Below are 55,419 nucleotides of genomic sequence, written 5' to 3'. Positions count from 1 at the left end.
CGACTCGCCTACCTCGATGACCGTCCCGGCCGCATCGAAGCCGAGCACTCGCAGTCCACCATCGGGTTCGACTCCACTTCGGAGCTTCACGTCGACCGGATTGACGGATACCGCGCGAACGTCGACGAGGACGTCGGACGGGCCCGGCACGGGGGCCGGGATGGTCGCGGGGATGAGGCTTCGCTCACTCGTGATGGGTAGGGCGGCCGTCTGGCCGACCGCTCGAATATCGTTGTCTGAGGTCATGGAAGAGACGGTAGAACCCGCGGCGTGGTTTCCCGCAAGGGCAGTGAGTTACCCCGTGGATACTGCTGCCGCTCGGTCGGGGTGCGCCGCTACAACGGCCGCGTCGGATTCGATGGACCACCTGTATTCGACGACCGATAACGTGCGGCGCTCAGGAGGCGAATCGGACACCGAGTCCTCCGTCCACGTCCCAGCTCGCGCCCGTCACGAAGCTCGCCGCGCGCGACGCGAGGAACGCGACGACCGCAGCGATCTCGTGGGGCTCTCCGATCCGACCGAGCGGGTGAACGCTCGCAAGTCGCTTCCAGGCTGCTGCCGGGTCCGGCATTTCGTCGTACTGGGCGACCATCGGCGGGGTCCGAACGTACCCGGGGCAGACAGCATTCACACGGACGTCGTCGGCGGCCAACTCGAGGGCCATCGAACGGGTCAGTCCGAGGATTCCGGCCTTGGCCGCGGCGTAGGGGAACAGGCCCGGCCGTGTGAGGTGTGCATGGATCGACGCGATGTTCACGACGGAACCGCCTCCGGCCCGCAGCCCCGACAGCGCCGCCCTCGTGCACAACCAGGCAGCTTTGAGGTCGACCGCCATGAGTGCGTCCCAATCGTCGCTCGTCACCTCCTCGAACGCGGCGGCGCGGCCGACGCCCGCATTGTTGACAAGGACTTCGACGCGCCCGAGCTCCTTCTCTACCTCGGCAAACGCCTCGGGGATACGTGACTCGTCCGAGACATCGCACGAAATGAATCGGTGCCGAGTGCCGAGGCGCGCCGCGGCCGCGCGGCCCGTGATCTCGTTACGGCCCATGACGGCGACCCGCCATCCCTGAGCAGCGAGCGTCATTGCGATCGCGTGGCCGATGCCTTGGGTTCCGCCGGTGACAACCGCGCTCCCGCGATTGTCACCGTGCGGAGCGGGAGCGGCAGAATCGGCGACGTCGTCGCTCACGGTGCCGGGGTGAGATCGGTTGCGGCGGCGGAGGCCTCCTGCGATTCGACGTCGGCCAGGCGCTCCCGCAGCGCGTCGCGAATGTACCGCTGCGAGTCGCTCCCCGTAACGAGTCGCAACGGAGCCGGTGTCACGCCGACCGAGGCGATGATCGCCGCAGCGACCTTCTCCGGATCGCTCACCGAGGGCAGAGCGGGGTTCTGGATACCGCGACTCATCGCAGCGGGAGTCCCGTCGTACGCGGACATCGGCTCCGGCAGGCGCGATCCGCCCACCCGGAAGCCCGTCGCGGCGCTACCCGGTTCAACGATCGTCACCCCGATGTCGAAGGGTGCGAGGTCGCGGGCATTACCCTCCATGAATCCTTCGACCCCCCACTTGCTCGCGTGGTACAGCGACGCCCCGGGGTTTGTTGCCTGTCCGCCGTACGTGGACACCTGGATGAAGCGTCCCCCGCCCTGCTCGCGGAAGTGCGGCACGACTGCCCGGAGCAGCTGGATGGGGCCGATGAGGTTCGTCCCCAACTGGTGTTCGATCTGGTCGTCCGTCAGTTCCTCCGCCGCACCGAAGAGCCCGTACCCGGCGTTGCTGATCACCACGTCGATGCGGCTGAGGTCCGTGAAGGCCGCCTCCACGGCGCGCCGGATCCCGGCGGTGTCGGTCAGGTCGAGTTCCGCCGTCCAGAGAGCGTCGCCGAAGCGTGTCTGCAGGTCCTTGAGGCTCGTCGTGTCGCGAGCCGTCGCGGCCACGCGGTCGCCCCTCTCGAGAAGACGTTCCGCGATGATGCGACCGAATCCTCGATTCGATCCGGTGATGAGCCAGGTCCGTTGAGCCATGTCGTGAATCCCTTCGATGTTGTGGACGGCTACTCTGGCCGCCGGAGAGCCTCCATCGTGCGCGCGAGCCGCACCCGGACCCAGCCCCCGCTTATCCCAGTCCTCAGAGGGACAGCATGACCCTGCCGCTGGCGCGTACCCTCGGAGCGTGGATCAGGACAACCTGCTGGGGGAATTCCTCCATGCACGGCGTGAACTCGTGCATCCCGAGGAAGTGGGACTGCCCGTCGGCCAGAGGCGACGTGTCGCCGGACTGCGCCGCGAGGAAGTCGCATCTCTGGCGGGGATCAGCACGGAGTACTACGTTCGCCTGGAGCAGGGGCGGGACCGGCACCCGTCCGAGCAGGTAGTCGATGCGATCGCCGACGCGCTGAGGCTCGATGTGGAGAGCAAACGGCATGCGTTCGAGCTTGCGAGGGACCGCTCCCGCCAGAGGAAGTTTGCCGGTGCACGTGCCGAAAAGGTACCTGCCGGTGTCCAGATGTTGCTTTCGACGATGAACGTCCCGGCGTTCGTGCTCAATCGGTATCGGGACGTGCTCGCCGTCAACGATCTCGCGACGGCCATGGAGCCGTCACTCGTGGTGGGGAGCAATCGGCTCGTTTCGCTCTTCACGGACCCGGAGGCTCGCGCGTATCACCCGGACCTCGACGCCAACACTGCGAGCGTCGTCGCTCAACTCCGTGCCGACATCGGCACCGACGACAGAGACCCGAGGTACCAGGCCCTCGTCGGAGAACTGTCATTGCGGAGCGAGCAATTCCGACGGCTCTGGGCGCGCCACGACGTCAGGCTTGGCGGGTCGGACTCGGCCATCGTCGAGCACCCCGAGTGGGGCGAGATCCGGTTGCGCCGGGAGAAGCTCGCGATGGTCGGGACCGACCTCGTCCTCGTGATCTACCACGCGGATCCGGGCAGCAGGTCGGCCGACGTCATCGCTCAGCAATGGTTAGCGATAAGGACGGGAGCGGGGGAGGACGGATGAGTCATCGAGGCGACGTTTCAGTCCTCGAGAGGCGGCTCCGTCTTGAGCCGAAGAGGATTCGGGAAGGCGACGTTCGCCATCGAGGGGGCGTCGCGCTTCGCTCCCGCTGACGGCGTGGTGTTCGTCGTTTTGGCGATGCCGAGTTTCGCAGATGTCCTGTGCAGGTGCGAGCCAACCGTCCTATCGTGATTTCGGGGTTTTCACTGCACCACGGTCTGGACGAACCTCCGTATCTCCCCAATGGCCGTGTCCAGTTCAGCCCCCACTCGGCTGAAGTCGTTGTCTCCGGCGCACGCGACAAGCGCTCGTTCCCACGCCAGCATCATCACTCCACTGTGCAATCGGCTCTCCATGGTCCCGGTGGGGAGGCCCATACGTTCGTCATTCGCGGCGGCCAGCGCTTGCGCCCAGACGTCCTGCTGTTGGAGATGGCGCCGTCGGAGCGCGGGTTCGGACTGCCCCAGCGCGATGACGGTCGCCCAGCGTTCCGGCGTTGCCATCACCGAGTCGACCGCGACGTCGAACGCCGCGCGAAAAGCCTGCAGCGACGTCTCACGAGGCGGACGAGCGGCGACAGCTTTCGCCACGGACGAGCCGAGCGACTCCGTCGGCTGCAGGACCGCGTCCTCCTTCGTGGGGAAGTAGCGGAAGAACGTCCGCTCGGAGACCCCGGCGGCGGACGCTATCGCGCTCGCGGTCGTGCCGGTGAAGCCCACCTCTTGAACGAGGCGAACGGCCGCGTCCGTCAGCTCTCCGCGAATCGTCTCGCGCATCCGCTGCCGGATGCCGATGGGATGCGGTTCGGAGTGTTCCATGTGTTCGATCCTACGCTAGAGTCATTCGGTGCCTATGTGGCAGTCACTGACAGATGAGCCGGAGGACTCACGATGAATGAATCGATAGAAATCGGGAAGTACACGATCACGGCGCTCGAGGACGGTGAGTCCCATCTGCCGGCCTCCGCGTACCCGGGAGCGGATTTTTCCGTGTACCCGGGACTCCTGGACGAGGCGGGAACGCATCGAATCCGCATCGGAGCGCACCTGGTGCGCGGGCCGGCGGGAACCTCTCTCATCGATGCCGGTGCTGGGCCACTCTCGTTGCCGTTTCCGCCGGCGCTCGCCATGGCGAACGGCCTGACGAACCCGCCTCGTTACCTGGCCGAAGCCGGATCGCTCCCGGCCTCGCTTGCTGCCGTAGGTGTAGCGCCCGAGGACATCACCGCGATCCTCGTCACCCATCTTCATCTTGATCACGTCGGTTGGGTCATGAAGGACGGCGAACCTTTCTTCGCGAATGCCGACGTGTACTACGGCGCTGAAGACTGGGAGCTGCTTGTAGATGGCGCACCCGATGACGATCCGGCTCGGCTGGTGATGCAGGCCGCCGCTGAGGCGGGCATCCTGCGCACCTTCGCGCCTGGTTCGACTGAGGTCCTCCCCGGTGTCACGGCGACCCATGTTCCCGGGCATACTCCGGGTCATAGGACGATCGAGATCGAGTCGGAAGGTGAACGGATCATCTTCGTTGGTGACCTCGTCGAGCTGCCCGCGCAGCTCGCGGACCGGGAGATCCATTTCATGACCGACCACGACCGGGAAGAATCCGGTGCGGCGCGAGCTGCGCTGTTCGCTCGGGCGAAGTCGGAGGGTGTCGTCATCGCAGCGGCCCACCTCACGAACCCGACTTTCGGGCTGATCACCGAGGATGGTGCCTGGAGGGACGCCAGGGCTCGCTGAGGGCCACGGAAGGACACGGCCGGCGGCGTCGCCACGGGAGAGCGGCTCGCTGAGCCGGCAGAGGGCTGCGCACTGGGTGGATCTCACGCGGTCTCTTGGGGCGGAGACCGTCCGCGGCGTCTCTCGCGACTGCTCGCGACCGCCCGTCGAGCTCGTCCTCCTCATCGCGTTCTTCGCCGAGTGGTACCGGTCGGCCGGTCGGCGGCTCAGCGTGGGCGAGCGCCGCGCCCTTCCCGGCCCGGGCTGACGGAGGTGCTGTGCGCGGATGACGCCCGCAAGTACGACCCTCGCTATGTCGCTGCGCTGGGATGACGTCGTCGTCGATCGCCGTGACCGGCGGACGCTCAGTGGGTCCCGAGCCCCACGTACATGGAGCCGTGCAGGTCGGCGACGTGATCGAAGGCGAGTCGGCTCGCCGCGCCGGCGTCCCGCGCCGTCAATGCGGCGATGAGTTGCGCGTGCTCCTCGTTCGACGACCTCAGGTAGTCGATCCGGTAGGGGATGAAGTAGGCGTAGAGCTCGTGCGAGATCCGATGGTGCAGTTCGCTCGCAGCGGGGAGCCCGGCCGCGGCCACGAGCCGTTCGTGGAACGCCGTGTCCGCCGAGCGGTATCCGGCCCAGTCGGACGCCGTCCGCATCCGTTCCGTGAGCTCGGTGAGTCGCTCGAGATCCGCGTCGCTGCGGGTCGCCGCGGCGACGCTTGCGAGTCCCGCCTCGAGTGCGGCCCGCTGATCGATGAGCGCGTGCACACGGTCTGCATCCTCCCGATACGCGGCGACGGTCGACGTGTCCGCCGCACCTCCGCGGGGCGGGGCGTCGGCGATGAACGTGCCGCCCGCGTTCCCGCGCCGTCGCACGAGGACCCCCTCCTCGCTCAAGGCCCGGTACGCGCGTCTCACCGTCATCGCGCTCACGTCGAACGCGACAGCCGTGTCCTCGGGGGCAGGGAGGCGCTGGCCGGGCCCGAGCATGCCGAGCTCGACCGCGAGGGCGATGCGCGCGCGGACGGTGTCGACGGCCGTCGTGCGCCGGATCGCGCCGAGCGTCGGGGACGAGAGGTCCATCGTGCGCTCCTCGTCTCGAGTCGGTCGGCGCGATCCGCTGCGTCGTCAGTCGGCGACGCCCGCCGCGGTGGTCGACGTGCGAGCGTCGTCATCCTCCTCGACGGCGTCGAGCCGGAACCGCTTCCCCAAGACGATCCCGAGCACGAGCGCGGCGACCGGGATGAGCGCGAGGACCGTGCTCACGGTGACACTTCCACCGGTGACGAGGGTGAAGTTCGACAGGACGAGCCACATCGCGAAGGCCAGTCCGATCACCGCGAGGATCGGGAACACGCGTGCGCCCCACGCGCGTCCCGCCGCGACCTGCGGGCGGCGCGCGAAGAACACGAACACGGCCACCGATGTCGTGAGCATGAGCAGCACCATGCCGACCGTGGCCACGCCCGCCATCGACCCGAAGACTCCGACGAGAGGGTCGAGGCCGGAGAGCGCGAGCAGGGCGAGGATCGCCGCGGCGGTGATCGTCTGCACGATCGACGAGAACGACGGCGAGTGGTGGGTCGTGTGGCGGTGGCCGAGTCGTCCGGGCAGTGCGCCCTTGTGGGCGAGCGTGAACTGGTAGCGCGCGATGACGTTGTGGAACGACAGGACGCACGCGAAGAGGCTCGTGATCAGGAGCACCTGGATGACGTCGCGCATGATGGGGCCGAGGTAGGCGGTGGTCGTGTCGAGGAGGAAGTTCCCCTCGCCCGCGAGCGTCTGCTGCGCGACGGCGACGGCGTTCCCTGCGCCGACGCCCGTGATGAGCGCCCAGCAGGAGACCGCGTAGAACACGCCGATGATGATGACGGCGAGGTACGTGGCACGCGGGATGGTCTTCTCGGGGTCACGCGCCTCGTCGCGGAACACCGCGGTGGCCTCGAATCCGATGAAGCCGGTGAGCGCGAAGAGCACGGCGACACCGATCCCGCCCGTGAAGATGTTGGCCGGGTCGAAGCTCTCGACCGCGACACCGTCCGCTCCGCCGGTCGCGAAGATCACGACGTCGAGGACGACGACCACGAGGATCTCGAGCGCGAGCGCGACGCCGAGCACGCGAGCGCTCAGATCGATGTGCCGGTAGCCGAGCACGGCGACGATCGCCATGGTCGCGAACGCGTAGAGCCACCACGGCAGCGAGGGGCCGCCGAAGAAGGTCACGAGGTCGTCGAGTGCCCAGCCCATGTAGCCGTAGATCCCCACCTGGATGGCGGTGTACGCGACGAGTGCGGTGAATGCGGCACCGAGGCCGAGCCGGGAGCCGAGGCCGGCGGTCACGTACGAGAAGAAGGCCCCGGCCTCCTTCACGAACGGCGTCATGGTCACGAAGCCGACCGAGAAGACGAGCAGGATCACGGCGGCGAGGGCGAAACCGATCGGAGCACCGGCGCCGTTTCCGCTACCGACGGCGATCGGCACATTGCCGCCGATCACCGTGAGCGGAGCGGCGGCGGCGATCACCATGAAGACGATGGAGCCCGTGCCGAGGCGGCCGTCGAGGCGTTGCCGTGGCGGGGCGATGGGGGAGACGGTCATGGGTTCACTTTCATGTGCGGTCCGAGGTCAGCGGCGATGTCGGCGGTGGGGCCGGCGGCGAGGCCGGTGGTCGGGTGGGCCGGGAGTGGAGGAGAGCGGGTCTCAGTAGAGGTCTGTGCGACGGTCGGCGAGGTAGGGGTTCTCCTGCCGTGCGCGTCGGGTGGCCTCGGGATCGATCGTGGCGATCAGGAGGCCGGTGCCATCGGCTCCGAGGGAATCGATGACGACCCCGTCCGGTCCGACGATGCTGCTGCGCCCGACGTAGGTCAGGTCCCCCTCGGACCCGACGCGGTTCACGTAGACGACGTGCAGTTGGTTCTCCCACGCGCGCACGGGGATGAGTCGCTCCGCGATGTGCGCGAACGGTTCCATCTGGGCGGTGGGGACGATGACGACGTCGACGGAGCCGAGTGCTGCGGCACGCACGGTCTCGGGGAACTCCACGTCGTAGCAGATGAGGACGGAGATCGTGACGCCGTCGATCTCGATGGGCTCCGGGAGGGCGTCGCCCGCGACGAAGAGGCCGCGGTCGAGTTCACCGAAGAGGTGGGTCTTCCGGTAGCGCAGGAGTTCCGCCCCGTCGGAGTCGACCACCACGAGGCTGTTCGCGATCGCCCCGTCGCCGACGGGTTCCGGGAACCCGGCGACGACCGCGATGCCGCTGTCGACGGCGATGCGAGCCACGCGGTCGACGAGGTCCGGGGTGGCGAGGGGCGCGAGACGGTCGCCGATGTTGTAGCCGGTGATGAACATCTCGGGCGTGACGAGGACGCGGGCGCCACGATCGACCGCCTCGCGGGCGGCGCGCGACAGGATCCGGAGGTTCGCGTCGACGTCTCCGGGGACTCCGTCGTGCTGGAGTCCGGCGATGGTCAGGGTCATTCGGTCGCTCCCTCTGGATGCGTCGGTGCATCCGATCAAACAGATCAAAATGATCCTAATGATGTCGGTCGTGTTTCGTGCGCGTTACAGCCCGCCCGGATGAGCGCGAGCGTGCTCGGGGACCCGGTACCGCGGTACTACACGCGGGTTCCGAAGGGCAGTCCTGCGGCTGACGCGCTCTCGCGCCGCTGTCCGTAGCGTCGATCCCGAACGAAAGGACGACGCATGATTCACGCACGCGGTCTCACCAAGAAGTACGGTTCTCGCACGGCCGTCGATGGCATCGACTTCACGGTCGAGCCGGGACGGGTCACCGGGTTCCTCGGCCCGAACGGTGCCGGGAAGTCGACGACGATGAGGATGATCGTGGGCCTCGACCGACCCACGGAGGGATCCGTGACCGTGGGCGGACACCCGTACCGCGCGCACCGGGCCCCGCTCCGCGAGGTGGGCGTCCTCCTCGACGCGAAAGCGGTGCACTCGGGTCGCACGGCTTACAAGCACCTCCTCGCGATGGGCGCGACCCACGGCATCGGGAAGGCGCGAGTGCACGAGGTCATCGGCCTCACGGGCCTCGACTCGGTCGCCGGCAAGCGGGTGAAGGGGTTCTCGCTCGGTATGGGGCAGCGCCTCGGCATCGCCTCCGCGCTGCTCGGCGACCCCGCGACACTCATCCTCGACGAACCCGTCAACGGTCTCGATCCGGAGGGCGTCCGCTGGGTGCGCACCCTTGTCCGCGGCCTCGCGGCGGAGGGGCGCACCGTGCTCCTCTCCTCCCACCTCATGAGCGAGATGGCGCAGACCGCGGATCAACTCATCGTGCTCGGTCGCGGCAGGATCCTCGAGAACGCCCCGATCGAGGACGTGATCTCGCGCACGAACGGGACCACGGTCCGCGTGCGCACACCGGACCTCGCCCGACTCGCTGCGCTCCTCGCCGGCGACGGCATCGCGGTGAGTCGTCAGCCGGACGGATCGGCACAGGTCTCCGCTGTCACGCCCGAGCGCATCGGCGAGACTGCGGCCGCGGCCGGGCTGCCGCTCCACGAGCTCACGGTCGTGTCCGGATCGCTCGAGGACGCCTACATGACCCTGACGGCCGACGAGGTCGAGTACCGCACGGCCGCACCCCGGAAGGAGACCGCACGATGACCGCCCTCACCCCTCGCCCCACCGCCCGTCCCGTCCACGCGGCGAGGACGGCGTTCGTCGGACCCGAGTCGCGACTGTCGTTCCCGCGCGTCGTCCGATCCGAGTGGATCAAGATCACGAGTCTGCGCTCGACCGTGTGGTCGCTCCTGATGATCGTCCTCTCGGGCGTGGGGCTCAGTCTTCTCCTGGCCGCGACCATGGAGTCCGCGGGCCTGCCCGACGGGCCCTCCGTCGGATTCACGCTCACGACCGTCACCCTCGGGGTGATGTTCGGGCAGATCGTCGCTGCCGTATTGGGTGTTCTCGCCATCAGCGGTGAATACTCGACGGGGATGATCCGTTCGACGCTCACAGCCGTGCCCACACGCCTTCCGGTCCTCGCCGCGAAGGCCGTGGTGCTCTTCGTGCTCGTCGTGGCCGTCGGACTCGTGACGCTCGTCGGGGCGTGGGCGGCGACGTATCCGCTCTTCGCCGCCGCGGGCATCGCGACGAGCCTCGCCGAACCGGGCTTCTTCGTCGCGATTCTCGGCGCGGCCACCTACCTCGGACTCACCGCGGTCTTCGCGCTCGGGATCGGGACGCTGCTCCGCTCCGCCGCCGGCGGTGTCGCGACGGTGCTCGGCGTCATCCTCGGTCTGCCGCTCTTCCTCCCGCTCGCCGCTCTCGCCTTCGACTGGGTCGCCGATGTCGGGCCGTTCCTGTTCACGTCGGCGGGCGAGGCCATGGCCGCCCTCCCGCTCGATGCGCCCGCAGGCACGGCACCGGTGAGCGGGGGCCCGCTCGAACCGTGGGCGGCCGGGCTCGTCGTGCTCGCATGGACGGGTGTCTCGCTCGTACTCGCGGGCCTCAGCCTCCGCAGGAGGGACGCCTGAACGACGACGAGAAGCGAAGCGCGTCCGACGCCCCTGACGGGGCGCCGGGCGCGCTCGCGTTGCCGCGGCCTCCGGGCGTCGTCCGTCGGTTCTTCCGTGAGCATCCGTGGGTCACGGACTCACTCCTGGCGCTCGTCTACCTCGTCGGGGCAAGCCTGCTCGCCGTGCTCGCGAGCGAGGACGGCGCCCCGCTCTGGATCGTCGTCCCCCTCGCGCTCGCCGGAACCGCCGCGCTACTGTTCCGCCGCCGCCGTCCGGTGCTCGTCTTCGCCGTCGCCAACGTCCTGTACCTCTTGTCCACGCTCGCGGGCACGACCGCCGAGAGCGTGTTGCCCCTCCTCGCGATCTACGCCGTCGGCGTCTATCGGTCCAGCCGGGCCGCGTGGGCGTGCTTCGGCGTCGGTTCGGCCGCCGCAGCCGCCGACGGTTTGCTGCTCGCGTTCCGTACCCGTTTCGGGAGCCCGATCCTCGAGCCGATCGAACCCCCGGTCTCGGGCGACCTGCTTGCGGACTGGACGAACAACACCGTGGGTGTCGTCGTCATGCTGCTCATCGCGACCCTCATCGGCACGAACATTGGGGGGCGCGTGCGGTACGTCGCGGCGCTCGTCGACCGGGCGGCGCAGCTCGCCCGCGAACGTGACCAGCAAGCCGAGATCGCGAGTGCGCAAGAGCGCGAGCGGATCGCGCGCGAGATGCACGACGTCATCGCGCACAGTCTCTCCGTCATGGTCGCCCTCTCCGAGGGTGCGAGCGCCGCCGTGGAGGCCCGACCGGATCAGGCGAAGCTCGCCATGGGGCGCGCGGCCGAGACGGGACGGAGGACGCTCGGCGAGGTGCGCCGGCTCCTCGCCTCGGTGCGCTCGGATGCCCACGGCGATGCGGTGGAGGTCATGCCCCAGCCGGGCGCCGGGGACATCGTCACGCTCATCGAGGAATTCGAGCGGGCGGGGCTCCCCGTCCGACTCGATCTCGTGGGCGTCCCCTCGGCGGATGCTGCGCTCGGCCTCACGGTCTATCGGATCCTGCAGGAGTCGCTCACGAACGCCTTGCGGCACGCGCGCGGCGCGACCGTGGTCGTCGCGCGCGTCGAGTGGTCGGCCGCAGCCGTCGAGATCACGGTCGAGGACGACGCCCCGGTGCGCCCCGGCGCCGGGTCGGACCCCGGCCGCGGGCTCGTGGGGATCCGCGAACGTGCGGCGCTGTACGGGGGTCGAGCGACGATCGGACCCCGGGAACCGAACGGGTGGCGCGTCGTCGTCCGCCTTCCGAGAAGAGGAGACAACGCGTGAGCGCAACCATCAGGATCCTGATCGCCGACGATCAGGAGCTCGTGCGCTACGGCATGCGACTCGTGCTCGAGGCCGAGGCCGACCTCGAGGTCGTCGGCGAGGCGGAGGACGGCGCGGCGGCGGTGCGGGCGGTCCAGCGGCTGCGGCCCGACGTCGTCCTCATGGACGTGCGCATGCCGGGCGTCGACGGGATCGAGGCGACGCGGCGCATCACGTCGCTCTACCCGGAGACCCGTGTCCTCGTCCTCACGACCTACGACCTCGACGACTACGCCTTCGGCGCGCTGCGCGCCGGAGCCTCGGGATTCCTGCTCAAGGACACGCGACCGGCGGCCCTCACGAGTGCGATCCGCGCCGTCGCGGACGGCGACGCCGTCGTCGCCCCGCGCGTGACGGCGAAGCTCATCGAGCTCGCCTCCCCGCGGCTGCCGGGGCCTGCTCGGAACGACGCGGACACGGCGCTGTCGGTGCTGACGGCTCGGGAGCGCGAGGTCCTCCAGCGCATCGGCGAGGGCGAGACGAACGGCGAGATCGCCGAGCGCTTCTTCCTGAGCGAGTCCACCGTGAAGACCCACGTGAGCCGGATCCTCTCGAAGCTCGGGCTCCGTGACCGGGTGCAAGCGGTGATCCTCGCCTACGACCTCGGCGTCGTCGGTCGCTGACCGGAGTGACAACGCGCCGAACCGGCCCCGTCCGCTCGTGCGGCGCCTCCGAACGGGAGCGCGCGCGACGGATGGGGCCGGTTCGGGCAGGCCCGCCTCGAGGGGCGGTCAGCCCACCGGGTCCGCGGAGACGAGAACCTTCATGCCTCGTCCCGCGCGCAACTCCGCAAGCGAGTCGACGACGGCATCGAGGCCGACGGTCGTGACCCAGCCGGTCGTGTCATACGCTCCCCGGGCCATCGCCGCGATGACGGCGTCGAAATCAGCCTGTGAATAGCCGAGTGTGCCGGCGATCTCCGTCTCCGCCATCACGAGCATCGTGGGGTTGAACTCGAAGCCGCGTTCGTGGAGCGCGACGATGACGACGCGGCCGAGCGGAGTGAGGTTCACGATCGCCGACGTGACAGCTGCTCCTGCTCCCGCGGCGTCGAACGCGACATCGACACCGCGGCCGCCGGTCGCCTCGGCGACGCGCCCCGCGAGATCCTCAGAGGTCGGGTCGACGAGCAGGTCCGCGCCGAGCGCCGCGATCGCCGCGCGCCGGGATTCGCTGGGCTCCGAGACGATGATCGTCTCCACTCCGTGCGCCCGGAGCGCGAACCAGACGCCGATGCCGATGGGGCCGGCGCCCGCGATGAGTGCCGTTTGACCGGGCCGTACATTGCTGCGCTCGACGGCGTGCCATGCGACGGACATGGGCTCGACGAGTGCTCCGAGCGTCAGGTCTACGTTCTCGGGGAGCACGTGGAGCTTCTCCGCCGGCACGGTCGTGAACTCCGCCATGCCACCGCCGTCGGACGTCAGGCCGTGGAACCCGATCTTCGTGCATGCATTGAAGGCGCCCTTCTCGCACGCGGCGCATTCGCCGCAGTAGTAGACGGGCCAGACGGCGACTCTGTCGCCGACGGACACGTTCGTGACGCCATCACCGAGCTCGACGACGGTGCCGGAGAACTCGTGCCCGAGCACTTGCGGCGGGGTCGAACCCGTGACGGGGTGCGGTTTCGTGAAATCGAGGCCGGACGCTTCCGGCGAGTAGTAGACGTGCAGGTCGGATCCGCAGATGCCGGCGAAGGCGTTGCGGAGCTTGACCATTCCCGGAGCGGGAGTGGGCTCGGGGACGTTCTCGATGCGGAGGTCCTCCTTGGCGTGGAACACGGCGGCTTTCATCGTCGATCCTTTCCGTTGATCGTGCTGGTGGGGTGGTTCAACCGAGGAAGGGGCGCAGATCCGGATAGCCGGACGTCGCCCACGCTCCGTCGACGACGAGGTTCTCGCCCGAGATGTACGACGCGTCGTCGCTCGCGAGGAAGAGGGCTGCCGATGCGATCTCGGCGGGATCCGCCGCGCGTCCGAGCGGGATCCGCTCCATGTACGCCTCCTGAACGCCGGGGATGCTCGTGAGTCCGCCCGTCATCGGGGTCGAGACGAGACCCGGCGAGACGGCGTTGACGCGGATCCCGTGCTCGGCGAGTTCGAGTGCCGATTGCTTCACGAGCATCGCGGCGCCGGCCTTCGACGCGGTGTACCCGACGCCGAAGAACATCGGGACGAGAGAGTTGAGTGACGCGATCGTGACGATCGCGCCCGGCTTCTTCTCCGCGATGAAGGCTCGAGCGGCCGAACGGGTGCCGTAGAACGCGCTGTACAAGTTGAGCTTGACCGTGAAGTCCCAGTCCTCAGCGCTCACGTCGAGGAGGCTGCCGGCCTTGGATCCGCCCGCGACGTTGAACATCGCGTCGAGGGTGCCGTACGTGGACACGGCCGTGTCCACCACGGACTGGACGTCGTCCTCCTGAGTCACGTCGGCGCGGATCCCCGTGACGTTCTCGCCGAACCTGTCCGACGCGGTGGAGACGAGTTCCTCGTTGACGTCGGCGACGACGACACGGGCTCCCTCGGCGAGCAATCGCTCGGTGATCTTCGCGCCGATGCCGGAGACGCCCCCGGTGACGACCGCGACGCGGTTCTCGAAACGTGTGGACATGGTGCTCCTTCCGGCGCCTGCTCCTTTGGCGGCGACCATATCCAGGCTACGCCTATCGGACACATGTTTGATAGTCCGTCGGGTGTCATCATGGAGCCATGGATCCCCGTCAAGCCCGCACCTGGTCGAGGCTCGTCGAGGTCGTGCACGAGATCGCCGCGGAACAGCCCATCGACGAGGTCAGCGTGGCGGAACTCGCACGTCGAGCGGCGATCACCCGCGACACGTTCTATCGTCACGCGAGCGGACCCGCAGACCTGCTGGCCCGGGTCCTTCGAGCGGAACTCGACGAACTGCTCGCCGACTTCAGCAAGGATGCGGACTCCCGAGGAGGAGGCCTCGCGGTCTTCGACGTCGCTGAGCGCGCGCTCCTCGCGCACATGCGCGAGCACCGCTCCATCTACCGCGGCGCGATGTCGCCGCGATTGGTGCCGGCGCTCCGCGACATGCTCGTCGACACCATCGAGCGGTCACTTCTCGATCTTCTGGAGCGGCATTCGGAGATCGCCCCCGATGGCCCGGCCGGCGTGGACCGTGCCCGCCAATTGCGCGTGTCCGCCGCCTATGCGGCGTCCGGCACGATCGGCGCGATCGAGGTGTGGCTCGCGGACGACGAGCCGGCGGCGTCGGACGATGCGGCGCGCGCGATCCTCGCGGCGTCGCCCGCATGGTGGTTCACGCCCGTGGAGTGAGCAACGCGGCGCTCGCGGCCCGGCAGGTGCTCGCCACCCCTGACGGCCGGGGAGGTTGCGGATTTCGTACATTTCACCGCTAGGGACGGTGGTAATCCTCCGTCGGCTGCACCATGATGAGACAAATACGTGATTCGACCCCTACTCGAGGAGCACCGAAAATGTACGCCGTCGTCAATCCAGCAACGGGCGAGACCGTCCGCGAGTACCCGACCATCACGGACGACGCGCTGCAGGACGCGATCGCATCGGCCGACAGCGCCTTCCGCACGTGGTCGCGTCGGGTGTCGGTCGCCGATCGGGCCGCGCTCATCGCACGCGTCGCCGCCCTCCACACCGAGCGTCGTGAGGAGCTCGCCGAGATCATCGTCCGCGAGATGGGCAAGCCGATCGAGCAGGCGCTCGGCGAGGTCGACTTCGCCGCAGCGATCTACCAGTACTACGCCGACAATGGCGAGGCGTTCCTGGCCGACGAGAAGATCGAACTCTCCGACGGAGGAGGCGACGCGTTCGTCCGCCGCGCCGGGCTCGGCGTGCTGCTCGGCATCATGCCGTGGAACTTCCCGTACTACCAGGTCGCGCGCTTCGCCGGACCGAACGTCGTGGTCGGCAACACGATCCTCCTGAAGCACGCGCCGCAGTGCCCCGAGTCGGCTGCCGCCATCGCCGACATCTTCGCCGTGGCCACCGAGGAGCTCGGCGCTCCCACCGGCGTCTACGTCAACGTCTACGCGACGAACGACCAGGCCGCGACGATCATCGCCGACCCGCGCGTGCAGGGCGTCTCGGTCACCGGGTCCGAGCGCGCGGGAAGCGCCGTCGCGGAGCTCGCCGGTCGACACCTCAAGAAGGTCGTGCTCGAGCTCGGCGGATCCGACCCGTTCATCCTGTTGTCGACGGACGACCTCGACTCCGCCGTGCAGGACGCCGTGAACGCCCGTATCGACAACAACGGTCAGTCGTGCAACGCCGCGAAGCGGTTCATCGTGCTCGACGAGCTCTTCGACGAGTTCCAGCAGAAGTTCGTCGACGCCTTCACGGCGTCGCAGCCCGCCGACCCGACCGCCGACGACACCGTGCTCGGTCCGCTCTCCTCGGCCGCGGCGACGGCCCGACTTCAGGAGCAGCTCGACCGCGCGATCGCCCAGGGCGCCACGGTGCTGGCGAAGGGCGAGACGACCGGCAACTTCTTCCCGCCGGCCGTGATCACCGACGTCACGCCCGAGATGGACGCGTTCCACGAGGAGTTCTTCGGACCCGTCGCGGCGCTCTACCGGGTCTCCTCCGAGGAGGAGGCCGTGGAGCTCGCGAACGACACCCCCTTCGGCCTCGGCTCGTACGTCTACACGACGGACCAGGAGCAGGCGCTGCGCGTGGCGGACCAGATCGACGCCGGCATGGTGTGGATCAACGTCGTCCTCGGCGATGCGGCCGAGCTGCCCTTCGGCGGCGTCAAGCGTTCCGGTTCGGGCCGCGAGATGGGCCGCTTCGCGCTCGAGGAGTTCGTCAACAAGAAGCTCATCCGCATCGCGGGCTGAGCGTCGGCACCTGAGCCCTGTCGAAGGGTCGCGACCTCGCCGCACGCGACCGACCGGACGCCCACGAGGACAGTCAGGCGGGTCCACCGATCGGTGGATGTCGCTGCGGGCGGCTGAGGGGAGCCGCAACGGCAACTCAGGACGACGGCAGCTCGTCCGCCAACCTGCGCCGGTTCGGGACACCGAGCTTCAAGCGGGCCTGATAGACGTGCGACTCGACCGTTCGGACGGAGAGGAACAGACGATCGGCGATCTCGCGGTTGCTGAGCCCCTCCGCCACGAGAACCGCAATTTGATGCTCGCGCTCCGACAGTCGCTCGGCGGGGGAGCCGCCTCCCCCTGCGCGGGCGCGGGGCCCTGGTCCGTACGTTGCGAGTTGCTTCCGCGCTTGCGACGATCGGAGAGCGTTGCCGGCACGTTCGTGCTCTCGGATCGCGTCCTGCTGGGCCTGCCGAGCGAAAAGGTAGGCGCCCATCTCCACGAACTCCGCCGCGACGGCCTCGAGCTTCCTCGGGTCACGTTCGTCGCGAGCAGTGACGTGGCGATCGAGGACGAGACCGAGGGGATGCTGAATCTCGCCGGCCGTCCTCCGCAGGGCATCGCGATCGGTGGCCGTGCCGCCGCCGAACACGATGACGAGGTACAGGTCCACGACGTGCAGAGACGGTGAACCTGCAGAGAGCTCGAGGAGTTCGCGTTGCAAGACGTGGGTGTCCACGGTTGTGCTCTGCGCAGCCGTCACGTATCGCGCTCGCGCATAGAGGTGACGCGTGATCGGAGTCCGCTCCACCGAGAGTCCCTCCGCTCGGCGCAAGGAGGCTTCCGCCGCCGACGTATCGCCGAGGAGTGCGAGGACGAGGGCGTGCTCTGCGTGCATCCCGCTCCGCCACCCCGTCGAGTCGGTCGTCGTGAAGCGGCTGACGGCGGTACGGTACTCGAGGTCGGCGGCCCGGAAGTCGCCGCGGAGGAGGTCCGCGACGGCGCCCGCGTAGCCGAGGAATGCGAGCGCCGGTCCGCCCTCGCGGATGGTCGTGCGGGCGACGAACGCGTCGACGTCGCCGAGGAGATCCCTCCCGCCCGTTCTGAGGTTGAAGCGCAGGAGCGCCTCGCCCGAGAGGGTCGTGACGTGGCCGATCTCGTCGATGGCGTCTCCCGTGAGGGGATCGGTGTTGATGCGTCTGGCGATGTCCAGGAGGCGATACGCGCTCGCCACGTCCCCGCGGTAGCCGTGCGCCGCCGCCGTCTCTACGGCCGCGCGCACGCGAGTCGAGAGCGAACACGTCGTGTCATCGACGATCTCCTCGCCGTGCCGCACGACCTCGTCCCAGCGCATGAACGACAAGGCGACCCGTGCTCCGGCTGCTCTGACCTCTCCGCGCAGGAGGGGTCCGGAACCCGGCCAGCTCGGCGCCGACGCACACAGGTCGGACAAGCGGTCGTGCCGACCGAGGCCCATGAGGAGAGCGCACCACCACGTGAACAGCCGGTAGCACTCGTCGTCGTCACGCAACAGCGGCACGGCCGATTCGAGGACGGTGAGCGCTTCGTCGTCGTGGCGTAGCGCTGAAAGCGCCCGTGAGAGCGCGAGGCGCGAGTCGGCCGATGGGCCGATCGCCTCGGCCATGCGCGCGAACATGAGCGCGTCACGGGCGTTGTCCCGGTCGATCGCACGCGCCGAGGCCGTCAGCACGATGCGTTCGACGACCAGGTCGTCGTGGCGCTCGACGGCCTGCGCGAGCCGCTGGTCGAAGGACCAGCGCATCGCGAGATCGGTCGCCTCCTCGCCGCTCAGGGTGGTCTCCGGCGACAGGACGTCGCCGAGAGCGTCGACGAGACGTTCGACCTCGTCGGCTTCACCCGCCATCTCGCTGAGCGACGAGAAGATGCTCGATGCGAGCAGCATGCCGGGGACACGTGGATCGAGCCGGAGGTGGCGCTTCACGAGGAGACGGTCGACAGCGCGAGCGTCGATGACGCGTGAGAGTCGCGCTCGAGCGACGCCGCCCAGTCGACTGACGAGCGCGAGGGTCACGCGCTCGCCCGTGCTCAGCTCCGCCAATTGGTACCGCAGGACGTCGCGGATGCGCGCCGTGATCGGGGCCTGACTGTGCCCCGGACCGAGGCGCTCACCGTCGGTCTGCTCCATCAGCCGTCGCACCATCTCCACGAGGACGAGGCGCGACCCGCCAGAAGCGTGATGCAGTTGCGCTCGGCGGATCCTGTCGATGACACCGCGACCCGCCACCTCTTCGATGAGCTCGTCCGATTCGCCGGCGGAGAGGGGACGCAGGTCGATTCGATCCACACGGTTGCTGATCCACCATTCGTCGAGCTCGGTGAGCGTCTCGGGATGAGCGCGCCGGGCCTCTGACGAGGAGCTGGGCGCCGCCGTCGCGAGCACGATGACGCGACCGGCGTGCATGGCCCGCGTGATCCACTGCGCTGATTCGACGTCGAGGAAGTGGGCGTCGTCGATCACGACGACTGGAGTGCCGACGCCGGATACGTCGGTGCCGGTCAGCAGGGCTGCCACGGCGGGGTTCGTGAGGAGCGCTCCCATGGGGGTCATGGCGAGAGAAGCGGCGGCGCGGACGAAGAGAGGTGTCTGCGTCGACGGAGACAGGGTCCGGAGGACGGTGTCGGCGAGATGGGTCTTCCCCGACCCGAGGGTTCCGGAGATTAGGATGCTCCGGCCGTCCTGAAGCGCTGCGACGATCGCGTCGACGCTGCGACCGGAACCGATGACGCCGGAGCTCAGGGGCGTCCTCGCGGACGCCCCACTTCTCTCAGCGTCATCCGTGATCACGTTCGCGGCCTCCCCAATCGTTCCCGCCGTTGGGGCCCCACGCGATCTCATGTTGAGACTCCCAGAGCGCTGTCGTCGAGACTCCGAGAGCGCTGTCGGCAGGTCGTTGCCGGCACCTCAAAACCTAGTGGACCAGTAGCCACCATACGCAGTGAATCGGTAGCGGGGGCTGCGGTTCTCAGTAGTCGCCGACGATGCCGTAGCGCGATCGGCGACACCCCCCCGGTCATCGCGGAACCCCCAGTGGGGGTTGCCGGAAAGCCGCCGGGCGGCGTCCCCCCTCGAACGAGTGACCCGGTCCGACCGCCTGAGGGGTGTCGGGGTCCGAACCCGCACGCGCGCACTACGGGAAGGTGCGCACCAGTAGTGATATCGGAGGCGGCGCTCCCTACCGTCGGCAAGGGAAGGCCGCGATTACCCGGATCCGGCGCCCCGACCTCAAAAGGACTGCCATGACCCCGACACGTTCCACGACAGCCTCCCGCCGCCACAAGATCTTCGCCGTTCTCGCTGGGGGCACGCTCGTCGGCGTCGCCGTCACAGCGACTCTCGCCGCATGGAACGACACCGAGTGGGTGTTCGGCGGCAACGGTTCCGGCGGGCCCGGCATCGGGACCTCGACCTTCGAGGTGGAGCAGAACACGGTCGTCCCCTTCGCCGCGGCCGGCTTCGTGAACGAGGAGTCCAACCCCGGTGGCGAGATGATCTTCGGTATCGACGGGCTCTCCCTCGCTCCCGGCGACCTCCTCTATGCACCCGTGGCGCTCCGCACGAGTGCGGATTCCGTCGCGGGTGACGTGCTGCTCCAGCCGGCGGTCGCCGCCGACGGGCCGGCGAGTGACGACCCGGCCGGGTTGCTCTTCGGTGCGCTCGAGGTCAGGGTCGCGACGGACGACGCCGCATTCACGTGCGACGCCTCGGCGTTCGCCGGGGTCACCGGCGGGCCGACGCTCATCGCGGACGGGCTTCTTGCTGCGACCGGCGGTTCGGCGACGCAATCACTGCTCGAGAGCTCGGGCTCGACGCAGTTCTACTGCTTCGAGGTGGAGCTCCCGGCGGCACCGACGCTGCCGACCGGCACGGCCCTCGACGATCTCCAGGGTCGCTCCGTCGCTCCCGCCTGGGAGTTCGCGTCCGAGTCGAACTGAGGTGACGATGCCGTCGCTGCTCGAGCAGACCCGGATCGACGCTGAGGTGACAGCTCCTGCCAGGACATCGACGACCGCTTCGGTCCTCGTCACGATCGCCGGCCTCGTCGGTATCGCCGTGCTTGCCTGTGTGGCGTCCGGGTGGGTGTTCGGATTGTCGGTCATCGTGTTCACGACGGGGTCGATGGCCCCCTCGATGCCGACCGGCACGGCGGCGATCGTGCAGCACGTGGATGCGTCGCGCGTGATGGTCGGAGACGTCGTGACGGTGCCCCGTCCCGGCGGAGCGCTCCCCGTCACCCACCGGGTCGAGTCGGTGGGGCTCGTGGCGGACGACGCCTCTGCTCGTTCGCTCGTACTGAAGGGCGATGCCAACGACACTGCCGACCGCGAGCCGTACGTCGTGCGCGCCGCCGAGCGGGTGCTCGTCGCGGTCCCGGGCGGTGCCGCTGCGCTCTCCGTCCTTCGCACACCGGCGGCGATCGGTATCACCGCCGGGCTCGTGGCGATGGTGTTCGTGTGGTCGTTCTGGCCGCCTGAGCGCCGACCGTTCGAATCCCACAAGTCCTCAGACCCGTCGAGCGGCTCACCGTCGATGACGGCGCCATGACGGCGGGCAACAGGAGGACGCCGCGGTATGCCGTGGTGAGGGCGGCCGCTTCCGCGGCGGTCGGCTCACTCGTCTGCGGGGTCGTCCTCCTCTCCGGCTCGGCTCATGCAGCGCTTCAGGTGGTTCCCGAGAACGGAGCGCCCGGTCGTCTCGTGCTGTCGTCCGACCCCTACCCCGCGCAGCTGGAGGCCCTGAGCCCCGGCGTCATCCGATATTGGGAGGTCACCGCGACGATCGAGGGGTCCTCCGACGCTTCGCTCGTTCTCGAGATTTGGAAGGACGGCGATCTCGTCGAGCACCCGGAGGGTCTCGTCGCGACTGTTGAACGGTGCGACGTCGCGTGGACAGGAGTGCCCGACAGCCCGCGCTGCCCCGCCGGCTGGGAGGTCGTGACTGACGCGCGGCCGAGCGACGACTACTCGACCGTGAGTCCCGTCTTCGACCTCCACGGGGTCGATCCCGTCGACGGCACGCATCTCCTCGTCGGCATCGGCCTCGAGTCGACCGATGCCCGCGACGAGTCGCTCATGGGATTGAGCGGCGACATCGGTCTCGGCCTCACGGCGGCGGCAGAGGATCCGAGCACACCCGGACAGCCGAGTACTCCTGGTCGTCCGATCGGCATTCCTCTCACCAACGATCTGACCCGCCCGACGGACACGCCGGCCGGCGGCCTCCCCGTTACCGGTGCGGATCCGATCGGGCTCCTCCTCGCCGCGCTCGGCGCGCTCGGGCTCGGCGTGACCGCGCTCGCGACTCGCGGGCGAGGAGCGACGGGCGATCGGACGGCGGGTTCAACGGTGGCCGCGCGACTCACGCTCCCGAGCGGGAGGGATGACGTATGAGAAGCATTCCTCGGCACGCCTCAGTGCCCGGACGGATCAGCCGACGAGCCGTGTGTGCCGTCGCCGCGCTCGTGGTCCTCGCGATCGTCCCCCCTGACGTCTCGGCGACCGTCGCCGGCTGGAACGATGCGGAGTGGGGGCACACGACGGTCGGGACGTCGAGTTTCGACTGCGGCGCGGATACGGGCTACACGACAGCCGCGAGCTCGACATTCCTCCGTGGGGAGTTGCTCGGCCAGGATCTGGACGACGTCGCGGAACTGGAGGAGCTCGTCCTCGTCCGCCCGGCGGTTGGACCCGCGATCGTGCAGCCGGCGTCGGCCGTCGACCTCGGGAGCGGCGACGCCGATCCCACCACGGACACGTTCGGGCGACCGCTCGCCGTCGACCTCCTCGACGGGATCGTCGGGCTCGACCTGACGGGCCTCGACGTGGGTCTCCCCGCCGGCTCTGCTGGAGCCGTCAACCAGGTGGCACGCGTGACGACCACGGGCAGCTCGGCCGCGGCATCAGGACTCGTCGACGACAGCGGGGCATTGCTCGTCTCGTCGGAGACGCCGACCGACCAGTTCCCGGAACCCGCACGGCTCTCCCTCGACGGCCTCGTGCCCGAACTGCAGGGCGTCGTCGACCCCACGATCGAAATCGGCGCCGTCGGATCGCAAGCGCACCTCGATTGGTGCGCTGCCGCCGAGAGCGCCGCGTGGGGCGACGGATCCGTGACGGGAGTCAGGCGGGAGTACGGCATCGCCGGTCTCGCGCTCGACGTCGACAGTCCGACCGTCGGAGCTCTGGCGGACGCAGCCACATCGACCGCCGCGAGCCTCGACGCCGCCGCGTCCTCGCTCGTCGGGAGTAGCGGCCTCGTGAGCCTCGCCATCCGCGACTCGATCCTCTCGGCGCTCGTCGACGAACTGTCGCTCGGCGCGCTGACGGGCTCGATAGCGATTACGGGACTCGACCTCACGCGGACCCTCGAGCCGTTCCTCGTCACTCCCCTCACCGACGGGGTCGTGACGATCGACCCCGTGGCCGGGTCGCTCCGTGTGGATCTCGCTGACCTCCTCGGTGATGACGCCCGTGGTGTGAACGATTTGCCGCCCAACTCCGAGCTCGTCATCGACGCGGATGTCGTCGATGATCTCGTGGCTCGAGCCGGCGGCCTCCTCGACACGTGGACGGCTGCGGTCGTGTCATCGCTCCGCTCGGCGCTCCTCGCCGCTCGGATCGTGGTGGACGTCTCCGCAGTCGTGAGTCTCGGCGCGACCCGCATCGTTCGCCTCGACGTCGATCTCGATGCAACGATCGGCGAGGTGCTCGCAGGCACGGCGAGCGTCGCCGTCGACACCGAAGTGCTCGGACTCGTGTCGGTTCTCGACGCAGTGCTCTCCGTGCTCGGAATATCCGTGAGCGGACTGGTCAGCACGTTGCTCGGGTTGGGTCCGACACTCCTCGCCGCCATCGCGTCGCAGCTCACGGCTTCGCTCATCGACCCGCTCGCCTCTGGGGGTTCGAGTCTCACGGCTCTCACGTCCCCCGTCGTCGGCGTGCTGGAGGGCCTCGTGTCAGCGCTGCCATCCGTGCTCTCGATCATGGTGAACGTGCAACCGGATCAGCCGGGATCTCCGCCCGGCCCACTCCTCGAGGTGCCGACGAAGGAGTCGAGCGGCGAATTCTCGGTGAGCGCTCTTCGCATCGGTTTCCTCGACGCGCTGGTTCCGAGCGGCGGCCCCTCGTACATCGAACTCGCGACCTCGGAGGTCGGGCCGAACACGGTGCCGCCTCGATCGTGACCTCGATACCGGCCGGCGCATCCTGCCCCCGTGACCGAAACGGCCACGCGGTCGCTTACCGGTGCGACCGGCTCGCTTCGTCGCGTTCCTGGACGTGTTCCTCCCGGCCGCGGCTAGGGCGCGCCCTTCGGGACCGGCCACACGTAGTCGAGGTCGGCGGGGGTGTCCGGGAAGAGCTCGCCGTAGAACTCGGGATCCTTCCGGAGCAGGTTCGAGCGGTGGCTCTCGTGGATGTCCTCGCGACCGAGCCACGGCGGTGGCGGGGTCTGACCGAGCTCGTAGGCCAGGAGCTCGTCGATGACGGGAACCCGGAGGTTCTGGCGGCTGAGGAGCGAGGGGATCGCGAGGACGGCGAGCGTCTTCTCGCGGCACGTGTCGGCGAAGCCGCGACGCTCCCACTCGGTGCACGTCGCATCCTGGTAGACCATGAGGCTCGGCCGGTGACCGCGCCACATCTTCGCCACCGGGTGATGCCGCCAGCCGTAGCCCTCGACGGTGAGCGCGCGCATCACCTGGAGGGTCTCGACGCGTTGCTTGCCAAGTCGCTTGGTGTCGAGCGCACGGGCGCTCCGCTCGAAGTCGGCGTACGGCAGGAACGTCTGCATCCCTCGACGCTAAGCGGGTGACGCGTGCTGCTGCACCCGGTGGCGCGCGCCCGAGTGGGTGTGTACGGATCCAATGGCAGGAGACGGCCGTCGTGGAGCGTGCGGGTCAGCCCTTCTCGTCGAGGTCCTCGTGCGGGTCGTCCTCGTGCGGGTCGTCCTCGACGGTGCGACGAGGATTGCGGCGCGTCCGGGCGATCCGAAGCAACTGCGTCGCGAACACGGCGGCGATCACGAGAGGGATCGCGATCGCCGCCGTGATGACGAGCGAGATGATGGTCGTCAGGATGTCCATGGTGCTCGTCACCGCTCCAGGAGGCCGAGGGGATCGGCGGTGCATTCGGCGAACGCGTCGTCGTCGCCGTGGTCCGACAATCCGACTCCGGCGACGTAGTCGCGCGCGGTGTACTCGGGGCCGACGAGTCCCGCCTCCTGGAGGCATTCGACCATGATCGTCGCCTCGTCGAGGTTCTCCGGGTTCCGGTCGATGGTGTCCTTGAGCGTGAGCACCTGGATGCCGCCCTCCCCCATGCAGGCATCGGCGTCGTCCTCGGCGGCCTCGTCCGAAGGGGTGTACTCGAGCGTTGAGTCCGCCGCGAAGGAGGCCTCGACGCCGAGGTCGCCGAGGCACTCGACGATCCGGTCGCGGAAGTAGGAGTACTCGAGTTCGTCGATCGCGCCGTCCGCGAGGGCCTCGCGCTCCGCCGTCGTCCCGATGCCGTACATCGTCATCAGCAGCTCGGCCCAGGGCCCCTCGAACGGCGTCGGAGGCACCATGAGGGTCTCGGTGTCGTCCGATCCGGCGCTCCCGCCGCCCGGCCGATCGCCGGTCGCGGAGGCGCAACCGGCGATCGAGCAGGTGACGACGAGCGCTCCCACGGCGATGGCCGCGCGGAGCGCCCGCCCGGATCGACCCGTGCGGCTCAGTACGTGTCCCAATAGGCCGTGTTGCCGCCGATGTAGGTCGCGCTCGTCGACGCCCGAGCCCACTTGCCGGGTCCCGCGCTCTTCTTCGCGCAGTGACGGATGATCGACCCGTCGCACGCCGTCGCCGAGTGGTACTTGGGCTTCTCCCTTCCTGTCGTGGTCGCCGAGCCGACCGGCCCGACGCACCACGAACGTAGCGAAGATACCCATACGGATACCGTACTCGATCGAGGTGTGGAGAACTCGATGGTCCGGGGCCACGGAGGGAAGCGACCCCGACGCCCCGGCGTTTGCGCACGCAACGGACGACGGTGCCGCGAATTTCACCCGCCGTCGTCCGTTGCGTGCGCAATTCGCGGGTGGATCCGCCCGAGTGCTTGGATGGACGCATGGACTCCGCCGCGCACGTCGCCGATCTGGCCCGCTTCGTCTCCGCCTCCCCGTCCTCGTATCACGCGGCTCGTGAGGTCGCCGATCGGGCGATCGCCGCCGGATTCACGCTGCTCGACGAGGCGTCGGACTGGGCCGATCTCGAGTCGGGCTCCCGGGTGGTGATCGTGCGGGACGGCGCCGCGATCGTCGTCGCGGTTCCCGTGGGCGCGACCGCGACGACCCCGTTCCGGATCGTCGGAGCCCACACCGACTCTCCGGCCTTCAAGCTCAAGCCGAAGCCCACGACGGCCGCGGCCGGTTGGTTGCAGGCCGGTGTCGAGATCTACGGCGGGCCGCTCCTCAACTCGTGGCTCGACCGTGAGCTCGAGCTGGCGGGGCGGCTCGTCACGCGAGACGGACGCGAGCACCTCGTGCGCACCGGACCGTACCTGCGGATCCCGCAGCTCGCGATCCACCTCGACCGCGACGTCAACTCAGGACTCACTCTCGACCGCCAACGCCACGTCCAGCCGGTCTTCGGAGTCGGCGACGTGACCGCCGGCGACCTCGTCGGCCTCCTCGCCGATCGCGCGGGAGTGGCATCGGAGGACGTGCTCGGCTATGACATGCTGACCGCCGACACCCAGGAGCCGCGCGCGTTCGGACTCGACGACGCGCTCTTCGCCTCGGGCCGTCTCGACAACCTCAGCTCCGTGCACGCGGGGCTCACAGCGCTGCTCGCCGCGGCGGGCGACGACACCGACGGATCCGATGGCGAGGCCGTGCTCGTCCTCGCCGCGTTCGATCACGAGGAACTCGGTTCGGAGTCGCGTTCGGGGGCGAGCGGTCCGTTCCTCGCCGACGTGTTGTCACGCGTCGGGGCGGCCCTCGGTGCCGGGCCCAGCGAGGTCGCGCGTGCCTTCGCGTCGTCGTGGGTCGTGTCCGCCGACGCCGGTCACGCCGTCCACCCCAACTACCCGGAGAAGCACGACGCCGTGAACCGGCCGCAGGCCGGGCGCGGGCCCCTGCTCAAGATCAACGCGAATCAGCGCTATTCGACGGATGCGCACGGTGCCGCGCTCTGGGCGCGTGCGAGCGCGGCGGCCGGCGTGCCCTTCCAGGAATTCGTCTCCAACAACACGGTGCCGTGCGGCTCGACGATCGGACCCCTCACCGCGACCCGGCTCGGCATCCGTACCGTCGATGTGGGGGTGCCGCTCCTCTCGATGCACTCAGCGCGCGAACTCGTGCACGTCGACGATGTGACGGCGCTCGCGGCGACCGCGACCGCGTTCTTCCGAGGGGTCTGATCGGAAGCGGGCGGGAGCGCCGGCCGCTCCCGCCCGCCGTTCGGCCGTACGGCGTCGTGTGCGCCGCCTGTCAGCCGCGCACGGCCAATTCGTAGACTCGGGCGATCTTCGCCTCCGTCGTCGATGCCGACGGGTTCGTCACCACGAGACGGATCTGGTCCACTCCGCTCACGCCGACCGCCACGTCACGCGCGGCCTGCGTGTTGCCCGTGACCGCGGCCGCCTGCTGCCAGCCGGCCGAGGTGTGGACCTCGATCGTGAAGTCCACGAGCACCACACCCGAGCCCCCGTTATAGCCGCTGTAGACGCCGACGGAAGAGACGTCCTGCGCCGCCGCGAGAGACACGGTCGCCGTCGGTGTCGTGTCACCGACGGCCGAGATCCAGCGCCCGGCGTTCGTGCAGTCACCGTCCGTCAGGTTGTCTCCCGAGTACGTCTGGTACACGGAGGACACCTGCACGCTCGCGCCCACTGCCTCATGCACCGTGCACGGCGATACATTGGGCTCGCCGGCCAGCCAGTCCTTCACGAACTGCCCCTGGAACTCACCACCCATGAGATTCCAGTCATAGTCGAACATCTGAGGCTTCCAGAAGTTGTCGAGGATCCACGCCTGCCAGCCGATCCACGGGTGCGCGTCGATGTACTCGCGGAACGGGACTCCCCAATTGGAGGTTGTCCCGTTCGTGATCGGATCGGAGAACTCGCCGGGAGGATTCCATCCGAACTCGGTGATCACGACGGGGATCGACGCCGCCGCGTTGCCGAATTTCGAGTCGAGCAGCGCCTCGGTCGGCGAACCCTGGTTGGGGTAGAGATGATAGACGTACGCGAGGTTGTCGTCCTCCACCGGGTTCGTGAGAGCGCCGTTCAGCATCGTGCTCCACTGCGGCGAACCCATGAGGAGCAGCGTGTCGGGAGCCGTCGTGCGGATGGAATCGACGACGGGCTGGATGTAGTCCTTCCAGGTGTTCCAGTTCGCCGGGTTGATCGGCTCGTTGAAGACCTCGAAGATCACGTTCGACGTGCCGCCGTAGATCGGGGCGATGTAATCCCAAAACCGCTTCACCATCGACTGTGGAACCGCGCCGGCCGCGTCTCCGTAGTCGCGCACGAGGTGCAGGTCGATGATGAGGTAGATGCCGAGGTCCACGGCCTGGTCCACGTACGGCGCGATGTACTGGGCGTCGTAGGCGGCGAGGTCGGTCGTCGAGCTGATCTCGGTGACGGGCAGGCGTACGACGTCGGAGTTCCAGCCGGCCGCGGTGTCGGCGGCCAGATCGATGAGCTCCGACGTCGGCTTGGAGTTGCAGTACTCGCACAGGTCGTTCTGTTCCGGGGCGAGCACCGAGACTCCTTGGAGCGTGACGCCGTTGCCGTTCTCGTCGCGAATCCAGTTGCCGTCCACCCGGAGGGCCGGAGCGCTTCCTGCGGGGGCGGCCGTCGCGGTCGCAGGGACACCGGCGAGGGCGAGTGCCGCCGCGACGAGGCCGGTCAGCGCGAGCGCCGTCCGACGGGATCGGTGTGGTCTGAACATGGTTCTCCCTCTCCTTCCGTCCGCCGCCTCGTTGCGACGGACGAGCCTCGGCCTCAGGGGACCGGGACGTCTTCCGCGTCCACCGGTTCGGGCGTCCAGTGGTGGGTGCGCACCTCCTCCGACCACTGCAGCGTGACGCCGAGGCGGTCGGTGAGGAGGCGCTGGTAGTCGGCGAGGAGCGTGGGGTCCTCGCGGACCGCTCGCGGCGGTCGGCCGTGCTCGAGCGCGAACGATGCGAGCGCGCCCACGGCCTCGCCGATCGCCCACTCCACGGGATGCAGGCGGTAGCAGCCATTCGTGATGTGCGTGGACCCGATGTTCTTCGCTGCGGGCAGCAGGTTGTCGACGCGGACCGGCAGGAGCGCGCCCAGCGGGATCTGGAACGGGTAGGCCTCGATGTCCACATACGTCCGTCCCGACGTGCTCGGGTGCAGGTCGATCCGGTAGTGGCCGATGCCCACGCTGTCGGGGAAGAGCTCGCTCCCGACGTCGGCGCCGCGCGCCTCGACGCCCACATGCTGTTCGAGCACCCGGAACTCGGTGAGGGCTCGGCGGGCCTCCCGGATGTACGGGGCCTTGGCGTAGCCGTCGTCGGTGCCTGTCACGTCGCCGCGGAGGCGGAGCCCGCGATAGCCGGTGCCGCCGTCCTCGCGCGGCGCCTCCGTCTGCATCCAGTAGAGGAAGGACGCGGAGAGCTCACGGCTCGCCGCGAGGGCGCGGGCGGCGGAGCTCTCATCGACGCCCAGGATCGGCGCTTCCCAGTAATCGATCTGCGGCCAGTTGACGATGGTCACGTCGGAGTCGATCGTGCCCTCGCGGAAGTTCTCGGCGGCGAGGATGCGGCGAAATTTCCAGAGGTCGAAGGGCACCTCGCGCGTCGGCTGCAGTTGGAAGAGCGGACGGGTGTGCACGCGCAGACTGATGGGGTCGACGTCGGTCCATGACAGCTGCGGCCCCGGCCAGAACGGTGCCACGTGCGTGAGCCAGTGCTCGTAGCGCTCGGGTCGGTCCCCGACATGGTCCTCGCCCGGCCGGTGCTCGAGTGCGAAGCACCACGAGATCGCCTGCTGGTCGAGGGGGTTCGCGGTCTCCGGGGCATGAAGCTCGCCCGTGTCGTCGCGTCCCTCCGCCCCGATCACGTGCTCTACATCACCGAGCGCGAGGAGGTCGCCGAGTTCGGTCGCATCGATGACGATCGGGGCGGAGAGGTCCCGCTCGATCCCGTCGCGGCGGCGGCGGACCGTGACCGAGCCCACCGCGTCGCCGCGCATCTCCACGGCGACCGGACGATGCTCCAACAGCACCTCGAGCCGCCCGGACGCGATCCACGGCGCGAGCATCTCGTCAATCGCGGAGAGCGCGACGCGCGGTTCATGGCAGAGGCGGCTCACGACCCCGAGACCCGGGTTGATGTTCTGTTCGGAGGCTGCGGCGGCCGTGAGCGGGTAGTTGCGGCGGTAGTAGTCGCGCACGCGGCGGCGGAACTCGGCGTAGCCGGGACCCGTCGCGGGCTCCTCGATCCACGCGTTCTCGTCCGGCGGCACCGCCTGGCTCGTGAGCTGACCGCCGAGCCAGTCGGTCTCCTCCGTGAGGAGCACCCGCCTGCCGAGTCGCACGGCGGTGAGGGCTGCTGCGACTCCGCCGATGCCACCACCGACGATGAGCAGGTCGGGGGATGAGGGTCTCATCGTGCACTCCCGTCGGGGCCTGCGGCCGAACCGCTCCGCACCGCTGCCCTGACGGAGGCGATCGTCTCGCCTTCCACAACCTCGCACGCGACGAGCACGCTCTCGCGCGGGGCGTCAGGGTCCTCGACCATCTCGATGAGCCGGTCGACGGCGATCCGCCCGATCTGCTTGCGGGGGATGCGCAGATCGTCCCACCGCACCCCGGCGCCCGCCGTGTCCTCGAGCACGGCGACGGACACGTCTCCCGGGATCGACAAGCCGCGCGCCGTGAGCCTCTCGCGGAGGGTCTCGGCGATGCGCTCGCTCTCGACGACGGCCGCCGTGACCGAACCGTCGGCGAAGCCGTCGAGCACGGCGTCCGACAGGCCACTCTCGTCGGACAGGAAGCCGGGGGAGGAATCGCGGATCCCGAGCTCGGTGACGGCGGAGCGATACCCGTCCCGACGGTCCTCGTACGGCTCGCCCTCGATCGACTCGCGGACGAAAGCGAACGAGCGGTGCCCGTGGTCGAACAGCCGCCGTACGATCTCGGCTGCGGCCCGACGGTAGTCGGGGATGATGCAGGGGAAGGGCGCCCCGAGTACCTCGCGTCGACCGATGTGCACGAAGGGGTAGCCCTCGTGCCACAACCGGGCCAGCTCATCGCGGTCGGGAGACATGCCGAGCAGCACGCTGCCGTCGGCGATCGTCAACCGATTGGTTTCGTCGCGGTAGATCTTCCGCGCCCCGCCTCCGTCCCCCGTCGAACTGAAGAGCACGAGGTCGTGCCGGGTCTCCTCCGCGCGCTCCTCGATGCCGAGGAGGAACTGGAAGTAGAAGCTTTCGCGGGCGTTCGGGAAGAGCGCCTCGAAGGTGTGCACGCCGAGCAGCTGCGTACGCTTGCCGCGCAGGTTTCGTGCGATCGGGTTCGGGACGTAGCCCAGCGTCGCGATCGCGTCGAGGATGCGCTTGCGCGTCTCCTCCGGGATTCGGGAGTCGGCGTCGCCGCTGATCACGCGCGAGACGGCCGACTGGGAGACGCCGGCGAGAGCCGCGACGTCCGATTGCCTGGCCGCGCGCTGTCGTCCGGTGGAGTTGGTCATCGGCGTTCCTCCGTGAGTTTCCGGGTAATGAGTTCCGTCATGGTCGAGCCGGAGAGTTCGTCGGCACGGCCCTCCTCGTGCAGCCAACAGTCGGCCCAGCGGCCGTCGCCGAGCTGCGCGCGCGGAGGAGGAGTGGTCGTGCACTTCTCCATCGCGAAGGGGCAGCGCGGGTGGAAGCGGCATCCCGACGGCGGATCGATGAGGCTCGGGGGTTCGCCGAGCTCGTCGGCCGCCCCGAAGATCTCGTCGCGATCCGCCGCGACGTCGCGGTGTGGATCGGGTGAGGACTCCACGAGCAGCTTCGTGTACGGGTGCTGTGGACTGGAGATGACCGCGTCCTTCGGACCTGCCTCCACCATCTGGCCCGCGTACATCACGACGATGTCGTCGCACAGGTAGCGCGCGCTCGCGATGTCGTGGGTGATATAGAGGAGCGCGAGGCCGTCCTCGCGGCGCAGCGTGTCGAGCAGGTTGAGCATCTCGAGCCGGATGGACACGTCGAGCATCGAGATGGGCTCGTCGCCGAGCAGCACGCGCGGTTCGACGGCGAGCGCCCGTGCGATGACGACGCGCTGCCGCTGTCCGCCCGACAGCTCGTGGGGGAACTTGTCGACGTAGTCGCTCGCTGGGGTGAGGCTCACGCGCTCGAGGAGCGAGGTCACCCTCTCCTCGAGGGCCGCCTTGCTGCGGCCGTGGTGGTGCAGTCTCACGGCCCGTTCGAGATTGTGTCGCACGCGGTGGAGCGGATTGAGCGAGCCGAAGGGGTCCTGGAAGATGAGCTGCACGTCCTTGCGGTACGCCTTCTGCACGGCTCGCTTCCGGATGCCGTCGCCCGCGACGGGCACGCCGTCGAGGCGAATGACACCGGACGTCGGCTCGTAGAACCGGGCGAGGATCCGCGCGAGCGTGGTCTTCCCGCTGCCGCTCTCCCCGACGACCGCGGTGATGCGGCCGGGTTCGAGCCGGATGCTCGCGCCTTCGACGGCGCGGACGACGGAGGAGTCGCCGAGGGAGTTCGCGACGGCGAAGTGCTTCGCGACGTCGATGGCTTCGAGCACGGGTGCGGTCATGGGATGAGCTCCTCGTCGTGGAGGTGGCAGGCGACCGATCGAGCGTCCGGGGAGTCGGGGTCGCCGTGGGAGAGGAGGGGAGGAAGGATGTCGCGGCACCGGTCCATCACCGCGGGGCAGCGCGGCGCGAACGGGCAGCCGGCGGGCAGCGCGCGGAGGTCCGGCGGGCTCCCGGGGATGCCTTCGAGCCGCGTCACGGGTGCGTGGAGCGGCGGGAATGAGTCGCGCAACCCCCGCGTGTACGGGTGCAGCGGCGTGCGGTAGAGGTCCTCGGCGGAGGCGAGCTCGACGATCCGCCCCGCGTACATCACGGCGATCCGATCGGCGAGTTCGAGCAGGAGCGAGAGATCGTGGGTCACGAACACCACGGCGAAGCCGAATTCGCGCCGGAGCCGCAGCACCTGGGCGAGGATCTGTCGCTGCATGACCACGTCGACGGCGGTCGTGGGCTCGTCCATGACGACGAGCTCCGGTCGGCACGCGAGGGCGAGCGCGATCGTCGCCCGCTGCCGCATTCCGCCCGAGAGCTCGTGCGGGTAGCTGCGGGCGCGATCGGCGGAGATGCCGACGAGGCCGAGCAGTCGCCTGGCCTCTTCCCACGCTGCCGCGTTGCTCATCGACCGGTCGTGCACGCGCAGCACGTCGACGAACTGGGCGCCGAGACGCATGACGGGGTTGAGGGCGTCCATCGCGCTCTGCAGCACGATCGAGAGGCTCGTCCAGCGCAGCGCCCGCAGCGCGCGCGGTTTGAGCGGCACGAGGTCGATCCCCGGTTCCCCGGACTGCGGGTGGAACACCACGTGACCGCTCGTCGTCACGGCGGGGGGCCGCTGCAGTCGGGTGAGCGCCGTGATGAGCGTGGACTTGCCCGAACCGGACTCGCCCACGACGCCGAGGATCTCGCCCCGTCTCAGCTGGAAGGTCACGTCGGTGCAGGCGCGTACGGGCGCCCCGGCTCCCGCGTACTCCACGGAGAGTCCGTCCACGTCGAGCACGATCTCCGAGGGTGTCGCGGCGGCGGTGTCGTCGCCCGGTCGTGTGCGTGTCATCGTCATGTCAAACCCCTTCCGGCGCGAGTGCGGTGCGGCGGATCGCCGCCGTGCGCTTGGCCACGCGGCGCGAACCCGAGCGCAGCTTCGGGTTGGCGAGCTCGTCCACGCCGAAGTTGATGAGAGCCGCGGCCGTTCCGACGAGCGCGATGCAGAGGCCCGGCGGCACGAACCACCACCAGAGCCCGCGGAGGACGGCGCTCTGCTGCTGGGCCGCTTGGATCATCGTGCCCCAACTGATCGCCGACGAGTCGGAGACGCCGAGGAATGCGAGCCCGGCCTCGGCCATGACGGCGCCGATGAGCCCGCCGAGGAACATGGACGCGATCCAGCCGTAGAGGTGGGGCATGACCTCGGTGAAGATGAGGCGGCGGTTCGACTCCCCGAGCATGCGCATGGCCTGCACGAAGTCGCGGTTGCTCACGCTCATGGCCTGGGCGCGCAGGGTGCGCGCGCCGCCGGCCCAGCCGAAGACGCCGATGATGAACGCGATCATCACGAGGCCCGTGCCCTGCAGATAGCCGGCGAGAACGAAGATGAGCGGGAGCACCGGCATGACGAGGAACAGGTTCGTGAGGAAGTTGAGGGCGTTTCCGGTCGTGCCGCCGAAGTAGCCGGCCGGGACGCCCACGAGGATCGAGATGACGGTCCCGACGATCGCGCCGAGGAATCCGACGAACATGGACCCGCGCGCTCCCTCGACCACCTGGGCGAGGACGTCCTGGCCGAACTGCGTCGTCCCGAGTGGGTGAGCGGCGCTCGGCGGCGAGGAGATCGCGGAGATGTCGTTGGCGCGTGCGTCGAGTCCGAGCACGGTGCTTGTGAACCACGGCCCGAGGATCGCGAGGAGCACGAAGAAGCCGAGCACGACCACGCCGAAGGTGACCTTGCCGTTGCCGAAGAGGTCGTATTTCATCTCCCTCAGCCCTCCTCTCGCACGCGCGGATCGAGCCACACGTACACCGAGTCCGCGATGAGATTCGCGAGCAGCACGGTGAGGGTGACGAGCAGGAACACTCCCTGCATGACGGGGTAGTCACGTTTCTGCAGCGCGGAGAACAGCAGGTAGCCGATGCCCGGGTAGCTGAAGACGATCTCGGTGAGGAGCGCTCCCCCCACCACTCCGCCGAGTGCCATCGCGAACCCGGTGAACTGGGGGAGCATCGCGTTGCGGGCGGCGTAGCGCCACCGCACTCGGGCCGGCGAGAGGCCCTTCGCCTGCGCGAGGAGGACGTAGTCCTCCCCGACGGTCGTGACGGTCATGTTGCGCATCCCGAGCATCCAGCCGCCGAATGCGGAGAAGACGATCGTCGCCGCGGGGAGAGCGCCGTACTGCAGCACGCTCGCGATGAACGCGGGTTCGAACGCGATCGCGAGGTTGGGGTCGTAGCCGCCGGAGAGCGGGAACCAGCCGAGGATGAAGCCGAAGAACCACAGGGCCAGGAGGGCGACCCAGAAGTAGGGGACGGAAGAGAGGAACGTCGTGAGCGGCGTGACGATCGCGTCGAAGCGTGTTCCCGCCCGCCAACCCGCCGCGACACCGAGAGCCGTTCCGAGGACGAACGCGGCGATCGTCGTCGTGCCGACGAGCAGGAGCGTCCAGGGCAGGCCCGTCGCCACGAGGTCCGCGACGGGGACCGGGAAGTTCACGATCGAGACGCCGAGGTCGAAGCGGGCGAGTTGGCCCAGGTAGGTCATGTACTGCTCGAACAGGTTGTCGTCCGGGTTGCCGAAGAGTCCTTGGATCGAGACGAGCGTCGCGGGCGGGAGTGCCTGACCGCTCACGCGCTCGAGCTGGTCGATGATCGCGGCGGACGGGTCGCCCGGCATGAGGCGTGGGATGACGAAGTTGAGCGTGATGGCCGACCATGCGGCGACGAGGTAGAAGCCGAGGCGCCGGACGAGGAACTTCCCGCGCTTGCGCCCCTTCCTCCTCCGCGTGACCTCGAGGGGGCCGGAAGCGGCGGCGGCCGGCGCCGCCGCTCCCTGAGTGGTCGTCATGACGCGGGCTCGAGCCCGAGCAGCGTCAGGATCGTGTCCGGCCCCAGGCTCGGTGCGGGTACGGCGTCGAAGTCGTCGGGCGTCGGCCAGCCGGTCCAGTTCGACGCGTTGATGTCGACGAACCAGTACGAGTTGTAGAGCGGGGTGAACGGGACCTCGTCCACGACGATCTTCTGCATGTCGAGCGCGAGCGCCTTCATGGTCTCCTCGTCGGCGGCCTCGGTCATGCCGGTGAGGATTTCGTCGGTCTCGGGATCGCTCCAGCGCCCGATGTTGGTGGCTGCGGAGGTGCCGACCGGTTCGACGTAGCGGCTGTCGAGGAAGTTGTAGACGCCGTAGACGCCCGCGCCTCCCGTCGTCGCGATCGTGAGGTCGAACTCGCCCGTCTTCTGCTGGTCGTAGAGGGTCGCGCCCGGTGCTCCCGCCGGGGTGACGGTGATTCCGAGCACCTTCTTCCAGCTGTTGATCATGATGTCCGCGTACGCGTTCCAGCCGAAGTCCTGGTTGAAGGACAAGCGCGGGCTGTAGCTCTGGCCGTCCTTCACGAGCGCACCGTCCACGACCTCGTAGCCGCTCGCGTCGAGCGCCGCGAGCGCGGCGTGCTCGTCGACCTCCTGCACGAAGCCCCGGTACTCGGGGGCGAGCCAGTCCTCGTAGATCTGGTCGACGAGCCCTGTCGGGCCGGCCTCGGTGCCGGGCCGGTTGAGCGTGGCCGTGATGTCGGAGCGGGGGATCGAGAGGGCGAGCGCCTGCCGCAGGTTCACGTCGTCGAAGGGGGCCTGGGCCGTGTTGTACATCATCGAGTACGCGCCGCCCGTGGCGTAGAGCTGGTACAGGTTCGTCTCGGGGTCCTTCCCCACGAACTCGTCCTCGGCTCCCGGCCAGCTGGCCGGGGCCCAGTCGACGTCGCCGCGGAGGAGTTGCGCCTTCACGGTCTCACCGTTGGTCGCGAGGATCTTGAAGTACGTCATCGGCATCTCGCCGCCCCAGTAGTCGTCGCGCGCCTTGAGGGTGACCTGCTGGCCCGCGAACGCGTCGAGGGTGAACGGGCCCGTGCCGATCGGGTCGGGATTCGTCCAGGTCGTGAGGTCCTGCTCCTCCCAGATGTGCTGCGGCACCATCGGGAGCGAGCTCGACGAGAACTGGTTGAGCGCCGCGAAGGAGGGGGAGTCGAAGCCGACCGTGACGGTGAGGTCGTCGAATTTCTCGACCGACGTGTAGGTGACGCCCGCGAGGTTCAGTTCCGGCCTCTCGAGGGGCAGCGAGAGCGAATAGAGCGCGTCGTCGGCGTCGAACGCCTCGCCGTCGGAGAACGTGACGTCGTCGCGCAGCGCGATGGTGAGCGTCGTTCCGGCGTCATCGAAGTCGAACGACTCGGCGAGCCACGGCTCCACGACCGCGCCGTCGCTGTAATCGACGCGAGCGAGGGGCTCATAGATGAGTTCGGCGTTCGGCGCCTTCTCGGTCGCCGGGCCGAGGACGTTGTAGTTGCGGACGTACGTCGTGCCGCCGTCCGATTTCCCGTAGACGATCGTGTCGGTGTGGGCGGTGCTCGTCGTTCCCGCCGACGAGCACGCACTGACGCTCGCGACGAGGGCGATGGCCGCGATCGCTCCGATGGTGCGGGACCTGAAGGACATTCCTGTCTCCTTTGACTGGATGTGTCGTCGGTGTTCGGGGGTGCGCTCATACGTATGACCGACTAGACCGCGAGATACATGCGGTGCTACTACGTATGAGCAACAAGGTAGCGACGTCCTTCACACCCTGTCAAGAGCCGAGTTCCCGACGGGGATAGGGTGTGCGGACGGCGAGGATCCCGCGGCACAAGCGCCTCATCGTCCTCCTCGCCGAGGCGGTACTCGCTCTCGCCGTCATCGGTCTCGAACTCCTCGCCCACGCCTGACCCCGGGTGGGACGGGCCGGGCGGCCACGGGCGACGGACGGCGCGCCGGGGGTTCGGCGCAGCCTGTGGAATCTGTAACGAGCGCGAAACACGGTCGCGACTCCCGCTGAAACATGAGTCCGACACGATGTGAGGCACGCGTCACGATGTCGCGTTAGCGAACAAGGGGTTCTCAATGGATCAAGGAAATACTGCGTTCATTCTGATCGCTGCCGCCCTCGTGCTGCTCATGACACCGGGGCTGGCGTTCTTCTACGGCGGACTGGTCAAGGCCAAGAGTGTCATCAGCATGATGATGATGAGCTTCGGTGCGCTGGGTCTGATCGGCGTGCTGTGGGTGCTCTACGGGTACGCGATCGCGTTCCCGGGAGCCGAGGGCACGCTCTTCCCGTGGGCCATCGACGGTGGCGCCATCGGCCTCACCAACGTGCTCGAGACACCCGAGGACGCGGCCTACCCGCCACTCGCCTTCGTCGCCTTCCAGGCGACCTTCGCGATCATCACCGTCGCTCTCGTCTCCGGCGCCATCGCCGACCGTGCGAAGTTCGGCGCCTGGATGGTCTTCGCGGGAGTGTGGGCGACGCTCGTCTACTTCCCCGTCGCGAGCTGGGTCTTCAACTTCGGCCTCGCCGATGACGGATCCTTCGCCTACGGCGGCTGGATCACTCACGGTCTGCAGGACGTCTTCGGTGTCGGCGCGATCGACTTCGCCGGTGGAACCGCCGTGCACATCAACGCCGGTGCCGCCGCGCTCGCGCTGGCCCTCGTCCTCGGCCGCCGCGTCGGGTTCCAGAAGGGCGTGCACGTCCCCCACAACCCGCCGTTCGTGCTCCTCGGCGCGGGCCTGCTGTGGTTCGGCTGGTTCGGCTTCAACGCGGGCTCCGAGCTCGCCGCCGACGGCACCGCTGCTCTCGCCTTCGTGAACACGATCGCCGCTCCCGCCGCCGCGCTCCTCGCCTGGCTGCTCGTCGAGAAGATCAAGGACGGCAAGCCGACCTCGATCGGTGCCGCCTCGGGTGCCGTCGCCGGCCTCGTCGCGATCACTCCGGCGTGTGGCTCTCTCGACCCGATCTGGGCGATCGTGCTCGGTCTCATCGCCGGTGCGGTCTGCTGCCTCGCGATCGACCTCAAGTTCACGCTCGGCTTCGACGACTCGCTCGACGTCGTGGGCATCCACCTCGTCGGTGGCCTCATCGGAACGCTGTACCTCGGCTTCTTCGCTCGCGGCACCGGCCTCTTCATGGGCGGCGACGCGTCGCAGCTCATCGTCCAGGCGATCGCGGCCTTCGCGGTCCTCATCTACTCGTTCGTGCTCGCCTTCATCATCGGCTGGATCATCCAGAAGACGATGGGCTTCCGCGTGAAGAACGAGGACGAGCTCGCCGGCATCGACACCGTCGTTCACGGCGAGGAGGGCTACGTCTTCACGGACGCCCGCTAGTCACCACGCGTACGACACACCTCCAGGACGCGGGTCCGGCTCTCGAGCCGGGCCCGCGTTCGTCGTCCCATCCCGTGCCCTCGCCCGCCTCGGTCTCCCACCACCCGGTTCCCTCGACGTCTGCGTACGCAACTCCTCCCCGCGGGTGCACTTCCACCCGCGGAATGCAGTTGCGTACGCAACTGCGGGGGTGGGGATCGGGGAGCGGCGCGGCGGAGTGGCGAGGCGAGGGTGCGGAGGGCGTACAGTTTTTCTCAGCCCGTGAGTCGCCACTCGCTGGCGCGTCTCCCGTGATGAAGGACCAACACCCATGAAGATCCTGTCGATCCAGTCCGCCGTCGCCTATGGTCATGTCGGCAACTCGGCCGCCGTGTTCCCGCTCCAGCGCATCGGTGTCGAGGTGCTTCCGGTGTACACCGTGAACTTCTCGAACCACACGGGGTACGGCGCCTGGAAGGGGCCCCTGATCGCCCCCGAGCAGGTCGCCGACGTGATCGCCGGCATCGAGGACCGCGGGGTCTTCCCGGAGATCGACGTCGTGCTCTCCGGCTACCAGGGCGGCGTCGGCATCGGCGACGTCATCGTCGACGCCGTGAAGCGCGTCAAGGAGGCCAACCCGTCCGCGATCTACGCGTGCGACCCCGTGATGGGCAACGCCAAGTCCGGCTGCTTCGTCGCCCCCGAGATCCCCGTCCTCCTCCGCGAGCGGGTCGTCCCCGCCGCCGACCTCATCACGCCCAACCAGTTCGAGCTCGGTTTCCTCACGGGGACGGACCCGTCGACGCTCGAGTCGACACTCGAGTCGGCCGATCTGGCGCGGGCGATGGGCCCGCGGACGATCCTCGTGACGAGCGTCGAGCGTCCCGATCGAGAGCCCGACACGATCGAGATGCTCGCGATCGACGACAGCGGTGCGTGGATCGTGACGACGCCGATGCTGCCGCTCAAGGCGAACGGATCGGGAGACGTCACGGCGGCGCTCTTCACCGCGCACTACCGCGAGACGGGCAGTGCAGCCACGGCGCTCGAGCGCACGGCGTCGAGCATCTTCGACCTCATCGACGCGACCCACCGCTCGGGTCAGCGCGAGCTCCAGCTCGTCGAGGCGCAGGAGTTCTACGCGCACCCGCGCATGCAGTTCACGGCGGTCAGGGTCCGCTGATAGTTCCCCTCGCATTTGCGTACGCAACCGCGGTTCGCGGGTGAAAATTCACCCGCGGTGGGCAGTTGCGTACGCAAAACCGCGGGAGGCAGGGGTCACTCGGCGAGGATCGCGTAGAGCGCGCGACGGGTTTCGTCGAGCTTCTCGGCGGCGGCCGTGCGCTGAGCGTCGCTCGCGTCCTGCATGAAGGGTTTGATGACCCGCATGAGTTTCATGACGCTGGTCTGGAAGGCGTCCTCGCCCTCGCTCTTGTCGGTCGCCGCCGCCCATGCCGCGTCGATCGTCTCGGCGTTCTCGGCGACGTAGGCCGATCCCGTCTCACTGAGTGCGTAGACGGTCTTCGAGCCGGACTCCTCGGCGAGGATGAGATCCTCGTCGACGAGCTGCTGCAGCGTGGGGTAGACGGAACCGGGACTCGGTCGCCAGGTGCCCTCGCTGCGCTCGGCGATGCTCTTGATGAGCCCATAGCCGTTCGTCGGCCCGTCGGCGAGAAGGGAGAGGATCGCGAGTCGGACGTCGCCGCGGCGGGCACGGCCGCGCCCGCCGCGTCCCGGGCCGAAGCCAGGACCGGGGCGAAAGCCCGGACCGAATCCTGGACCGGGACCGAAGCCGAAGTCGCGACGGCCGCCTCCGCCCGGGCCGCGGTGCGGGTGCCCCGGCTGGAAGCGGGACCGGTCGCGACCGCCGCCGTGGTGTAGGCGGTCGTGGGGAAGGTCGTGACCGCCGTGGCGCTCGTAGTCGTAGTCGTGGTCGTTGGCGTGGTCGTGGGTATGGGGGCGCATGAGCGCTCCTCTCGTCGTGGGTGAGTTCGGAGAATCGCGGGACACTCGATTGTCGAGTCGACCATCTCAGATGTGTCGCGATGCGTCAACGATATGTCGGTAACTATCGGTTGTCAACCGAAGTCACAGCCGGCCGCCTCGCGCTGCGCCGCCTCGCGCTGCGCCGTCTCGCTCTGCGCCCCGCCCACCCGCCCGGTGCACCACGACAGGTCGCCGACACTCACCTCGGGTTGTCACGAATCTGCGGTCCGAGGGTGTCTCACCGCAGATGTACGACGACCCAGGGGAGGGGGAGAGGGGCGAGGCGGCAGCGCGCTAGGCGGTCGCGGGGGGAGCCGTGGTCTGCCGACGCACGAGGCGCGTCGGCAGGCGCACGTGCATGTGCTCCGGCTCGTCACCGGCCATGAGTGCGATGAGCATGTGCGCGGCGGACGCCCCGAGGTTCTGCATCGGCTGGCGGATCGTGGTGAGCGCCGGATTCATCTGGGACGCCTCCGGGATGTCATCGAAGCCGACGACGGACAGGTCCCGCGGTATCGACAGACCACGCCGCGATGCGACCTCGACCATCGCGATGGCCGAGAGGTCGTTGGCGGCGAACACCGCCGTCGGCCGATCCGGCAGGGAGAGCAGTTCGACTGCGGGTTCTCGCGAGGTCTCCTGCTGGTAGAGGCCGATGCGGACGAGGCGCGGGTCGAACGCGATGCCGCCCTCCGACAAGGCCCGTTTGTACCCCGCCTCGCGGGCGATCGACGACCGCAGGTCCGGTCGTCCTGCGAGGAACCCGATCCGGCGGTGTCCGAGTTCGATGAGGTGCTTGGTCGCCTGCATCGCGCCGGCGAAACTGTCGGACTCGACCGTCGGCAGATCGGCCCGACCCGTGTGCGGATCGATCGCGACGACGGGGATCTCCGTCGATGCGCTCACGACCGTGGGTGTCACCATGATCGCGCCGTCGATGAGCGTGCCGCTCAAGCGGCTGAGTGATCGGCGTTCCCAGCCCTCGCTGTCGCGCTGCCGCGTCCCGCTGTATGCGAGGAGGTCGTAGCGCGAGTGGTGCAATGCGGCGCCGACCCCCTTGAGGATCTCCGAACTGAACGGCTCGAAGTCGGCGACGAGGACCCCGATGACGCCCGTGCGATGCGAGCGCATACTGCTCGCGACGAGGCTCGACTCGTATCCGAGCTCGTGCACGACGTCGAGGACGCGTTGCGCCGTCGACGCCGAGATGCCGTACCGGCCGTTCACGGCCTTCGAGACCGTCGCGACGGAGACGCCGGCGGCAGCGGCGACGTCATGGATGGTGGGACGGGCCATGCCGAGAGCATACGCCTGGGGGAGGGGCGTGCTCGTCCCGCTCGAAATGGTTTTCGAAAACGTTTGACACTTTTTCGCGGGCCGCGTGAGACTGAGGCCGTCCGAGGGGACGCGCCACAGCAGAGACGCCGGCGTCCGCCTCGACCCGGACCCCTCGCGGGGAACGGGTTCACACCCCCTGATGCCCGAAAAGGGCTGATGCCCGGAGACGGGCAGCACCGCTCAACGAAGAGAACAGGTTGAACCATTCATGAAGGCCACCAAGATCCTCGCCGGATCCTCCGCCCTCCTCCTCGGAGCACTCGCCCTGAGCGCGTGCTCGAGCGACTCCGGCGGCGGCTCCTCTGACGGAAGCGTCGCCATGACGCTCTGGCAGAACTCCACCACGGGCCCCGGACAGGAATTCTGGGACCAGACCATCGCCGACTTCGAGGAGGAGAACCCGGGCGTCACGATCGAAGCCCAGGCGATCCAGAACGAGGACCTCGACGGGAAGCTCCAGACCGCGCTCAACTCGGGCGACGCTCCCGACATCTTCCTGCAGCGCGGCGGCGGCAAGATGGCCGCCATGGTCGCTGCCGGACAGCTCATGGACCTGACGGACAAGCTCTCCGACGACGCGACCTCCGAGATCCCCGAGGGCTCGTTCTCGGCCAACTCGCTCGACGACGAGATCTGGGCCATGCCGGTCGCCGTCCTCCCCGGCGGTATCTTCTACAGCCAGGACCTTTTCGACGAGGCCGGCATCGCCGAGGCGCCCACGACGATCGACGAACTCGACTCCGCCGTCTCCGCACTGAAGGACTCGGGCGTGCAGCCCGTCGCCCTCGGTGCGAAGGACGCGTGGCCCGCCGCCCACTGGTACTACTTCTTCGCGCTGCGTGAGTGCAGCCAGGACGCACTCGCCGAGGCCGCCGACACGATGTCCTTCGAGGACGAGTGCTGGGTCCGCGCGGGCGAGGACCTCGAGGCGTTCGCCGAGACGGAGCCGTTCAACGACGGCTTCCTGACGACCGCTGCGCAGCAGGGTGCGGGAAGCTCCGCGGGATTGCTCGCGAACCACCAGGCCGGCATGGAGCTCATGGGCGCCTGGAACCCGGGCGTCATCGCCTCGCTCACCCCTGACGAGAAGCCGCTCCCCGACCTCGCCTGGTTCCCCTTCCCGGAGATCGAGGGCGGCGACGGCGGCGAAGGCGCCATCATGGGCGGCGTCGACGGCTACTCGTGTTCGGCTTCCGCTCCGCCGGAGTGCGCGGACTTCCTGAACTACCTCGCGACGAGCGAGGTCCAGGAGAACTACTACGCGGCCTTCAACGCCCCGCCCGTCAACACCGTCGCTCAGGAAGCCGTGACCGAGCCCTACCTGCAGCAGATCCTCGAGGCCTACAACGCGGCCCCGTACGTCTCGCAGTGGCTCGACACCGTCTACGGGCTCAACGTCGGCAACGCGCTCAACGTCGGCGTCGTCGATCTGCTCGCCGACAAGGTCTCGCCGGAAGAGCTCGTCGACGCCGTGAACGCCGCGGCAGCAAAGGCCTAGGCAGCTCATGCTCGACACCCAGGTGAGTTCGTCCGCCGAGGCGGACACCCCGGCGGACCTCGCTGACAGCGAGGCCCGCCGGGCCACCGGGCCCCTGTCGCCGCCCCGTAGCCCCGTGCGGACGCGGGGCGGCGTGTGGGGCGCCCGCGCCGAGATCGCGCTCCTCGTCGGGCCGGCGCTCCTCGTCTTCCTCGCCTTCGTGATCTTCCCGATCGTCATGGCGGCGTACTACGGCTTCTTCAGCTGGGCGGGGTACGGGGTCCCCACCGACTTCGTCGGCTTCCGGAACTACCTCACGATCCTTCAGGACCCCACATTCCACGACGCCGTGCGGCACAACGCGATCATCGTCGTGCTGTCGCTCGTGCTCCAGGGACCGATCGCGATCCTGCTCGCGCTCCTGCTCAACCAGAAGCTGCGCGGCCAATCGATCATCCGCGTGCTCATCTTCGTGCCCTATGTGATCTCCGAGGTCGTCGTCGGCACCGGCTGGAGTCTCATGCTTCAGACGAACGGCGCCGTAAACGGTCTCCTCGAGAAGCTCGGGCTCGGGTCCTTCACCCAGGACTGGCTGTCGAACCCCGACATCGCCATCTGGACCCTCATGACGATCATCACGTGGAAGTACATCGGCTTCGCGGTGATCCTCTTCCTCGCGGGACTCCAGGGCATCCCGGAGGAGCTGTCCGAGGCCGCGGCCATCGACGGTGCCTCCTACTGGCAGATCCAGCGGTCGATCACCCTGCCGCTACTCGGTCCCACGCTGCGCATCTGGGCGTTCCTGTCCATCATCGGCGCCCTCCAGCTCTTCGACCTCGTCTACATCATCTGGGGCCAGTACGTCTCCTCGACGGCGGGCACGTCGACGATGGCGACCTACCTCGTCACGAACGGGCGCAACGCCGGAAACTACGGCTTCGGCAACGCCGTCGCGGTCGTGCTGTTCCTCATCTCCCTCGTCGTCGCCCTGATCTACCAGCGCTACGTGCTGCGCCGCGACACCGATGGCGCCCTCACGGGAAAGGCCGGACGATGACCGCCTCACTGCAGACCGTCAACATCCCCGGCGTCCGGCCTCGCGGTCCCCGGTCGAGCAGCCCGCCCGTGCGTCGCGGCGTCGGTCGCCCCCTCGGCTACGCGGCCGCCGTGATCGTCATCATCGCGATGCTCGCTCCCGTCGCCTTCATCGTCATCGGCGGCTTCCGGTCGAACTCCGAGATCACGACGGATCCGGTCGGCTGGCCCTCCGTGTGGAACATCGGCAACTACATCGACGTCCTCACCGGCGGGATCTTCTGGCGAGAGGTGCTGAACTCGACGATCGCGGGAGTCGCCACGACGGCGGGTGTCGTCGTGCTCGGCCTCATGGCGAGCTACGTCCTCGCCCGCTACCGCTTCCGCGGACGCGGTGCGCTCTACGCGGTCTTCGCCGCCGGACTCATGTTCCCCATGACCGTCGCGATCACGCCCCTCTACATCCTCGTGAAGAACCTCGGGCTCATGAACTCGCTCGGCGGCGTCATCCTGCCGCAGATCGCGTTCGCCCTGCCGACGACGATCATCATCCTCGTGCCGTTCCTCCGGGCGATCCCCGACGAGATCCAGGAGGCCGCCTTCATCGACGGCTGCAGCCGGCTCGGCTTCTTCTGGCGCATGGTCGTGCCGCTCGCGATGCCGGGCGTCATCACCGTGGGCATCCTCGCCTTCATCGCGAGCTGGAACAGCTACCTGCTGCCGCTCTTCATCCTCAACAACGAGGCGACGTTCACCTTGCCGCTCGGAGTGCAGGCGTTCTCGTCCCAGTACTCCGTCGACACCGCGAAGGTCCTCGCCTTCACGTCGCTGTCGATGATCCCGGCGCTGCTGTTCTTCGCCTTCTTCGAACGCCGCATCGTCGGCGGACTCACCGGGGCGGTCAAGGGTTGACCGCCGAAAGGACCGTCTCCGTGACCGACGTCATGCCCACCAACCAGACCACCAGTCAGACCACCAGCCAAGCGACGAGCCCGTCAGCAGGCGGCGGCGAGGTGCGCGTCGACACGCGAGGCGGCACGTCGGGGCCCTCCGTCTCGGAGCGCGTGCGCGAGCTCCTCGATCGGATGACGCTCGAGGAGAAGATCGCTCAACTCGTCGGGTTCTGGGTCGACCAGGGCGACGAGGTCGTCGCGCCGCTCGCGGGCGAGATGGCGACGAGCGCCCGATACGATGACTTCACGCGTGACGGTCTCGGCCAGCTCACCCGCGTCTATGGCACGCGGCCCGTCGCCCCGGCGGAACGCGCGGCCTGGCTCTGGGGCGAGCAGCGGCGGCTCGTGAACGAGACCCGCCTCGGCATCCCCGCGCTCGTGCACGAGGAGTGCCTCACGGGTCTCGCCGCCTGGCAGGCGGCGACGTTCCCGACGCCGCTCGCGTGGGGCGCCTCGTTCGACCCCGACCTCGTCGAGGAGATGTCCCGGCTCATCGGCCGCTCGATGCATGAGCTCGGGGTGCACCAGGGCCTCGCACCGGTGCTCGACGTCATCCGCGATCCCCGGTGGGGTCGTGTCGACGAGTGTATCGCCGAGGACCCCTACGTCGTCGGCACCATCGGCACGGCCTACGTCCGCGGTCTCCAGGCCGAGGGGGTGCACGCGACCCTCAAGCACTTCGTCGGGTACTCGGCATCTCAAGCGGGACGCAACCACGCGCCCGTCCACGCCGGACCGCGCGAGATCGCCGACGTGCTGCTCCCACCGTTCGAGATGGCGGTCTTCGACGGCGGCGTGCGTTCGGTCATGAATTCGTACGCCGAGATCGACGGTGTCCCCGTCGGCGCCGATCCCACCTACCTCACGGACGTGCTCCGCGAGCGGTGGGGCTTCGACGGCGTCGTCGTGTCCGACTACTTCTCCGTCGCGTTCCTCCAGCTGATGCACGCCGTCGCGGCGACGCCGGGCGAGGCGGCCGCGCTCGCGCTCGGTGCGGGGATCGACGTCGAGTTGCCGACCGGTGACGCGTACCTCGAGCTCGCGGCCCTCATTCGCGCCCGAGTCGTCGACGAGGCGCTCGTCGACCGTGCCGTTCTGCGTGTGCTCGACCAGAAGGAGGACCTCGGTCTCCTCGACGAGACGTTCGACGACGCGCCGACGGAGATCGACCTCGACTCCGCGGAGCACCGGGCCGTCGCGCGGCGACTGGCTGAGGAGTCGATCGTGCTGCTCGCGAACGACGGCGTCCTTCCGCTCGCTGCTGCCGACGGAGCTGCCGTCGGAGCTGTGAGCTCCGCCGGAACCCCGTCACGAGTGGCCGTGATCGGTCCGAACGCGGACTCGCCGGAAGCGCTCATGGGCTGCTATTCGTTCGTCAATCACGTACTCGCCCATCACCCGGGGGTCGAGCCCGGCATCGCGCTTCCGACGGTGCTCGAGTCGCTGCAGGACGAGTTGGCGGGTGCGGTCGTCTCGCACGCCGTCGGCTGCGCGGTCGAGGGAGACGACCGCTCGGGCTTCTCTGAAGCCCAGGATGTCGCTCGGGACGCCGATGTCGCCGTCGTGGTCGTCGGGGACCGCGCCGGACTCTTCGGGCGCGGCACTGTGGGAGAGGGCAACGACGTCGAATCGCTCGAACTCCCGGGTGTGCAGCGCGAGCTCGTGGAGGCGATCCAGGCGACCGGCACACCGGTCGTGCTCGTCCTCCTCACCGGCCGGCCGTATGCGATCGGGTGGGCTCTCGACGCCGCCGACGCTCCGGCCGCCGTCGTGCAGGCTTTCTTCCCGGGGGAGGAGGGTGGACGGGCGCTCGCGGGGATCCTCGCCGGTCGCGTGCACCCGAGCGGACGGCTCCCGGTCTCGTTGCCCCGGTCGGCGGGAGCGCAGCCCTTCTCGTATCTGCACCCGATCCTCGGGGGATCGTCCGAGATCACGAGCGCGGACACGACTCCGGTGCGGCCGTTCGGGTTCGGCCTCGGCTACACGCGCTTCGAGCACAGCGACCTCGCGGTCGACGGCGACATCGTGGCCGGAGGGTCGTTCTCCGCGACGGTGCGGGTCCGGAACGTCGGCGAGCACGCGGGAGCGGACATCGTCCAGCTCTATGCGCGCGACGTCGTCGCCTCCGTCACGCGGCCCGTCGCTCAACTGGTCGGCTACGCCCGCGTCGCGCTGCAGCCCGGTGAGGAGGCCGTGGTGCGGTTCACGGTTCCGACCAGCCGGTTCGCGTTCACCGGCCGGCGCGGCGCGCGGATCGTCGAACCCGGAGTCGTCGAGCTCTGGGTCGGGCCGTCGAGCGCCGACAAGGAGACGACGGCGTCGATCGAGATCACCGGCGACGAGTACACCGTCTCGACCGCCGACGCCCGCATCGTCCGCGTCGACGTCAATGTCGCCAATACCGATGCCGATGCCGATGCCGATACCGAGCGCCCCGTGGAGTCTACCCGCGTGCGCTGACCATCCCGCTGTCGGCTTGCGAGCCGGTCAGGGGGCACTGAGCCTGTCGGGGTGGTGCGCCTCGACAGGCTCAGTGGTTGGGGCGAACCCACAGGCGCTCAGGCGCGCGGGTCGACGATCGCCTTGAGCGTCTCGGGGGCGGTCGCGGCGTCGAGGGCCGCCTCGACATCGGCGAGACCGAAGCGGCCCGTCACGAGTGAATCGAGGTCGACGCGGCCCGTGGAGGCGAGTTTGATCGCGAGCGGCCACGTGTTGGCATAACGGAACACACCCGTGACCACGAGCTCGCGTCCCTGGATGCGGGAGACCGGCAGGGCGACCTCGTCGGCTCCCATCCCGACGAGCACGACGCGACCCGCCGGCGCGACGGCCATGATCCCCGCGCGAACGGCCGGGGCGGCGCCGGACGCATCGATGAAGGCGTCGACGTCGAGCTCGAGGGTCGCAATGTCCTCGGCACGAGGATCGATCGTCCGTGTCGCTCCGAAACGTTCCGCCTGCTCGCGACGCTCCGCGACGACGTCGCTCACGATGATCTCGGTCGCGCCGAACGCGGCCGCGACCTGGGCCACGACGATCCCGATCGGTCCGGCCCCCGCGATGAGGACGCGCGAACCGGGGCCGACGCCCGCCTTCTGGTTCGACCAGATGCCGACCGAGAGGGGCTCGCAGAGCGCCGCCGCCTCGAGGCTCATCGAGTCGGGGATGCGGAAGGCGAAGTCGGACTGGATGGCGACGAACTCGGCGAAGGCGCCGTCGATCGGCGGGGTCGCGTAGAACTCCATGTTGACGCACAGGTTGTAGCGGCCGTGCTTGCACTGCGAACAGACGCGGCAGGCGCGCTGCGGTTCGATCGAGACGCGCTCGCCGATCCGCGACGAGGGCACGTCCTCTCCGACGTCGACGATGATGCCCGCCGCCTCGTGGCCGAGGATGAGTGGCTCGTCGACGACGAAGTCACCGATGCGTCCCTCATGGAAGTAGTGCACGTCGGATCCGCAGACGCCGACCGCCGCCACCTGGACGATGACCTGGTCACGGTCGGGAACGGGGCGGTCGAGGTCGCGCATGACGACCGATCCTGCCTCGAGGAGCACGCTGGCTCGCATGGTCGACGCCGACGCCGGCGCCGACGACGGTGACGGCGTCGAGGCGGAGGACGACGCGGTTGGCGAGTCGGCGGGCGCAGCGGGGACGTCGGCCCCCCGGTCGCTGAGGGGTGCGGGATCGTGGGACATCGTGAGGCTCCGTTCTCGAGCGCTGCGAGCCGCGCTCTTCGGTTACTGTAGGGGCGTCGAGTCGCAACATGTGAAGATCTCGATCGCGAGGCGGCGCTCACGAGTCTCGGCCGCGTGGGTCGCTTCGGGTGACGGGACACCGTCCGTTCACCGGCGCCGTCGATCATGAGGAGATCGACGCATAAAGGACCGGGACCATGTGGGATGTCTTCACCGCGCTCTCTGCACTCTCCGTCGCGATCGAGGACGCCGTGACGGAGAGTGTCGGGCTGCCCTACGTCCTCGTCATCGTCGCTGCGTTGTGCATGGTCGACGCCGTGTTCCCCGTTGTCCCGAGCGAGTCCGTGCTCATCGCCGTCGCGACGGTGTCGACGTCCGCCGCGGTCGCGACGTCGCCCGCCGCGCCCGTCATCTCCGCGGACGCCTCCGTGACTGCCCCCGCGATCGGCCCGCCCCTGTGGGCACTCGTGCTGGTGGCCGCGCTCGCCGCATGGATCGGCGACCACCTGGTCTTCCACCTGGGTCGTCGGATCGGACCCCGGCGGCGGGCGTGGCTGCGGCGACCGCGGGTCGTGCGCGGCATGGCGTGGGCGACCCGCGCCCTCGCCCGCCGCGGTGGGCTCTACATCGTGACGGGCCGGTTCATCCCGGGCGGCCGGGTCGCCGTCAACTTCGTCGCGGGATCGACGCGGTACCCGCCTGGCCGCTTCGCGATCACGGCGGGTGTCGCCGCGATCGTGTGGGCGTCGTACTCCGTCGGCATCGGGGTGTTCTTCGGGGCCGTGTTCGACGGGCAGCCGCTCCTCGCGATGTTCGCCGGGATCGTCGTCGCGCTCGTCGCAGGGATCGTGCTCGATGCGGTGTTCGGTCGACGCGAACGTCGACGGGACGGGACGACGACGGACGAGCTGAGGGGCTGAGGACCCGAGCGGCTGTCGAGCTGCGGTGCTGAGGGGCTGACCACCGCGTCCGACCTCAGTCGCGGCGCGCCGGGCGCATCGTCTCACGCGCACGCGCGGCGAACCGCAGGGCGGTGTCCGAGATCGTCGACTGCATCACGCGGACGGCGCTCATCGCGGCGACGTCCGCCGGGCGGGCGAGGCTGATCGTGCGGGTGAGCCGGGGGTCGGCGAGGCGGACGGACCGGAGTCCCGGCCGGTCGATGAGGACCATCACGGGCACGATCGCGACGCCGAGTCCGCGCTCGACGAACCGCAGCACGGCGTCCATCTCGGCGCCCTCGAGCACGACCTCCGGGTGCAGGCCGGCCGCCTCGAAGGCGGCGTCGGCCATGCCACGCAGGTCGTACGAGGAGCTGAAGACGACCTGCGGCAATGCAGCGACCGCGGCGAGATCGATCGTGTCGCCCGTCGCGAGCGCGTCCCGCCGCGGAGGAGATCACCACCCGCTCCTCGACGAGCAACGGCGTGACCGAGAAGCGCTGGGCCGACCGCTCGTCCGACGTGGTGACGAGCGCCAGGTCGAGCTCGCCGCTCGCGAGCTCGTCGAGCCGCCGCCGCGATCCGTGCTCCGAGAGGTACAGCTCGATCGCGGGGTGATCGGCGTGGAACGCGCTGAGCACCTCCGCGACGAGGCTGATACAGAGCGTCGGCGTCGCCCCGAGGCGCACCCGGCCGCGCTCGAGTCCGGCGAGTTCGGCGAGTTCGCGACGGACCGAGCCCGCGTCCGCGAGCATGCGGCGGGCGAGCGGGAGCAGGGACTCCCCGGCGGTCGTGAGGCTGCTCGCGCCGCGGGCGCGGTGGAAGAGCTGCGAGCCGAGATCCTGTTCGAGGGCGGCGATCTGGCGACTGAGGGACGGTTGCGCGAGGTGGAGCTCGTCGGCCGCGCGAGTGAAGTTGCCGAGACGCGCGACCGCGACGAAACCGTGGAGTTGCTCGAGGTTCACTTTCATGGCGTATTCGCATTGCAGCAACCCGCAGCATGCATTGGAGTAATCGCGGGAGGTTCCCGCGTTGGGGCATGTCCGCTTCCGACTCGTCCGCTTCCGACTCGTCCGCTTCCCGTCCGCCGTCCGCCTCAGCACCCACCCCTCGTGCCGCCCGTGTCCCCAAAGGATGACAGCGCGCGGACGGGGTTCTTCACATTGCTCGTAGATCTTCTGGGCCGGGTCGGGGCACGATGGGTACAGGATGACGATGAGGGGGACCGGATGAGCGTGCGTCCGACGCTGCGGATTTCGCCGGCCGAGCAGATCGGGGCCGTCCGCGTGGAACGGGTGCCGCTGTGAGCGCGCGTCCCGCTCCGGCGTACCCGGGCATGGTGTTCGGCTACCGCTGGATCGATCCGCGGATCACCGTCGTGCACCGCGAGGACGGACAACGCGAGGTCGTCTACGGCAACGTGCACGTCCCGCGCCACGAACAGCGGGCGTGGGCGTTCGCGGCGGTGCGGCTCGACCGCATGATGCCGCACATCGTGCTCGAGAACCTCCGCGGCGGTGGGCTGATCGCCTGCAGCGTGGGTCTGCCCGACGGGAGGCGGCTGCGCCTCGAGGGTGATTTCAACCGGACTTTCGCCCTCCACGTCGCGGAGGGCTACGAGACAGACGCGCTGTATCTGTTCACGCCGGACCTGATGGAGCGCGTGCTCACCATCCCCGCGAAGCTGGACCTGGATATCGAGATCGTCGACGACTGGCTGCTGATCTATTCGGCGATCCCGATCGTCTCCCTCGAGGCGGCGAGGGGTGTCCCCATCCGCGAGACGAGCGTCCTGCCGGCCCTCGAGGAGCTTGTCGCCCAGCTGATGCCGAAGATCGGGGCCTGGGGTCGTTGGAGCGACCACCGCGAGCCGGATGCTGGCGCGGTCTCGCCGGCGGGCCGGCGCATGCCGCGGCCGCGGGGCCGATTCGACTACGTCGTCCACGTGCTGTTCTGGGGCGGGCTCGCGGGCTTGTTCTGGCTGTGGTGGTCGCTGAACTGACGATCCGGATGGGCGGCCCTGCCCCGGCTGGGAGGACGAGGAGGCGGCCTACGCCAACGAGGTGCGCAGCACGCACGACGTCCCGTTCGGCAATGCCGCGCTGTTGCGCAACGACCTGGGCAACGCGGCGGCCGGGCTTCCCGCGGAGCTGCGTGGGTGGATCCACTCCTCGGTCGAGATCCGGGTGGTCGATGTCCCGCTCGTGGTGACAGGATCGTTCTATGACGTTCGGGCCAGGCGGAGCGACCATCGACCGGTTCATCGATTGGCTGGGCAGCAGATCCGCCGAGCAACTGGAACGAGCTCTCCGGCTTCTTCCTCGCCCTCGCCCCGCCGACGTCAAGGCCGCGCAGCGGCAACTGCTGGTCGTCAGGACTTCGGCCGCCGCGAACCAGTCGCTCAACAAGTCTCTGCGGGACATGTGGTCTCAGTCGGATGCCCGTGACGTGCTGGGTGCCGACTTCATCGTGTTCGCCGACGCCGTCGAGCTCGCCGGGCGAGCGGTTCTCGTGCGTCACCGCCTGGCTCCCGAGACGTTCGATCTCATCGTGCGGCCGTTTCGGGATGCCGGATTCGATTTCGATCAGGAGGCCTGAGCCGATGGTGACTATCGCGCGTTTCGAGCCGTCGGTTCCGATCTCCGAGCCGCGAGGTTCCGCGCGAGAGCCTCTACATTCCGTCCAGCACCGGATGGTGCGGTCGCGGTGTCCGCATGGTGCCGACTGAGCGCTCGCGGTCGCGGCACCGGGATGACCGTCCCGGTGACGGCACCCCGACCGAACGTGGAGATCCGCTTCATCGATGTCCGAATCTGATGCAAGGATCGAGACTGTGACATTCGGTGCGCGCGGTGCGCAGATCGACCGCTTCGTGGGCTGGCTCCGGGGGCTCGAGGTCGGCGACCTGCAACGAGTCGTCGCCGTGATTCCGGTTCCCCGTCCGGCCCATATCAAGGACGCTCAGCGCACGCTCGATTCGGTCAAGGTCTCGGCGGCGCAGAATCAGTCCCTCAACAAGGCTCTCCGTGACCTGTGGGCCGAGTCGGGAGCGCGCGATGCGTTCGACGACGCCGGTCTGTTCCTTCGTCTCGCGACCAACACATCCATGGCGGGCCAGGCGATCCTGGTTCGCGACCGCCTGGCTCCGGAGACGTTCGATCTCATCGTGCGGCCGTTCCGGGATGCCGGATTCGATTTCGATCAGGAGGCCTGACAGTCGATGGCGATTTCCACCGTGCTGGGGCTGGCACCGACCGCGGTGGTGCTGTTCTCCACGGCGCTCGCCGACCTCGTCATCTGGAACGATGGCGCGTTCCTGGTCGCGAAGTTCCCCGGGGCGGTGGAGTAGCGGCAACGCCGATGCGCTGCAGGCCGACCTGGCCGCAGCACTGGACGGCATCCCCCGCTGACCTCGCACAGTGGGTGCACCCGTCGATCGAGATCCACCTCATCGATGTCCGTCCGTGATGACAGGATCGGTTCTATGACGGAAGATGCGAGGCGCGCAGTTGCCAACCGTTTGATCAGCTGGATGGAGAGCACCGCCGACGATGTCGCCAGCATCAACGGGCGTCGTCCTCGCCCGCGTCCTCCTGAGCTGAAAGCTGCTCAGGACGCGTTGCTGAAGACTCGCGCGCCGGCTGCGCAGAAGCAAGCGATCACCAAGGCGACTCGGGATATGTGGGCTCGGTCCGGGATTCGCGAGGCACTTGGATCCGATCCCGAGTTCATGGGGTTCTCGAGTGCGTTCAACATGGCCGCGCACGCGGTCCTCGTGCGTCACCGGCTCGAGCCGCAGACGTTCGATCTCATCGTGCAGCCGTTCCGGGATGCCGGGTTCGATTTCGATCAGGAGGCCTGAGCCGATGCTGACGTTCACCCGTTTCGAGCCGGCGGCTCCGATCTCCGAGGACGCGATCGCCCGGTTCGCGCCGAACGCTCCCGAGGGGGCGGCGGAGATGTGGCGCCACTACGGCACGGGGGTCGTCGGGGATGGCTTCGTGCGGGTCGTCGACCCCGCGCGGGGCGCGCAGATGACCGAGGGAGTGCTGGGGCTGGCACCGACCGCGGTGGTGCTGTTCTCCACGGCGCTCGCCGACCTCGTCATCTGGAACGAGGGCGCGTTCCTGGTCGCGAAGTTCCGCTGGGGTGTCGTTCAGTACACGGACCGCGCTGTGACGCTCGAGCAGTTCACGCAGTGGCTGCAGGACGAGCAGCGGCTCGACGAGGCGTTCGAGCGGCAGCCGTACCCTGCGGCGGCCGCTCGCGATGGCGTTCCCGCCGTCGAGCAGTGCTTCGGGTTCGTCCCCCTGCTCGCGGTCGGCGGTGGCAACTCCGCCGACCACCTGCAGAAGATGGGGCTCTGGGAGCACATCGCGCTGATCGTGCAGCTCGCCGGTCCGCCGAAGGTCACGGGCCTCCTGGTGCCCCCGACCGAGCCGCAGGGCGACGCGACGGTTGGCCAGGCCCCGGCATCGGACGGAGGCCTGGTCGTGGGAGAGGGACGCCCGACTCCCGACCAGCAGCGCCTGATCGACATCGGCGTGGACTACTGGCGACGCATGATCCCGGCGGACGCACCGCTCGGCTACACGCTGCTGCCGGAAGACGACGGCGTCGTCGTCTCGTACGCCGTTCGCGGCGGTGGACGGATCTACGTCGCGACGGACGGATCGGCCCTGTTCACGTACTCGTCGGCACCGCCGCACGAGGCGCTCGAGGTGTTTCGCTCGGGCCGCCGCACGCCGCCGGAGCACTTCCGGCCGGCCGATGGCACGCGCCGCTGACCCCGCCGATCACTGCCTCCCGAGGATGCCGAACCGATCGACATGGAAATGAACGAGTCGCCGATACTGGCCGAGGCGCATCTGCGCACCGAGATGGCGGGCGCGCTCGTGGAAGCTGCGCCCGCCGCGTGGCGCGAGCTGCGGTACATCGCCGCGAGCGTCGGGGGCGTGACGGACGTCCAGGCGTCGGTCGTCTTCGATGACGAGCGTGTGGAGCCTCTCGATGCTCCGGGTTGTGTCTCCTTGCTGCGCTCGAAGCTGCGCACGGCGGTGTACGAGCCGGGCAAGGGCACGTGGTTCTCGATGACGCTGACGGTGACTCGCGATGGTCGGGCGGAGGCGACGTACGCCTACGACGAGGAGCCGTGGTCGCACGTGCCGATCGTCTCGTCGGCGTGGTTGGCCGATCAGGAGAAGTTCCCTCGTGACTCGGAGCATCGTCCCGCGTGGCTGCAGCGGAAGCTGGCCGGGGCGGGCCACTCGGACCCGCCCCGCTGAGGAACTGCACGAGCTGTGCGCGATCGAGCCGGCGCTCATCGGGATCGGGGACCTGCCGGTGGGGTCCGACCTGCAGCTGGTGCACGACGAGCTCGGCATCCGGGTCGTCGACACGGCGACGGGCCGCGA

Annotated in this window: 55 protein-coding genes and 1 pseudogene (2 of these 56 running past the window's edge); 29 read left to right on the top strand and 27 right to left on the bottom strand. The window is 69.0% G+C overall.

Annotated elements, in window-relative coordinates; translation table 11 throughout:
• From ELQ92_RS14490 to ELQ92_RS14480, 3 genes are all read right to left on the bottom strand, one after another.
• Positions 1–246, bottom strand: the start of a protein-coding gene (locus ELQ92_RS14490; RefSeq protein WP_128500041.1) for a zinc-binding alcohol dehydrogenase family protein. The gene continues 798 nt to the left of window position 1, outside the view; the window shows 246 of its 1,044 coding nt (coding positions 1–246); its start codon is at positions 244–246; its stop codon lies beyond the left edge, outside the window.
• A gap of 151 nt (positions 247–397) precedes the next feature.
• The gene (locus tag ELQ92_RS14485; RefSeq protein ID WP_166426808.1) at positions 398–1,195 is read right to left on the bottom strand and encodes an SDR family NAD(P)-dependent oxidoreductase; all 798 of its coding nucleotides are present in this window, start codon (positions 1,193–1,195) and stop codon (positions 398–400) included.
• The gene (locus ELQ92_RS14480) at positions 1,192–2,031 is read right to left on the bottom strand and encodes an SDR family oxidoreductase (protein ID WP_128500039.1); all 840 of its coding nucleotides are present in this window, start codon (positions 2,029–2,031) and stop codon (positions 1,192–1,194) included. The genes ELQ92_RS14485 and ELQ92_RS14480 overlap by 4 nt, the downstream gene beginning before the upstream one ends.
• A gap of 148 nt (positions 2,032–2,179) precedes the next feature.
• Here ELQ92_RS14480 and ELQ92_RS14475 point away from each other — a divergent pair, with 148 nt between their 5' ends.
• The gene (locus tag ELQ92_RS14475; RefSeq protein WP_243695055.1) at positions 2,180–3,016 is read left to right on the top strand and encodes a helix-turn-helix domain-containing protein; all 837 of its coding nucleotides are present in this window, start codon (positions 2,180–2,182) and stop codon (positions 3,014–3,016) included.
• A gap of 200 nt (positions 3,017–3,216) precedes the next feature.
• On the opposite strand, the gene ELQ92_RS14470 is transcribed toward ELQ92_RS14475, so the two are convergent.
• Entirely contained in the window at positions 3,217–3,831 is a 615-nt protein-coding gene (locus ELQ92_RS14470) for a TetR/AcrR family transcriptional regulator (protein WP_128500037.1), read from the bottom strand.
• 171 nt (positions 3,832–4,002) lie between these two features.
• Between ELQ92_RS14470 and ELQ92_RS14465 the strand changes: the two genes are divergently transcribed.
• Positions 4,003–4,755, top strand: coding sequence for an MBL fold metallo-hydrolase (locus ELQ92_RS14465; protein ID WP_166426807.1), 753 nt, complete (start codon positions 4,003–4,005; stop codon positions 4,753–4,755).
• Between the two features lie 76 nt (positions 4,756–4,831).
• On the top strand, positions 4,832–5,002 hold the full coding sequence (locus tag ELQ92_RS16355; protein WP_166426806.1) for a hypothetical protein: 171 nt from the start codon (positions 4,832–4,834) through the stop codon (positions 5,000–5,002).
• Positions 5,003–5,099: 97 nt separating this feature from the next.
• Here ELQ92_RS16355 and ELQ92_RS14460 read toward each other — a convergent pair whose 3' ends face one another.
• The 3 genes from ELQ92_RS14460 to ELQ92_RS14450 all read right to left on the bottom strand — a co-directional run bounded on the left by ELQ92_RS14460 (position 5,100) and on the right by ELQ92_RS14450 (position 8,216).
• Positions 5,100–5,819, bottom strand: a complete 720-nt coding sequence (locus ELQ92_RS14460) for a FadR/GntR family transcriptional regulator (RefSeq protein ID WP_128500035.1) — start codon at positions 5,817–5,819, stop codon at positions 5,100–5,102.
• Positions 5,820–5,864: 45 nt separating this feature from the next.
• Positions 5,865–7,334 (bottom strand): APC family permease, encoded by a 1,470-nt coding sequence (locus ELQ92_RS14455; RefSeq protein ID WP_128500034.1) that lies wholly within the window; start codon positions 7,332–7,334, stop codon positions 5,865–5,867.
• A gap of 102 nt (positions 7,335–7,436) precedes the next feature.
• The gene (locus ELQ92_RS14450; RefSeq protein WP_208004403.1) at positions 7,437–8,216 is read right to left on the bottom strand and encodes a carbon-nitrogen hydrolase family protein; all 780 of its coding nucleotides are present in this window, start codon (positions 8,214–8,216) and stop codon (positions 7,437–7,439) included.
• 225 nt (positions 8,217–8,441) lie between these two features.
• On the opposite strand from ELQ92_RS14450, the gene ELQ92_RS14445 reads away from it, so the two are divergent.
• The 4 genes from ELQ92_RS14445 to ELQ92_RS14430 are packed head-to-tail and all read left to right on the top strand — an operon-like array spanning position 8,442 to position 12,194.
• Positions 8,442–9,368, top strand: coding sequence for an ABC transporter ATP-binding protein (locus tag ELQ92_RS14445; protein ID WP_128500033.1), 927 nt, complete (start codon positions 8,442–8,444; stop codon positions 9,366–9,368).
• Positions 9,365–10,240: an ABC-2 transporter permease gene (locus ELQ92_RS14440; RefSeq protein WP_128500032.1), complete on the top strand. Its 876-nt coding sequence runs from the start codon at positions 9,365–9,367 to the stop codon at positions 10,238–10,240. The genes ELQ92_RS14445 and ELQ92_RS14440 overlap by 4 nt, the downstream gene beginning before the upstream one ends.
• On the top strand, positions 10,183–11,532 hold the full coding sequence (locus tag ELQ92_RS14435; RefSeq protein ID WP_128500031.1) for a sensor histidine kinase: 1,350 nt from the start codon (positions 10,183–10,185) through the stop codon (positions 11,530–11,532). The genes ELQ92_RS14440 and ELQ92_RS14435 overlap by 58 nt, the downstream gene beginning before the upstream one ends.
• Before the next feature lie 53 nt (positions 11,533–11,585).
• Positions 11,586–12,194 (top strand): response regulator, encoded by a 609-nt coding sequence (locus tag ELQ92_RS14430; protein ID WP_208004405.1) that lies wholly within the window; start codon positions 11,586–11,588, stop codon positions 12,192–12,194.
• A gap of 108 nt (positions 12,195–12,302) precedes the next feature.
• Here ELQ92_RS14430 and ELQ92_RS14425 read toward each other — a convergent pair whose 3' ends face one another.
• On the bottom strand, positions 12,303–13,364 hold the full coding sequence (locus ELQ92_RS14425) for a 2,3-butanediol dehydrogenase (protein ID WP_128500029.1): 1,062 nt from the start codon (positions 13,362–13,364) through the stop codon (positions 12,303–12,305).
• A gap of 37 nt (positions 13,365–13,401) precedes the next feature.
• Positions 13,402–14,181, bottom strand: coding sequence for an SDR family NAD(P)-dependent oxidoreductase (locus ELQ92_RS14420; RefSeq protein WP_166426805.1), 780 nt, complete (start codon positions 14,179–14,181; stop codon positions 13,402–13,404).
• A 98-nt stretch (positions 14,182–14,279) separates the two neighbouring features.
• Here ELQ92_RS14420 and ELQ92_RS14415 point away from each other — a divergent pair, with 98 nt between their 5' ends.
• Both ELQ92_RS14415 and ELQ92_RS14410 read left to right on the top strand, forming a co-directional pair.
• Positions 14,280–14,873 carry a TetR/AcrR family transcriptional regulator gene (locus ELQ92_RS14415; protein ID WP_128500027.1) on the top strand — a complete coding sequence of 198 codons (594 nt, stop codon included), beginning with the start codon at positions 14,280–14,282 and terminating at the stop codon, positions 14,871–14,873.
• 161 nt (positions 14,874–15,034) lie between these two features.
• The gene (locus tag ELQ92_RS14410) at positions 15,035–16,411 is read left to right on the top strand and encodes an NAD-dependent succinate-semialdehyde dehydrogenase (protein WP_128500026.1); all 1,377 of its coding nucleotides are present in this window, start codon (positions 15,035–15,037) and stop codon (positions 16,409–16,411) included.
• Positions 16,412–16,547: 136 nt separating this feature from the next.
• On the opposite strand, the gene ELQ92_RS14405 is transcribed toward ELQ92_RS14410, so the two are convergent.
• Entirely contained in the window at positions 16,548–19,217 is a 2,670-nt protein-coding gene (locus ELQ92_RS14405; RefSeq protein ID WP_128500025.1) for a helix-turn-helix transcriptional regulator, read from the bottom strand.
• Positions 19,218–19,669: 452 nt separating this feature from the next.
• Here ELQ92_RS14405 and ELQ92_RS14400 point away from each other — a divergent pair, with 452 nt between their 5' ends.
• Genes ELQ92_RS14400 through ELQ92_RS14385 form a run of 4 tightly spaced genes read left to right on the top strand, consistent with a single transcriptional unit; the run spans position 19,670 to position 23,613 of the window.
• Complete coding sequence (locus ELQ92_RS14400; protein ID WP_128500024.1) at positions 19,670–20,365, top strand: SipW-dependent-type signal peptide-containing protein; 696 nt, start codon at positions 19,670–19,672, stop codon at positions 20,363–20,365.
• 7 nt (positions 20,366–20,372) lie between these two features.
• Complete coding sequence (locus ELQ92_RS14395) at positions 20,373–20,975, top strand: signal peptidase I (RefSeq protein ID WP_243695062.1); 603 nt, start codon at positions 20,373–20,375, stop codon at positions 20,973–20,975.
• A complete protein-coding gene (locus ELQ92_RS14390; protein WP_128500022.1) occupies positions 20,972–21,820 on the top strand; it encodes a hypothetical protein in 849 nt (282 codons plus the stop codon). Before ELQ92_RS14395 ends, ELQ92_RS14390 begins: the two co-directional genes overlap by 4 nt.
• Positions 21,817–23,613, top strand: a complete 1,797-nt coding sequence (locus tag ELQ92_RS14385) for a choice-of-anchor G family protein (RefSeq protein ID WP_128500021.1) — start codon at positions 21,817–21,819, stop codon at positions 23,611–23,613. The genes ELQ92_RS14390 and ELQ92_RS14385 overlap by 4 nt, the downstream gene beginning before the upstream one ends.
• Before the next feature lie 113 nt (positions 23,614–23,726).
• On the opposite strand, the gene ELQ92_RS14380 is transcribed toward ELQ92_RS14385, so the two are convergent.
• The 4 genes from ELQ92_RS14380 to ELQ92_RS16820 form a co-directional block, all read right to left on the bottom strand.
• Positions 23,727–24,218 (bottom strand): MSMEG_6728 family protein, encoded by a 492-nt coding sequence (locus ELQ92_RS14380; RefSeq protein ID WP_128500020.1) that lies wholly within the window; start codon positions 24,216–24,218, stop codon positions 23,727–23,729.
• Between the two features lie 106 nt (positions 24,219–24,324).
• Positions 24,325–24,510, bottom strand: a complete 186-nt coding sequence (locus ELQ92_RS14375) for a hypothetical protein (RefSeq protein ID WP_128500019.1) — start codon at positions 24,508–24,510, stop codon at positions 24,325–24,327.
• Positions 24,511–24,518: 8 nt separating this feature from the next.
• Positions 24,519–25,154, bottom strand: a complete 636-nt coding sequence (locus ELQ92_RS14370) for a hypothetical protein (protein ID WP_128500018.1) — start codon at positions 25,152–25,154, stop codon at positions 24,519–24,521.
• Positions 25,139–25,444, bottom strand: coding sequence for a lactococcin 972 family bacteriocin (locus tag ELQ92_RS16820; protein ID WP_128500017.1), 306 nt, complete (start codon positions 25,442–25,444; stop codon positions 25,139–25,141). Before ELQ92_RS16820 ends, ELQ92_RS14370 begins: the two co-directional genes overlap by 16 nt.
• 87 nt (positions 25,445–25,531) lie before the next feature.
• On the opposite strand from ELQ92_RS16820, the gene ELQ92_RS14360 reads away from it, so the two are divergent.
• On the top strand, positions 25,532–26,824 hold the full coding sequence (locus ELQ92_RS14360; protein ID WP_128500016.1) for a M18 family aminopeptidase: 1,293 nt from the start codon (positions 25,532–25,534) through the stop codon (positions 26,822–26,824).
• A gap of 70 nt (positions 26,825–26,894) precedes the next feature.
• Here the strand turns inward: ELQ92_RS14360 and ELQ92_RS14355 are convergent, their stop codons facing one another.
• The 8 genes from ELQ92_RS14355 to ELQ92_RS14320 are packed head-to-tail and all read right to left on the bottom strand — an operon-like array spanning position 26,895 to position 36,891.
• Positions 26,895–28,361 carry a glycoside hydrolase family 5 protein gene (locus ELQ92_RS14355; RefSeq protein ID WP_128500015.1) on the bottom strand — a complete coding sequence of 489 codons (1,467 nt, stop codon included), beginning with the start codon at positions 28,359–28,361 and terminating at the stop codon, positions 26,895–26,897.
• Between the two features lie 53 nt (positions 28,362–28,414).
• Positions 28,415–30,049: an FAD-dependent oxidoreductase gene (locus tag ELQ92_RS14350; protein ID WP_128500014.1), complete on the bottom strand. Its 1,635-nt coding sequence runs from the start codon at positions 30,047–30,049 to the stop codon at positions 28,415–28,417.
• Entirely contained in the window at positions 30,046–31,131 is a 1,086-nt protein-coding gene (locus ELQ92_RS14345) for a LacI family DNA-binding transcriptional regulator (protein WP_128500013.1), read from the bottom strand. The genes ELQ92_RS14350 and ELQ92_RS14345 overlap by 4 nt, the downstream gene beginning before the upstream one ends.
• Positions 31,128–32,201, bottom strand: a complete 1,074-nt coding sequence (locus tag ELQ92_RS14340; protein ID WP_128500012.1) for an ABC transporter ATP-binding protein — start codon at positions 32,199–32,201, stop codon at positions 31,128–31,130. The genes ELQ92_RS14345 and ELQ92_RS14340 overlap by 4 nt, the downstream gene beginning before the upstream one ends.
• Positions 32,198–33,256, bottom strand: a complete 1,059-nt coding sequence (locus ELQ92_RS14335; RefSeq protein ID WP_128500011.1) for an ABC transporter ATP-binding protein — start codon at positions 33,254–33,256, stop codon at positions 32,198–32,200. Before ELQ92_RS14335 ends, ELQ92_RS14340 begins: the two co-directional genes overlap by 4 nt.
• 1 nt (position 33,257) lies before the next feature.
• The gene (locus ELQ92_RS14330) at positions 33,258–34,166 is read right to left on the bottom strand and encodes an ABC transporter permease (protein ID WP_128500010.1); all 909 of its coding nucleotides are present in this window, start codon (positions 34,164–34,166) and stop codon (positions 33,258–33,260) included.
• Between the two features lie 5 nt (positions 34,167–34,171).
• Positions 34,172–35,251, bottom strand: a complete 1,080-nt coding sequence (locus ELQ92_RS14325) for an ABC transporter permease (protein WP_128500009.1) — start codon at positions 35,249–35,251, stop codon at positions 34,172–34,174.
• A complete protein-coding gene (locus ELQ92_RS14320) occupies positions 35,248–36,891 on the bottom strand; it encodes an ABC transporter substrate-binding protein (protein ID WP_128500008.1) in 1,644 nt (547 codons plus the stop codon). Before ELQ92_RS14320 ends, ELQ92_RS14325 begins: the two co-directional genes overlap by 4 nt.
• 441 nt (positions 36,892–37,332) lie before the next feature.
• Here ELQ92_RS14320 and ELQ92_RS14315 point away from each other — a divergent pair, with 441 nt between their 5' ends.
• Together ELQ92_RS14315 and pdxY are read left to right on the top strand one after the other, a co-directional pair.
• A complete protein-coding gene (locus tag ELQ92_RS14315; protein ID WP_128500007.1) occupies positions 37,333–38,598 on the top strand; it encodes an ammonium transporter in 1,266 nt (421 codons plus the stop codon).
• Positions 38,599–38,908: 310 nt separating this feature from the next.
• Positions 38,909–39,760, top strand: a complete 852-nt coding sequence (gene pdxY / locus ELQ92_RS14310; protein WP_128500006.1) for a pyridoxal kinase PdxY — start codon at positions 38,909–38,911, stop codon at positions 39,758–39,760.
• 95 nt (positions 39,761–39,855) lie between these two features.
• Here pdxY and ELQ92_RS14305 read toward each other — a convergent pair whose 3' ends face one another.
• On the bottom strand, positions 39,856–40,542 hold the full coding sequence (locus ELQ92_RS14305) for a PadR family transcriptional regulator (RefSeq protein WP_128500005.1): 687 nt from the start codon (positions 40,540–40,542) through the stop codon (positions 39,856–39,858).
• A 315-nt stretch (positions 40,543–40,857) separates the two neighbouring features.
• Complete coding sequence (locus ELQ92_RS14300) at positions 40,858–41,859, bottom strand: LacI family DNA-binding transcriptional regulator (protein ID WP_128500004.1); 1,002 nt, start codon at positions 41,857–41,859, stop codon at positions 40,858–40,860.
• 250 nt (positions 41,860–42,109) lie between these two features.
• Here ELQ92_RS14300 and ELQ92_RS14295 point away from each other — a divergent pair, with 250 nt between their 5' ends.
• The 4 genes from ELQ92_RS14295 to ELQ92_RS14280 are packed head-to-tail and all read left to right on the top strand — an operon-like array spanning position 42,110 to position 47,826.
• Positions 42,110–43,399, top strand: a complete 1,290-nt coding sequence (locus tag ELQ92_RS14295; RefSeq protein WP_128500003.1) for an ABC transporter substrate-binding protein — start codon at positions 42,110–42,112, stop codon at positions 43,397–43,399.
• 7 nt (positions 43,400–43,406) lie between these two features.
• The gene (locus ELQ92_RS14290) at positions 43,407–44,435 is read left to right on the top strand and encodes a carbohydrate ABC transporter permease (RefSeq protein ID WP_128500002.1); all 1,029 of its coding nucleotides are present in this window, start codon (positions 43,407–43,409) and stop codon (positions 44,433–44,435) included.
• Positions 44,432–45,325 carry a carbohydrate ABC transporter permease gene (locus ELQ92_RS14285; protein ID WP_128500001.1) on the top strand — a complete coding sequence of 298 codons (894 nt, stop codon included), beginning with the start codon at positions 44,432–44,434 and terminating at the stop codon, positions 45,323–45,325. The genes ELQ92_RS14290 and ELQ92_RS14285 overlap by 4 nt, the downstream gene beginning before the upstream one ends.
• Before the next feature lie 32 nt (positions 45,326–45,357).
• Positions 45,358–47,826, top strand: coding sequence for a beta-xylosidase/alpha-l-arabinosidase (locus ELQ92_RS14280; protein ID WP_128500064.1), 2,469 nt, complete (start codon positions 45,358–45,360; stop codon positions 47,824–47,826).
• Positions 47,827–47,924: 98 nt separating this feature from the next.
• Here the strand turns inward: ELQ92_RS14280 and ELQ92_RS14275 are convergent, their stop codons facing one another.
• A complete protein-coding gene (locus ELQ92_RS14275; protein WP_128500063.1) occupies positions 47,925–48,935 on the bottom strand; it encodes an NAD(P)-dependent alcohol dehydrogenase in 1,011 nt (336 codons plus the stop codon).
• A 326-nt stretch (positions 48,936–49,261) separates the two neighbouring features.
• On the opposite strand from ELQ92_RS14275, the gene ELQ92_RS14270 reads away from it, so the two are divergent.
• Positions 49,262–49,984 (top strand): DedA family protein, encoded by a 723-nt coding sequence (locus ELQ92_RS14270; protein ID WP_128500000.1) that lies wholly within the window; start codon positions 49,262–49,264, stop codon positions 49,982–49,984.
• A 55-nt stretch (positions 49,985–50,039) separates the two neighbouring features.
• On the opposite strand, the gene ELQ92_RS16765 is transcribed toward ELQ92_RS14270, so the two are convergent.
• On the bottom strand, positions 50,040–50,399 hold the full coding sequence (locus tag ELQ92_RS16765) for a LysR substrate-binding domain-containing protein (protein ID WP_341811552.1): 360 nt from the start codon (positions 50,397–50,399) through the stop codon (positions 50,040–50,042).
• 112 nt (positions 50,400–50,511) lie between these two features.
• Positions 50,512–50,976, bottom strand: a pseudogene (locus tag ELQ92_RS16760) (LysR family transcriptional regulator); the annotation flags it as partial.
• Positions 50,977–51,308: 332 nt separating this feature from the next.
• Between ELQ92_RS16760 and ELQ92_RS14260 the strand changes: the two are divergent.
• The 8 genes from ELQ92_RS14260 to ELQ92_RS14230 all read left to right on the top strand — a co-directional run.
• Positions 51,309–52,007, top strand: coding sequence for a hypothetical protein (locus ELQ92_RS14260; protein ID WP_128499999.1), 699 nt, complete (start codon positions 51,309–51,311; stop codon positions 52,005–52,007).
• Positions 52,008–52,228: 221 nt separating this feature from the next.
• Entirely contained in the window at positions 52,229–52,603 is a 375-nt protein-coding gene (locus ELQ92_RS14255) for a hypothetical protein (RefSeq protein WP_128499998.1), read from the top strand.
• Positions 52,604–52,838: 235 nt separating this feature from the next.
• Positions 52,839–53,219, top strand: a complete 381-nt coding sequence (locus tag ELQ92_RS14250) for a hypothetical protein (RefSeq protein WP_128499997.1) — start codon at positions 52,839–52,841, stop codon at positions 53,217–53,219.
• A 6-nt stretch (positions 53,220–53,225) separates the two neighbouring features.
• Positions 53,226–53,354: a hypothetical protein gene (locus ELQ92_RS16735; protein WP_279432174.1), complete on the top strand. Its 129-nt coding sequence runs from the start codon at positions 53,226–53,228 to the stop codon at positions 53,352–53,354.
• Between the two features lie 135 nt (positions 53,355–53,489).
• Positions 53,490–53,867, top strand: coding sequence for a hypothetical protein (locus tag ELQ92_RS14245; RefSeq protein ID WP_128499996.1), 378 nt, complete (start codon positions 53,490–53,492; stop codon positions 53,865–53,867).
• Positions 53,868–53,871: 4 nt separating this feature from the next.
• A complete protein-coding gene (locus ELQ92_RS14240; protein WP_166426804.1) occupies positions 53,872–54,792 on the top strand; it encodes a T6SS immunity protein Tdi1 domain-containing protein in 921 nt (306 codons plus the stop codon).
• A 42-nt stretch (positions 54,793–54,834) separates the two neighbouring features.
• On the top strand, positions 54,835–55,290 hold the full coding sequence (locus tag ELQ92_RS14235) for a hypothetical protein (RefSeq protein ID WP_128499994.1): 456 nt from the start codon (positions 54,835–54,837) through the stop codon (positions 55,288–55,290).
• Positions 55,217–55,419, top strand: partial view of a hypothetical protein gene (locus tag ELQ92_RS14230; protein ID WP_208004402.1) — the 5' portion only. Its footprint extends 76 nt past the window's final position; only the first 203 of its 279 coding nucleotides appear in the window; the start codon lies at positions 55,217–55,219; its stop codon lies off the right edge, out of view. Before ELQ92_RS14235 ends, ELQ92_RS14230 begins: the two co-directional genes overlap by 74 nt.

Origin of the sequence: Labedella populi (assembly GCF_004078655.1) — a bacterium.
Lineage (GTDB): Bacteria > Actinomycetota > Actinomycetes > Actinomycetales > Microbacteriaceae > Labedella > Labedella populi.
Note: the sequence above shows the minus strand (reverse complement) of the source record. Positions and strands in the feature narration are given on the sequence as shown.

Bases quoted from the DNA above. Each gene is read 5' to 3' on its own strand.
- ELQ92_RS14480 (WP_128500039.1), bottom strand. From the start codon at position 2,031: ATGGCTCAACGGACCTGGCTCATCACCGGATCGAATCGAGGATTCGGT.
- ELQ92_RS14470 (WP_128500037.1), bottom strand. From the start codon at position 3,831: ATGGAACACTCCGAACCGCATCCCATCGGCATCCGGCAGCGGATGCGC.
- ELQ92_RS14460 (WP_128500035.1), bottom strand. From the start codon at position 5,819: ATGGACCTCTCGTCCCCGACGCTCGGCGCGATCCGGCGCACGACGGCC.
- ELQ92_RS14455 (WP_128500034.1), bottom strand. From the start codon at position 7,334: ATGACCGTCTCCCCCATCGCCCCGCCACGGCAACGCCTCGACGGCCGC.
- ELQ92_RS14450 (WP_208004403.1), bottom strand. From the start codon at position 8,216: ATGACCCTGACCATCGCCGGACTCCAGCACGACGGAGTCCCCGGAGAC.
- ELQ92_RS14445 (WP_128500033.1), top strand. From the start codon at position 8,442: ATGATTCACGCACGCGGTCTCACCAAGAAGTACGGTTCTCGCACGGCC.
- ELQ92_RS14440 (WP_128500032.1), top strand. From the start codon at position 9,365: ATGACCGCCCTCACCCCTCGCCCCACCGCCCGTCCCGTCCACGCGGCG.
- ELQ92_RS14435 (WP_128500031.1), top strand. From the start codon at position 10,183: ATGGACGGGTGTCTCGCTCGTACTCGCGGGCCTCAGCCTCCGCAGGAG.
- ELQ92_RS14430 (WP_208004405.1), top strand. From the start codon at position 11,586: ATGCGACTCGTGCTCGAGGCCGAGGCCGACCTCGAGGTCGTCGGCGAG.
- ELQ92_RS14425 (WP_128500029.1), bottom strand. From the start codon at position 13,364: ATGAAAGCCGCCGTGTTCCACGCCAAGGAGGACCTCCGCATCGAGAAC.
- ELQ92_RS14420 (WP_166426805.1), bottom strand. From the start codon at position 14,181: ATGTCCACACGTTTCGAGAACCGCGTCGCGGTCGTCACCGGGGGCGTC.
- ELQ92_RS14415 (WP_128500027.1), top strand. From the start codon at position 14,280: ATGGATCCCCGTCAAGCCCGCACCTGGTCGAGGCTCGTCGAGGTCGTG.
- ELQ92_RS14410 (WP_128500026.1), top strand. From the start codon at position 15,035: ATGTACGCCGTCGTCAATCCAGCAACGGGCGAGACCGTCCGCGAGTAC.
- ELQ92_RS14400 (WP_128500024.1), top strand. From the start codon at position 19,670: ATGACCCCGACACGTTCCACGACAGCCTCCCGCCGCCACAAGATCTTC.
- ELQ92_RS14395 (WP_243695062.1), top strand. From the start codon at position 20,373: ATGCCGTCGCTGCTCGAGCAGACCCGGATCGACGCTGAGGTGACAGCT.
- ELQ92_RS14390 (WP_128500022.1), top strand. From the start codon at position 20,972: ATGACGGCGGGCAACAGGAGGACGCCGCGGTATGCCGTGGTGAGGGCG.
- ELQ92_RS14385 (WP_128500021.1), top strand. From the start codon at position 21,817: ATGAGAAGCATTCCTCGGCACGCCTCAGTGCCCGGACGGATCAGCCGA.
- ELQ92_RS14380 (WP_128500020.1), bottom strand. From the start codon at position 24,218: ATGCAGACGTTCCTGCCGTACGCCGACTTCGAGCGGAGCGCCCGTGCG.
- ELQ92_RS14375 (WP_128500019.1), bottom strand. From the start codon at position 24,510: ATGGACATCCTGACGACCATCATCTCGCTCGTCATCACGGCGGCGATC.
- ELQ92_RS14360 (WP_128500016.1), top strand. From the start codon at position 25,532: ATGGACTCCGCCGCGCACGTCGCCGATCTGGCCCGCTTCGTCTCCGCC.
- ELQ92_RS14355 (WP_128500015.1), bottom strand. From the start codon at position 28,361: ATGTTCAGACCACACCGATCCCGTCGGACGGCGCTCGCGCTGACCGGC.
- ELQ92_RS14350 (WP_128500014.1), bottom strand. From the start codon at position 30,049: ATGAGACCCTCATCCCCCGACCTGCTCATCGTCGGTGGTGGCATCGGC.
- ELQ92_RS14345 (WP_128500013.1), bottom strand. From the start codon at position 31,131: ATGACCAACTCCACCGGACGACAGCGCGCGGCCAGGCAATCGGACGTC.
- ELQ92_RS14340 (WP_128500012.1), bottom strand. From the start codon at position 32,201: ATGACCGCACCCGTGCTCGAAGCCATCGACGTCGCGAAGCACTTCGCC.
- ELQ92_RS14335 (WP_128500011.1), bottom strand. From the start codon at position 33,256: ATGACGATGACACGCACACGACCGGGCGACGACACCGCCGCCGCGACA.
- ELQ92_RS14330 (WP_128500010.1), bottom strand. From the start codon at position 34,166: ATGAAATACGACCTCTTCGGCAACGGCAAGGTCACCTTCGGCGTGGTC.
- ELQ92_RS14325 (WP_128500009.1), bottom strand. From the start codon at position 35,251: ATGACGACCACTCAGGGAGCGGCGGCGCCGGCCGCCGCCGCTTCCGGC.
- ELQ92_RS14320 (WP_128500008.1), bottom strand. From the start codon at position 36,891: ATGTCCTTCAGGTCCCGCACCATCGGAGCGATCGCGGCCATCGCCCTC.
- ELQ92_RS14315 (WP_128500007.1), top strand. From the start codon at position 37,333: ATGGATCAAGGAAATACTGCGTTCATTCTGATCGCTGCCGCCCTCGTG.
- pdxY (WP_128500006.1), top strand. From the start codon at position 38,909: ATGAAGATCCTGTCGATCCAGTCCGCCGTCGCCTATGGTCATGTCGGC.
- ELQ92_RS14305 (WP_128500005.1), bottom strand. From the start codon at position 40,542: ATGCGCCCCCATACCCACGACCACGCCAACGACCACGACTACGACTAC.
- ELQ92_RS14300 (WP_128500004.1), bottom strand. From the start codon at position 41,859: ATGGCCCGTCCCACCATCCATGACGTCGCCGCTGCCGCCGGCGTCTCC.
- ELQ92_RS14295 (WP_128500003.1), top strand. From the start codon at position 42,110: ATGAAGGCCACCAAGATCCTCGCCGGATCCTCCGCCCTCCTCCTCGGA.
- ELQ92_RS14290 (WP_128500002.1), top strand. From the start codon at position 43,407: ATGCTCGACACCCAGGTGAGTTCGTCCGCCGAGGCGGACACCCCGGCG.
- ELQ92_RS14285 (WP_128500001.1), top strand. From the start codon at position 44,432: ATGACCGCCTCACTGCAGACCGTCAACATCCCCGGCGTCCGGCCTCGC.
- ELQ92_RS14280 (WP_128500064.1), top strand. From the start codon at position 45,358: ATGCCCACCAACCAGACCACCAGTCAGACCACCAGCCAAGCGACGAGC.
- ELQ92_RS14275 (WP_128500063.1), bottom strand. From the start codon at position 48,935: ATGCGAGCCAGCGTGCTCCTCGAGGCAGGATCGGTCGTCATGCGCGAC.
- ELQ92_RS14270 (WP_128500000.1), top strand. From the start codon at position 49,262: ATGTGGGATGTCTTCACCGCGCTCTCTGCACTCTCCGTCGCGATCGAG.
- ELQ92_RS14255 (WP_128499998.1), top strand. From the start codon at position 52,229: ATGACGTTCGGGCCAGGCGGAGCGACCATCGACCGGTTCATCGATTGG.
- ELQ92_RS16735 (WP_279432174.1), top strand. From the start codon at position 53,226: ATGGCGATTTCCACCGTGCTGGGGCTGGCACCGACCGCGGTGGTGCTG.
- ELQ92_RS14245 (WP_128499996.1), top strand. From the start codon at position 53,490: ATGACGGAAGATGCGAGGCGCGCAGTTGCCAACCGTTTGATCAGCTGG.
- ELQ92_RS14240 (WP_166426804.1), top strand. From the start codon at position 53,872: ATGCTGACGTTCACCCGTTTCGAGCCGGCGGCTCCGATCTCCGAGGAC.
- ELQ92_RS14235 (WP_128499994.1), top strand. From the start codon at position 54,835: ATGGAAATGAACGAGTCGCCGATACTGGCCGAGGCGCATCTGCGCACC.